The following is a 57,671-nucleotide window of genomic DNA, read 5'->3' as shown; positions in this document are numbered from 1 at the left end:
TTGTGCATCCAATACGGTCAAGTAGCTGTCAATACCAGCACGGAAGCGGGCATTAGAAAGCTTATAAGTGGTATTGGTTGCATCAACTAAACGGCGCTGAGCAGTCAAACGATCACCAATGTTGGCACGTGTTGCCAAGGCATCATTCACTTCACGGAAAGCTGACTGTACTGACTTTTCATAGTTAGCAAGTGCAATTTTCTGATCAGTTTCAGAGATTTTGACATTGGCCTTACGTGTACCCCAGTCAAAGATTGGGATATTCAGGCTTGGACCAATTGACCATAACGCATTTCCTGATTTGAATAAGTCACTTAAATCAGTTGATGCATAACCTGCAGAACCAGTCAGGCTAATGGTTGGGAAGAGTTGGGCTTTCGCAGCACCAATATTCGCACCCGCAGCACTTAACTGGTATTCAGACGCTTTCACATCTGGGCGGTTGTTGAGCAAGTCACTTGGTAAGCCAGCGCTAAACACGTTTTGTTGCGTGATACTCGCCACTTGTTGTTGAGGGAGCAAGTTCTGAGGAACTGGCTGACCAACAAGCAAGTTCAACAAGTTTTGTGCTTGTGCTACTTGAGTCTTGTAGTTCGCAACATCATTACGTGCAGTTTCAACTGAAATTTGTGCTTGGCGCACAGGGATTTCGCTATCAATACCCACATCGAAACGTTTCTTGTTCAAGTTAAACGAGTCTTGTTGAGCTTTCAGCGTTTGATCTGCAAGTTTCAACTGTGCATTTGCATAAGAATAATTCAACCATGCTTGAGTCACTTGGCTGATCAAACTAATTTGCGTTGCATCACGAGAGCTTTGGGTAGCGAGATAGCTGTCTAACGCTGCATCTTTCAAGCTACGGACACGACCCCAAAAATCCAGCTCATAGGCTGTGAGACCTAAGCCAACCTGATAAGTTGAATATGGATTATTTGGATCACGTGTAGGCGTCACTTGACGAACTGCACTACCACTTGCCCCAATAGTTGGCAATTGGTTGTTTTCAGAAATTTGGTATTGCTGTTGCGCTTTTTGAATGTTCAGCGTAGCAGTACGCAAATCACGGTTATTGGCAAGTGCTAAATCAAGCACCTGCAATAAACGTTGGTCAGCAAAGAAGTCTTTGTAACCTTGTTCCGCGATTGATTTTCCAGAAGCATTGCCATAAGACGCGAAGCTTTCAGGAACATCTGAGCTTACAACAGGCTCTGGCCCGCGCATGCTTTGGCAGGCAGCCAAAGACAGCGCGAGTGCAGAGATTGCAATGCCACGACTGGAAATAGACCATACAGTTTGCATCACGATCAATGCTCCTGAGTATTTAAAGTTTTAGGTTTGTACTTAAAGATACTACGAATCCACACGAAGAATACAGGGATAAAGAAGATACCTAAAAGAGTTGAAGAAATTACACCACCCAGTACACCATAACCGACCGAGTGTTGGCTACCCGCACCCGCACCGCTTGCCAAGGCTAATGGTAATACACCAAAACCGAATGCAAGTGTGGTCATGATAATTGGACGTAAACGCATTTTCGCAGCATGCAAGGTTGCTTCGAATAACTCTTCACCTTGTTCTTGCAATTCTTTCGCAAATTCAACAATCAAAATTGCATTCTTCGCTGAAAGACCAATCACGGCAACAATCGCAACTTGGAAGTAAATGTTAAAGGATAAGTTTGGATCACCTTTAATCAGCATACCTAACCAGGTCAATGCAAATGCACCAACGATACCTAAAGGTACAACCAGTAATACCGAAACAGGCACTGACCAGCTTTCATATAAAGCAGCAAGACACAGGAATACGATCAATAAAGAAAGAACCAAGAGAGGGGCAGTCTGGCTACCAGAATCACGTTCTTCTAAAGATAGACCTGTCCATTCATAGTCGAAACCTGTTAAGCCCATAGATGGTAACTTACCAATGATTTCTTCCATCGCCAACATCGCATCACCAGAGCTGACGCCCGGCGCAGGAGTACCTTGAATATTGACAGATGATACGCCGTTATAACGTTCTAGACGAGGTGAACCATAAGTCCATTCACCTTTGGCAAAGCCAGAGAAAGGAACCATTTCGCCTTTGTTGTTACGAACATACCACTTGTTTAAGTCTTCAGGCATCATGCGTGTATCCGCTTCACCTTGGACATAAACTTTCTTCACACGACCACGGTCAACGAAATCATTGATATAAGAACCACCCCAAGCCATGCTCATGGTGCTATTAATATCAGCAATACTGACACCCATTGCACCTGCTTGCGCTTGATCAATGGTGATCTGGTACTGAGGTGTATCTTCTTGACCATTCGGACGCACACCTGCAAGACGTTTGTCCTGTGATGCCATACCTAAAATCGCATTACGGGCAGCAACCAGTTTTTCATGCCCTTGACCGCTTGCATCTTTCAACTGAATATCAAAACCAGAAGCGACACCCAGTTCAGGCATTGCTGGCAACTGTAATGGCATGATGTAAGATGCATCTTTTACGATCATGTTCAATGCCATACCACGTTGAATGATGGCACCAATCTGTGATTCAGGTGAAGTACGTTCGCTCCAGTCTTTTAACTTAATAAAGGCAAGACCCGCGTTTTGACCAACCCCTGTGAATGAGAAACCAGCAACCGTAAAGATTGAATCTACGTTTTCTTTTTCCTTATTCAAGAAATAGCCTGTCATGGTGTCAATGACTTTATCCGTTCGTTCCAAACTCGCGCTCGGTGGTAACTGAACTAGGGTCATGACCACACCTTGGTCTTCTTCTGGTAAGAATGAAGATGGCAACACTTTGTAGATACCAACCAAAGCTGCGATTACAACAATATAAAGCACGCCAGAGAATAACTTATGGTGGGTCATACGATTGACACCGCCTTGGTATTTCTCTGAAAGCTTTTCAAAGCTGCGGTTAAACCAACGGAAGAAACGTGCAAAAATATTGTTGCTTTCTTGCTTGTTTGGATCATGTTGTTTTAACAAGGTCGCACACAGGGCAGGGGTAAAGGTTAATGCCACGATCAAAGACAAGATCATCGCTGTAACCAACGTGATTGAGAACTGACGGTAAATAACACCAGTGGTTCCACTAAAGAACGCCATTGGTACGAATACCGCTGTTAACACACTGGTAATACCGACTAAGGCACCCGAAATCTGACGCATCGACTTTTCAGTCGCAGGAACAGGTTCGAGATGCTCTTCTTGCATCACCCGTTCGACGTTCTCGACCACAACGATGGCGTCATCCACCAACAGACCAATGGCAAGTACCATTGCGAACATGGTGAGGGTGTTGATCGAGAAGCCGAAGATATTAATCACGGCAAATGTACCCAATACCACCACAGGTACAGCCAATGTTGGAATAATCGTTGCGCGCCAGTTCTGTAAGAACAAGAACATCACGATAAATACCAGTACAACTGCTTCAATCAGGGTATGTACAACACTTTCAATCGAAAGACGAATAAATGGTGTAGTGTCATATGCTAGCTTGTCTTTTAGACCGCTTGGATAGTTATGACGTAACTCAGATAAACGCTTTTCAACCGCAGCAGCGGTATCTAGTGCATTGGCACCTGTTGCAAGTTTGATTGCAACACCACCCGCAGGCTTACCATTAAATTTCGAGTCGAATTGGTAGTTATCTGAACCCAGTTCCACTCGAGCCACATCACCTAAACGAACTTGAGCACCACCTGAAGTATTTTTCAGGAAGATATTTTTAAATTGTTCAGGGGTTTGCAACATGGTTTGTGCATTTACTGTCGCGTTGAGTACTTGACCTGCAGTAGATGGCGCACCACCGAGCTGACCAACCGCAACTTGAGAGTTTTGCGCACGAATTGCAGTCGCTACATCATTTGGCGTTAGATTAAAACTAGTAAGCTTTGCAGGATCTAACCAGATACGCATTGCATATGAACCACCAAACACTTGAAGCTCACCTACACCCGCAACACGACTGAGTGGCTCAGAAATATTTGAGTTCACATAGTCTTTAATGTCAGAGGCAGAAAGGCTGTTATCTGGCGAATAAAAGGCAATAACTTGCAGGAAGCTTGCACCAGACTTGGTGACTTTTACACCCTGACGTTGTACGTCAGCAGGTAAAAGCGCTGTTGCAGATTGCAGTTTGTTTTGAACCTGAACTTGGGCGATATCTGGATCGATACCTTGTGCGAAGTTCAAATTAATGGATGCTTGACCATTACCCGCACTGTTCGAAGAAATATAACGTAGACCATCCAAACCATTCATTTGTTGTTCAATGATTTGGGTGACAGTATTTTCAACGGTTTGAGCAGATGCCCCAGGATAAGTTGCAGAAATTGTTACCGTGGGGGGAGCAATTGTCGGATATTGTGCAACTGGCATTTTTGTCAGCGTGATGATACCCGCCAACATAATGACCAGTGCAATCACCCAAGCAAAGATTGGGCGATGGATAAAGAATTGTGCCATGCAATCTACCCCTTAAGCTTCTGAAGTTGCTTTTTGTTCAGCTTTTGGCGAATTGGCTTGCTTTTGTTGTTCAGCGGCTTTTGGAGCTGCATTTTGACCTTCAGCTGCTTTTGGTTGATAAGGTTTAGCAGACACTTCTTGTCCTTCTTTTACCTTGGCAACACCATCAACAACAACCTTATCACCAGTCTGTAAGCCTTCAGTTACAATCCAGTCCTGACCTTTAACACCCACTGTTTTAATTGGGCGTGTTTCAATCGCACCTTTAGCATTCACAACTAAAGCAATTGCTTGTCCAGTCGGTAAACGCGACACTGCAGCTTGTGGAATTAAATAAGCATTTGGCAAAATTCCTTGAGAAATTTTAGCGGTTGCATACATACCTGGTAATAACAAGTGATTTGGATTTGAGAAGACTGCACGTAAAGTAACTGTACCTGTTTCAGGATTTACACTTGCATCAGAGAAAGCAAGCTGTCCTTCAACTGGGTATTCAGAACCATCTTCAAGTGTGATTTTGACACGGGTATTATTACTGTTATTTAAACTGCCTTTGCTCAATTGTTGGCGCAGACGCAATAACTCAGCACTTGATTGATTGATATCAACATAGATTGGATCGAGTTGTTGAATCGTCACCAATGGATCAGCTTGGTTTGCAGTAACCAATGCACCAGGTGTTACCGAAGAACGGCTAGACTGACCAGAAATTGGCGCGCGTACAGTTGAGTAACCCAAAGTAATCTCAGCATTTTTCAATGCAGCTTCAGATGCAGCAACATCAGCTTCAGCCAATTTGACTTGCGCATTGATATCATCATATTCTTGTTTAGAAACAGCATTTGTTCCAACAAGTTGACGATAACGACCTTCTTTCACACGTAATGAATTTAAGTTCGCTTGTTGACGCAATAACGCTGCACGTGCACTGTCTGCCGTTGCTCGGTTGGTATTGGCATCAATCTGGTAAAGGGCTTGACCTGCCTGAACGTAGCTTCCTTCAGCAAATAATCGTTTTAAGATGACGCCACCTGTTTGTGGGCGTACTTCCGAAATTTGATAGGCAGAGGTTCGTCCTGACAGTTCGACGTTTTGTTCAACGCTTTGTGGTTGAGCAACAATGACACCCACTTCTGGAGGTGGCATTTTTTGAGCAGCAGCAGCTTGCTGTGCATCTTTAGGTTCTTTGCTACAACCAACAAGCGCAATGCTTGTTGCTAATGCGCAAGCAGTTAGGGCAGGAGCCCAAAGCTTAGCCGACATCATTATTCCACCTCAATTTAGATTTCTTATCTAAAAACAAATTGTTGCTGAAATTGCTTTGAAACAGCCAAAACCAAAGCAACGAAGTCCAAATCAACCCAATTCCCCAACCGGCAAGAACGTCAGTTGGGTAGTGAACCCCTGCATAAACTCTAGATATCCCCATGGCAATAAACCATAAAGTAGACACTAAAACGACACTATTGCGATGTTTATGTTGTCGACATAACAACATCGCTAAACTTGCAAGGATTGCAGCATAAAGGCTATGAGCACTTGGGAAGGATGCACCATAACTTTGAACCAAGTGATAAAACTCTAAAGGTCTTGGCCGATCAATGCTCCATTTCAGAAGCCAACCAATCACAATACTTCCACCCACACTTAATGAGATAAAAGTCACATTCTTATAGTTCTTCATCCATATTTGGTAAATACACAAAAATGTAGTCAAAAATAATAAAAATGGCATCCCACCTAAGCGAGAGAGCAAAATTGTCACATGGTTAAGCGTAAATGAACGGTGCTCAAATAAAGCTTGAACACTAAAAAGGTCTAAAGTTGATGCGTTGGAATTCATTAACCCAATCACACCGGATCCTAAAAAAAAGCAACCAATACAAAGTAATAGGTATGGCATGCGGAACTCATTATGTGCTTAACCATTGTTCAGGGTTGTCGAGTGTTTGAAAGTGTACTCGCGAGTACACTTTTGGTCAAGTCTTGAAATTTTATGATAATTTCATTTTTATGTTTTTTTAAGCTTTAGTAAAAAAACATAACAAAATTTGATTCGTGTCTCACTTTTTACTCGGCTGTGTTTGTTCGTCCAGCTCCACAGGTTGCTTGGGTGGCCAGAAGAAATCACTTGGTCGAGTTAAGAAGTGTGTGGTGACTAATTTTGCTAAAGGCTTCCATTGTGCAAAACGAACACGGCGTGCGCGTAGGGCAACAATAATCGTCAAGGTAAAGCTCACAAATAAGTTGGTTAAGCCGATCAGCATAACGCCCAAGAATGACACTAAAATTAAACCAATGTCAGGACCACCAATCGTCATTAAACCTTGGATAAAGTTGGCTGAAGCAAAGGCGATATGACGGATATCTAAAGGCAAGCCTAAAATAAATCCAATGGTTCCCATACTGCCGAGCATGATTCCGAATAAGAAGTTACCCGCCAAGGCACCGAGATTGGTCTCGATATAAGCTGCAAATTTATCTAGGCGTTGCTGTCCCATCCAACGTTTTAAACGTCGATGTTGCTTGAGACGCGGTCCGACTTTACGGTAAACCGCCAAGTTATCGAAATAACCTGCAATCAATCCAGAAAAGAATAAACAGACACCTGCAATTGCTGCATGTGGAATAGCCAAAGAGGTAAATGGATTGAGGCTATGTAACAGTGCTGCCGATTTGGTATGATTAAGTAGGGGCTCACCTAGGTTGTATTGCCACAGAAAGGTAATCAGGGCAGCCGTAGGAATCGCAATCGAGATATTTCCCAAGATCGCAATAAACTGAGTGCGGATAATATTAATAATCAGTGCCGCGAGTTCTGCAATTTGCGCAGTCTTGCTACCTTTCTGTTGTTGTACTGTTGATGCAAGTGCTGCCGCGGTCATCGCGGGCTGTTTGGTTGCAACGGTAAAATGTAGAACATGAATCAACATGAAACCCAGCGCATAGTTCATGCTATATAAAAAGGCATGCCCAAATGGAGCCAATACTAAACGCGCCGTTAAAATTTTCAGCGTTGCCATGGTGGCAATGATTGCACCTGCACCAGCAGCGGCTTTGTACATACCAAAGAAGCCAGATTTGTCGGTACTTACATAGTGTTCACCTGTTTTACTGGCATTTTCAGTCACCTGTAAGGCAATCAACTCACTGGTTGAGGTCAATAAATGACGGACACTTTTTTCATTGTAGTGTGCCTTGGTTAAATCTGTAATCAGTTCACCCAATGCGGTATAACGTGCCTCATTTTTGCTGGCCAAGATAGTGAGCAATAACTCAATGCGGTCGATTGCTTGCTCAAGTAAAGACAACAAGTAGGTCAAACTAATACTGACACCGATACGTTTGGTGGCACGTCGAATTTTAAGTACCACTTCACGGCATTGATCTAACATCACAAACGCTTGTGAGGCATCGGGTGGTGGCAATACAACGACTGCGTCTTGATCATCAATTTGTTTTTTATATTTTTCAATGAACTCTACAATTTCTCTGTTTTGTACCAGAAAAGGGGATTCATATTCAGTAATTTCGGGTTGAGCATTAATAAACTCAGGATATAGGCCAATACCACTAATTCGGTAAGAAAGAACCGTAATGGCTTTAATCAGCTCATTTTTTGAAACTTGCTTTTCTCGGGTATTGCTTTGGCTTTCACCCAATAGATTGAAGAGCGTAATCCAGTCTTGATTCTCGATGAGATCTAACCATTCACTGTCATTTTCTTGATGGAACACTTTTCCAATCAAGGTTTTCAGTTGTTGACCATCCTCGACTAAAGGCAGGAAATGTGCACCCAGACGTTGGCTCAATTGATTCCAAAAACCATCAAGTGAAAGAATGCCGCTATCGGCATATAAGCTAAGCTGTTTATATTGGCTGATCAGCTTAAGTAAAAAGTTTTGAAGCAGTATTGCCGAAGTTGGAGTGAGCAATAATATTTTGATCAGCGCATGAATACGCTGTTTGACTTCATCTGCATCATTTGGATTTTTTGGTCGTATACGATTGACGAACTCGATCAAGAGGTTTTCATCAAGCACAGCTTGGGGGTGATCCAGCTGTTCCTGCATGTTTGAAAAAAGATCAGATAATGTTAAATGCATAGGCACTCAGAAAATTATTGTAGTCGATGTAAGGCCATTAAGGTCAAATTAACAAGTGCTTGTCGATATTCATTATCTGGTAGCGCTTTTAACGCCTCTAAAGCAGCATCCGTTTCTTGTTGGGCACGTTTTTGACAGTAATTTAAGCCGCCTGAGTGATGAACAATCTCGATCACTTTATCTAAATGTTCAACACCACCAGTTGCAATACTGTGACGAATGATCGCGTGATCCTCACCTTTTGAATGGGCTAATGCTGAAATTAAAGGTAAAGTTGGTTTACCTTCCATTAAATCATCACCGATATTTTTACCTAATGTTTCTGCATCAGAGGTGTAATCTAAAATATCATCAATTATTTGAAAGGCATTGCCAAAATGACCTGCAAAGCGGCGTAACGGTTCACGATATTCTTCGGCTCCCGCTAAAATTGCAGCACCTTCTGTCGCAAGTTCAAATAAACGAGAGGTTTTCCCGTGAATAATTCGGAGATAGGTTTCTTCAGTCGTTTCTGGTTGATGCTGGGACTGCAGTTGGAGTACTTCACCTTCCGCAATTTCACAGGTTCCTGTCGAGAAATCTTTTAATAAGGTCATGTTGTTTAAATCGACTAATAAATCAAAAGCTCTTGAAATCAGAAAATCGCCAACCAAAACCGCAGTTTGATTGTTCCAGGTTGCATTTGCAGTTGGACGACCACGACGCAGGCTTGATTCGTCTACGACATCATCATGAACCAAGGTTGCGGTATGCAACATTTCAATGACAGCCGCTAAATGCTGTGCTTGTTGCATATTGGCTAAACCACAGGCGCGCGCTGCAAGTAAGCACATGATCGGGCGCATGCGTTTGCCACCCGCTTCAACAACATGTTTACTCACCGACATAACTAAACCAACTTTAGAGCTAATTCCTTCATTGATCAGGTGATCCATCGCAGCAAAATCTGTCGCAACAGGAGAAAGAATGTCTTGCTTAAAATCGATAACCATATGAAGGAAAACCTCGTACAGGTGAGTAATGTTGCCAAGTGTATCAATTAATCTGTGACTAAACAGTTATACAATCTGTCTAATCTGCCATTTAAAACATCTCTATGAGCTCTTTGATCTTTAATTAGACAGAAAAAGGAAAGTTCTCACCGAGGTGTCATGACTTTACTTATGGTGCTGTAAAAACCCAGCTTGTTATTGTCACAATTTGTTTTCAAAAATGTATTTCAAATTTTGATCAGAATCAATCAAAACAGCTCGCCATCAATCTAATTGATTTTACTTGAAATTCCAAGCAAGTTATGAAGATGTGTGCATTTATGCAAAATAACTTGTCGTTTGATCAATTTTCACTTAAAATTTGTCCCCTTGAATAACCCCAGTGGCGTTCGTCTTAAGATCGATATGTCCCTTTATCGGCACGACGACACGGGCAAGTTGGAGTACATTATGTACGCAGTAATCCAAAGCGGTGGTAAACAGCACCGTGTTGTTGAGGGTGAAACCCTTAAAGTAGAATTATTGAAAGCTGAAACTGGCGCGACTATTACGTTTGATGACGTATTAATGGTTGTTAACGGTGACAGCATTCAAATCGGTGCTCCAGTTGTAGCTGGCGCAAAAGTAACTGCAGAAGTAGTTGGCCATGGTCGTCACGACAAAATCCGCATTATCAAAATGCGTCGTCGTAAACATTACCGTAAGCAACAAGGTCACCGTCAATGGTTTACCGAGTTGAAAATTACTGGTATCGCAGGCTAACACGAGGAGTAAATAGACATGGCAACTAAAAAAGCCGGTGGATCGACGAAGAACGGTCGTGATTCGAATCCTAAGATGTTAGGTGTTAAAATTTACGGTGGTCAAACTGTGACTGCTGGTAACATCATCGTTCGTCAACGTGGTACGGAGTTCCACGCTGGTGCAAATGTTGGTATGGGCCGTGACCATACTTTATTTGCTACTGCTGACGGCGTAGTAAAATTTGAAGTGAAGGGTCAATTTGGCCGTCGCTATGTAACTGTTGAAGCTTAAGCTTTAATTGTTCGAAAAAACCCGCTTTGAGCGGGTTTTTTTATGCCTAGAGAATTTTATGGTGAGCGAGTACTAAGGTTTTCCAAATTGTCCTGTTTTTAAATCTTCATAGGCCTGCAGAATTTCCTCATAACTGTTCATGACAAAAAAGCCATGCCCGTTGATCGGCTCCTGTAAGGGTGGCGCAGATAAAAATAACAGATCACAATTCTCTAAAGCGGTGATTGCAGCATCATTGTCGAAACTAGACATGACAGCCAAAGCTTGTTCTTCCAAAACATCTTCATGCGCTGTGAATTGAAGCTTGCCTTTACGTAAATAAATGAGGGTGCTGTCCCCGTGATTGGCTGGCAGGGTAAGATGCTGTCCTTGATTGAGGTGGACATCAAATACATTCATTGGGCTGTAGGTGTGAGCAACGCCCTGTATATTTTGGAACTGACCTGCGACGATACGAACATAACCTGCATTATTTTCTAGTAAGACTTTTGGGATCTTATGATTCAGTAAGCTTTGATAATGGGGTGCGGACATTTTATCTTTTGCGGGTAGGTTGACCCACAATTGCACCATTTCAAAGAATCCACCTTGCTCGCGAAAGGCAGGACTAAAATGTTCAATATGTTGTATACCCGACGCCGCTGTCATCCACTGTACATCACCTTGCTGAATGACGCCTCCGCTTCCAGTAGAGTCTTGATGCATGAGTTCACCTGCAAAAACAAAGGTCACGGTTTCAAAGCCGCGATGTGGGTGTTCATTTACACCTTTTTTCGTACTTTTGGGGGGCAAGCGTCCAGGTCCAATATGGTCTAAAAGTAAAAATGGGGAGGTGGTATTGCCAAGTTCCTGATAAGAAAAGACTGAAAGGGCAGGATAAAAGTCACCAATCGCAAATCGGGTGTCATTGCGATGGATAAAGGCAAGGCTTTTCATGGAGGATGCTTTTTAAAATTATTGGTTTTAGGTTATCAAACTCTCATTTTTCGTCTAGATCATTGTTGATGAATAATTTCTCTGATCAGACATTGAAATCCGTAGTAGGTGAATGGTCGAAAAATTGATTTTCATTCTTACAATCTCTACATAAAGGCTGCAACTTCATACATAATGCAGAACTTTGCGACACGAATTACACAAAATCGTTGCTTTTCTTCATTTTTTTAATGATCAAAAACAGTAAGATGTCGTCATACCAGTAGAAATCTGATAGAAGGTTGTTTTTATGAATTTCGTAAAAAAAATGGCTTATGCTGCAACGTTAAGTGCAATGACACTTGCTCCAGTTGTGAGTAGTCAGGTATTCGCTGCACCTGTAGCTGCATCGGCTCAGCAGGCGACCACAAGTTTGGTTCAACAGTTATCTGGCTTGCAACGATTCACCGCAGATTTTGAACAAACTACAAAAGTTGCACCTAGTAATAGTAATAAAGTCGCACAGAAAAAGGGCTTAACTGCTCAACATATGAATCAGACGTTCAAAGGGACTATGAAAGTTGAACGTCCTGGGAAATTCTATTGGGAAACCACCAGTCCTGCAAAACAAACTATTGTGACTACAGGTAAAGTAGTGTGGATTTATGATCCAGACTTACAGCAAGCTGTTCGTCAAAGTTTAGATGATCAAATTGCTAATACGCCTGCATTATTGTTATCAGGCAATACCAATCAGATCATGCAGTCCTATCGTGTGACTCAGCCTGATCGTAGCAAACTGTATTACACCTTGTATCCAAAGCAGGAAGATGGTGCATTCCAAAGCTTAACCATTAGTTTTGGTGCTAATAAAGCACCGAATTTAATGGTATTGCAAGACTCTTTGGGCCAAACCACTTATGTCCGTTTTAGCAATATTAAAGTGAATCCAACGATTCCAGCATCAGTGTTTAATTTCACGCCGCCTAAGGGTACAGATATTATTGATCAGTAATTCTTGGTTGAACTTTAAAAAAGCCGCACCTGTTGCGGCTTTTTTATGTGAAGCTCGGATACATTTTTTAATTTCATCTCAAGGCAAGGCTTTGTATAGTGAAGAAAAACATCAGAGACTTGCATGACGATGAATACTTCACAATTATCAAAAATTATTCCACTTGTTCCGATCCTAACCGTCGTTGCGCTCGTAGGCTGCCAGCCGAAAAAAGATACCGCTGCGACAACTGAAAAAGTGGATATTCCTCTGATTCAAGCCAAAGTCGTAGCCGTCAAAATTCCAAAACAAAAAGTCTGTTTGGAGGATGGTTGTACCAATTATGATTTACAAACGGTTGAAACCAATCAGAAATGGATTGATGAGTATTTTGTAAATCGGATGAAAAAAGCAGAACCGAATGCATTTTCAAATGTTGCAGATCAAAAAGTAAAAGTTCCTGCGGATGAACCATCACAGAGTGAAAGTAGTACTTATGTACGCTTTATTGGGCAAAACTATAATCTAGCCACGTTTGCGATTCAGACCTATTCTTATTCTGCTGGTGCGGCACATGGTATGTCACATCAAGAATTTGTGAATTTTGACTTAACTAATAAAAAACACATCACGGTCAGTAAATTGCTTAAACCTGATATGAATACCAAACTGCGTGATGAGCTTTACGCATCTAATCAAAATTGGTTAGAAGATCATCGTATTAAAAAAGAGCAATTACAGGTCAGCGATAACTATTATTATGGTGTAAATGGCATTGTATTTGTTTATCCATTGTATGAGTTAGCTTCTTATGCTGAAGGTATGAGTGAACTCACCTTGCCGTATTATGCGGCCAAGCAGTTTGTAAAAGCAGAATATTTACCAAGCTTGCCTAAAGATCCGATCTAGTTTGAGGGCAGCATCTATATATCATGCGTAGATGCTGCGCAAGCGCTGTATTTTTTTGGGTTAAAGCCTTACACTATAGCCAGTTTTTTCTCTATTCATGATTGATTATGATCGACCCAAAATTACTCAGAAATAATATTGAAGCAGTCAATGCTGCTTTGGCAAAACGTGGTATTCAGTTAAATGTACAAGAGTGGGCTGATTTAGAAGCTCGCCGTAAAGATTTGCAATCCAAAGCTGAAAACTTACAAGCAGAGCGTAATGCTGGCGCTAAACAAGTCGGTCAAATTAAAAAGTCGGGTGGAGATGCTTCTGAGATCATGGCACGTATGACTGCCATTGGTGATGAGATCAAAGCGGCTGAAGTGGCTTTGGCGGAGTTACAAGCTGAGCTTGAACAAAAGTTTCTGGCTATTCCAAACTTGCCTGATGAGTCTGTTCCATTTGGTAAAGATGAAAGCGATAACCTTGAAATCTTAAAATGGGGTACACCACGCCAATTTGATTTCGAGATCAAAGATCATACCGATCTTGGTGAAATGATGGGTGGTCTCGAATTTGAAACAGCAACCAAATTAACAGGCTCACGTTTCAGCGTATTGAAAGGGCCTTTAGCGCGTCTACAACGTGCTTTGGCTCAATTCATGCTCGATACCCATACCCTTAAAAATGGTTATACCGAAGCTTACGTGCCGTATTTGGTTAATGCAGACAGCCTACGTGGCACAGGTCAATTACCAAAGTTTGAAGAAGATCTTTTCAAGCTACAAGGTGAAAAAGAATATTACCTCATTCCAACCGCTGAAGTGCCAGTGACGAACTTTGTGCGTGACGAAATTATTGACGCTGATCGTTTGCCGTTGAAATATTCTGCACATACGCCATGTTTCCGTAGCGAAGCAGGTTCTTATGGCCGTGATACCCGTGGTTTGATTCGCCAACATCAATTCGACAAGGTCGAAATGGTGCAAATCGTGAAACCAGAGCACTCTATGCAGGCACTTGAAGAATTGACTGCACATGCAGAGGGCATTTTACAGGCATTGGGCTTACCGTACCGTAAAATTTTGCTCTGTGGTGGGGACATGGGCTTTGGAGCAGTTAAAACCTATGACCTAGAAGTATGGGTGCCAAGCCAAGATACTTATCGTGAAATCTCAAGTTGCTCAAATGTGGGTGATTTCCAAGCACGTCGTATGAAAGCACGCTACCGTGTTGATCAGAAGAAGATCGAATTGGTGCATACCTTGAATGGTTCAGGCTTGGCCGTTGGTCGTACCTTGCTTGCGGTGATGGAAAACTATCAACGCGCTGATGGTTCAATCGAAATTCCAGAAGTTTTACGTCCATATATGGGCGGTGTTAGCTATATCGACTAAACTTTGCATCGATTTTGTGCATAGTTTTTGCTTTAGCTCAATCAGATTGAAAATATAGAGGCATCACGTGGAAATTTTCCCAATCTCTTTAAAGTTGCAACAGCAACGTTGTCTGATTGTGGGTGGTGGGCATATCGCCTACCGCAAAGCAAACTTATTGGTCAAAGCAGGTGCAATTGTTGATGTCATTGCGCCTGACATCATTCCTGAATTATGCCAGCTTGTTGAGCAATCAACAGGGCAATATATTCAATCGCCTTTCTCTGAAACTGTTCTGGCAACAGCTTATCGCTTAGTGATTGCCGCAACAGATCAGTCAGCGGTCAATAAAACGGTATTTGAACAGTGTGAACAGCGTAATTTGTTGGTGAACAGTGTCGATGATATTCCACATTGTCGATTCATGGTGCCAGCGATTATTGATCGTTCCCCCTTAGTGATTTCAGTGGCTTCCAATGGCGCATCACCTGTTTTATCCAGACAATTGCGTACCCAAATCGAAACCATTGTGCCGCATGGTATGGGTAAACTAGCTGAGTTTTCAGGTCAATGGCGCAAGCAAGTCAAAGCTAAAATTGCCAATCCTGATGAGCGTCGTATCTTTTGGGAAAACCTGTATGCTAGCCCACTGAAAGAGCAGGTCTTTAATGACAATCTTGATGTGGCTAACGAGCTGATTCAGCAAGCTTTAACTGAATGGACTGCACCAAAAGGCGAGGTGTATTTGGTGGGTGCGGGGCCAGGTGATCCTGAGCTTTTGACTTTGAAAGCATTACGTTTGATGCAACAAGCGGATGTGGTGATTTACGATCGCTTGGTGTCTGCGCCAATTTTGGATTTGTGCCGTCGTGATGCTGAAAAGATTTACGTTGGTAAAGCACGTTCCAATCACTCTGTTCCACAAGATGGCATCAATGCCTTATTGGTGGAATATGCACAACAAGGTAAACGTGTATGCCGCTTAAAAGGTGGTGATCCTTTTATCTTTGGGCGTGGTGGAGAAGAAATTCAGGAATTGGTTGAAGCCAATGTGACTTTTCAGGTTGTACCCGGTATTACAGCAGCTTCAGGTTGTTCAGCGTATGCAGGTATTCCACTAACCCATCGTGATTATGCGCAAAGCGTGCGATTCTTGACGGGTCATTTAAAAGAAGGCTCACCTGAGCTACCTTGGAATGAACTGGTTTATGAAAACCAGACCTTGGTGTTGTACATGGGCTTGGTCGGTTTGGCGCGTATTTGTGAGCAATTGATTGCGCATGGTCAACGTCCAAGCATGCCTGTGGCTTTAATTTCAAAAGGCACCACCCCTGAGCAAAAAGTCGTGGTTGGCACATTGGCAGATATCGCGACCAAAGTATCTGAACATCAGATCGTAGCACCAACTTTAACCATTATTGGTGAGGTGGTGAGTCTACGTGAACAGTTAAAATGGCAATCCCTCCCAACCTCCCTTTAAAAAAGGGAGGAGTCCCCCTCTTTTAGAAAGAGGGGCTAGGGGAGATTTTAAAGTAGAGAAAATTTGTGATTCATGTCGTCCTATACGAGCCTGAGATTCCAGCGAATACGGGTAATATCATTCGTCTATGTGCCAATACAGGTGCGCAACTACATTTGGTCAAACCTTTGGGTTTTGAGCTGGATGACAAAAAGTTGAAACGTGCAGGATTGGATTACCACGAATGGGCGAGAATGCAAATTTGGGACACGATCGAACTTTGCCTTGCTGATTTAAAAGCGAAGGGGGTAGAGCATGTTTTTCCACTGACCACTAAAGGTGCAGCAACACCGCATACCGTTGATCTGAATCGTCCCGTGGCCTTGTTGATGGGGCCTGAAACGCGTGGTTTGCCTGAGCAGGTACGCCTGATGTTCCCGCAAGAACAGTGGATCCGTTTGCCGATGGCTGAAAACTCAAGAAGCTTGAACCTTTCTAATGCAACCGCCGTGATTGTCTATGAAGCATGGCGACAACAAGGTTTTAAACAACTCTAGTTTCATCGCCTAGAGATCACCATACGGGCTTGCAACCACCAAGGTATAGCCATTTAGATCTCTAAACCAAATCTCTCGATGATGTGCATTGGGATTGTATTTGGGACCTTCTAAAATTTCGACTTGATGGGTTTGTAAATTCTGTACAATCTCATCAAATCGATTGCTTTCAAACCACAATAAAACCCCATTCCCAATCATCCGTTTGGGGTCGCCAAGATGTGGATGTTCATGTGCTTGCCATTGATGCAACTGCAACACCATGCGCTGTTCAAACAACAACTGTTCATATTCTTTGCCGCTATGACCACTGTCTAGACCAAGTATTGTCTGGTACCACTGACTGGTTTTCTCAACATCTGCAACTGCAATTAAAGGTTGTGGATACATACGAACCTCACCATATCGTCTGGTTTATTCTTCTTGAATTGAATCAAACCGTTGTTGGGCATAAATCACTTGTTCGATATTACTTTCAGCCCAATCTTTCAGTTGATACGCCATTTTCGCAACTTCTAAGCCGAGTGTTGTGAGTGAATAATCAACTCGAATCGGCGCAGTATCTTGTACTTGCCGTTCAATAAAACCATCACGTTCCAGCATTTTGAGTTTTTGCGAAAGTACTTTAGGGGAAATGCCTTGGATGTTTTTTTTGAGTAAATTGAAGTGTTGGGTCTCTCGAGCAAGGACATTAATAATCAACAAAACCCATTTATCAGCAATTTTTTCAAAAAATAAACGAGCAGGACAATGTTGTTGATAAATATCGTATTTTAATGCCTGATTCATAGCGACAGCCCTTATTTTCTCAATGGGATGTCAGTAGTTACCAATTGGTAACTAATTGACACCTAGTTTCTAAAATATATCATTAAATCGAACTTTTTAAAAATTTTGGATCATCCCATGACAAAAATTGCGGTTGTATATTTCTCTGGCTACGGCCATACCAAAGTGGTTGCTGAAACTTTTGCGGGCGCAATCGATGCCTCTCTGATTGAAATTGATCAGAATGGTGATATTACAGCGCAAGATTGGCAAACTTTAAATGATGCACAAGGTATTGTCTTCGGTGCACCTACGTATATGGCGGCGACACCTTGGCAGTTTAAGAAATTTGCTGATGCATCTTCAAAAGTTTGGTTTACCCGTGGCTGGCAGGATAAAGTCTTTGCAGGCTTTACCAATAGCGCGAGTTTGAATGGTGATAAGCAAGTTACCTTGATTCAATTACAAACTTTAGCTTCTCAGCATGGTGGGATTTGGGTGAGCTTGGGATTATTGCCTGCTAATACTAAAAATGCTAAACGTGAAGATGTGAATAATTTAGGTGGTTCTGTCGGATTATTGGTTCAATCACCATCAGATGCCAGTACTGATGAGATCCCAACTGGGGACTTGGAAACGGCGAAGCTTTACGCACAAAGAGTGAAAACAATTGTTGAAAAGCTGCATGGTTAAATTAGCAAGTCATAAAAAAAAGGCGCATTTAGCGCCTTTTTTTATATCAGGTTGTCAGATTAGTGTCTGTCATCAAATTCATTATGCTGTGGTGCATTGTATTTGAAGCCCTTGGTTTTATAAGCAAGATAACCGACACCGATGACGGCCCAAGCCAAGCCAATCTGTAAAGCCAATTTATCAATTTCTAACCACATCATAAATACACTGGCGAAACCGAGTGTAGGAATGATGATGTAACTGATAATGTCTTTTGGTGTCTTGTTCTTACCATCTCTCAACGCGTAACGAGAAATTACCGAGAAATTAACAAAGCTAAATGCGGTTAAAGCACCGAAGCTAATCAAGTTCACGATATGCTCAAGATCAAGGAAACCTGCAGATAAAGCCACGACACCGACAATCAGGATGTTGTAAGTTGGTGTATGCAAACGTGGGCTAATATGACCGAATAATTTCTTATTGATCACGCCATCACGACCCATCACATACATCAAACGTGATACACCTGCATGTGCCGAAATACCAGATGCCATGACTGCCACCACTGCAAAGTATAAAACCATGGTCTTAAATGCAAGGCTACCAATCGCTGCAACCATGACTGGCTGAGATTCATCCAGTGGGTTGAAGTAGGTATTCGGATTGCTAGGGAAGTAAAGCTGAATAAAGTAGGTACTGACAATAAAGATGATCCCTGCAAGTAATGCAGTGGTGAAAATTGCACGTGGCAACGTTTTTTCGGCATCTTTGGTTTCTTCTGCAAGTGAAGATAAAGCATCAAAACCAGTAAATGAGAAGCACAGAACCGTTGCACCTGCAATTAATGCCCCGACAGAGGTCATTTCATTCCAGAATGGCGCGAGTGACCATAGTTCTGCTTTGTCTGGATTTAGTGTGCCATCAGCATAGACCCCTTGTGTCAGCAGAACATACACCTGATACACAAAGTAGAAAATAACACCGAGCTGGATCACGACAATGGTACTGTTAAAACGTGCAACGAAACGTGCACCAAACAGGTTGATCACCGTCATAAGTACGGTTAAACCAATGACCCAAATCCAATTATTTACTTCTGGGAAGAGTGCTCTCAAATAAATATCTGCAAGGATAATATTGACCAGAGGAGAAAGCAGATAATCTAACCATGAAGACCAACCCACCATAAAACCAACATTAGGGTGAATCGACTTTTGGGCATAGGTATATGCAGAACCAGAAGATGGATAACGACGAATCATGTGACCATAACTGATTGACGTTAAAAGAATTGCAACTAAGGCAAATATGTAGGATGTCGGTACATGACCACCGCTTCTTTCAGATACCAAACCAAATGTATCAAATAAAGTTAATGGCTGAATGTAAGCTAGGCCGATAATGATGATGTGCCAAAGCACAAGATTCTTTTGCAGCTTCGCTGTTGGTTGAGTCCCGGATGGATTTGTCAACGGCGTTATCCTCATAATCGTTGATCAAAGATCAGCTTTTAGTGTTAAGGATCGTTTGAGACGAAAACGATCCCCCGTACAAAAAACGAAAGTGCGCCAATCTATCCTAAAACGCTATAAATTGTCAGTACTTTTATGCTTTTTTTAGCAAGTTTTTTGCCAAAAAGCGAAACAAATCGATGAATAAAGATTCATTTCAAAGCAAAAGGCCTTGATAAGCCTACTTATATGAGGGAATTGGTGATGGTTGTTTCTTTTGAATGAGGGGGAGCGGAATTACGGATGGCTTATTAATTATCATGAAAATCAATATTTTGGTTGCTCTTGCAACTCCGATAGGCGCTAAATAGAGTGGCAAAGATGAGACCAAAAGCAACGCCAATCGCGACTTGATTGAACGCCGCCCCTAGAGCAGCGCCAAAAGCTATACTTAAGGCGATGTACTTGCCAGATCGTTGTGTATTGTTCTCTGCCATGAAAATAACAACCGCCTTAGATATGCTTAATTAAACTCTTGCATCACTTTTGTTTGCTGAATGAATTACCACGCTTTTTGTAAAATAGCGCGGATATCTTGCAAACTTGCTTCTTTCGGATTGTAAATGATTGAACCATCATTTAAAGCCTTTTCTGCAACTTCATCCAACTGAGCTTCAGTGATTTTAGCTGTTTCACGTAAAGTACGAGGAAGTTTGGTCAGGCTAAACAAGCGATCACGCATTGCAAGAATCGTGGCAATGGCTTTATCGGCACGTAGGTTTGCAGGTGTTTGTGCATAAATATCTGCGCCAGCGAGTGGAAGTAGCAATTCACCAATCTTATCGCCATTAATCTCTTTGTTATATTCAAGCACGTATGGCAGGAATAAGTTCATGCATAGACCATGCGGAAGATGGGCAACCGCACCAAGCGCATGACCAAGTGAATGCACTAAGCCGACCATTGAGTTCGAGAAGGCAATACCAGCCATGGTTGATGCTTGAGCAAGTTCTAGGCGACCTTGTGCATCACTTGGATTGTCTAAAACTTTAAATAAGTTTTCGCTAATTTTTTTGATACCCGCACTGGCATAGGCATCGCTCAGAGGATTGGCTGCCAAGCAAGTATAGGCTTCAACACAGTGCGTTAGCGCATCCATACCTGTCATTGCGGTCAAATGAGGTGGGAGTGTCTGTGTCATGCGTGGGTCAAGAATTGCGGCATGTGGCATCAGGTAATACGATGCAAATGCCAGCTTCACATTCTTTTGTGTATCAGAAACCACAGCAACCATGGTTGCTTCAGATCCTGTACCCGATGTGGTTGGAATTACGAAGAATGGTTTGAGTGGTTTTGGCAGATTATGCGCACCTGAATATTGCAGGAGATCGTCACCACCTTCAGACACCAAAATATTGGTTGCTTTAGAGGTGTCGATGACCGAACCACCGCCAATCGCAATGATTGCATCACATTTCTGTTTACGGTAAAGCTCTGCCGCTAAGCGAACCACTTCCAAGCTTGAATCTGGTGGAACGTCATCAAAAATCGCGCCAATCACAGCATCAGTGGTGCTGAATGCCGCTTCGATTGGGGCAAGCAAACCATTGGCACGCACACCTTTATCAGTAATGATCATCGGGCGTTTTGCACCAAGTGTCGCAAGTTCAAAAGGGATGTGCTCTAACGCAGCGTTACCAGCAATGACTTTTACTGGACAGAAAAACTCGTAATAAGGCTTAGCCATGTTATGCGCTCCGTTTGAAATATGATTTCGCGACTTTAAGATAGATATTTTTTGCACCCGTGAATTTTTCTTTAAATGTCAATTCGGTAGGGTAGCGTTTTACGGCAAGTGAAGCGATCAATTTAGGTAAGATCAAGGCTTCCATTTTATTCAGGCAGCGCACAAGACGGATGGCGCTAGAGACATCACCATCGGCGATCATACGGTCATTGGCGAAGGCTTGTGCGGTACTTTCTTGGAATGAAAAAACCAAGAAGGCATGAGTGAGATGCTTGAAGGTAATGGTTAAATCAGGCTTACCTTTATAATTTGGCAAAAGCTCTAATTGTTTTTTTTCGGTCACCCGAGCAATAAATGCTGGCCCATTTGGAAAAACATTCATTGAAAGGATAAAACCAATAGGAAACTTTGAGACTTCCTGTTGGACTTCACTGTCTACTTGGCTTGCCATGACTAGGCCACGACCCACGACATCCATCATGAGTTTGACATAGGCAAATTGCAAAGTGGGCTTCACTGCTTTGGTCGAAATCACTTGCGTATCCCTTGTTAAAATTATGCAAAAGCTAATTTAGAGTATTTACTCTAATTTATTTTATTAGAATTGAAAAGTAAATTATTCAGATTTGACTACAAGGTCATTAAAGAAGTCGGTATTTTTTAGATAAGCGACGAAATCATGACACAGTTGTTCAAAGCTTGGGTAATCTTGTAGCAAATCTTGTAAGCGCACCATTTCTAAACCTGCGTAGCCGCATGGGTTAATGGTTTGAAAACCTGTTAGGTCGCAGTCGATATTAAGTGCAAGACCATGATAACTACGGCCGCGACGGATTTTAAAACCGAGTGAACCAATCTTTCTTCCGTCTACATAAACTCCAGGTGCATCAGGTTTGGCGTAGGCATCGATATTGTATTGCTTGAGCAGATCAATCATGGCTTGCTCGGCAAAAGTGACTAAAGTACGGACATGCCACTTCAAGCGATTGAGATCTAATAGGAAATAAGCCACCAACTGACCTTTGCCATGCCAAGTGACTTGACCGCCACGATCTGTATGAACAATCGGAAGATTACTGTGCAGCAGAATATGTTCAGGCTTGCCTGCTTGACCTTGAGTCAAAACATCTTGGTGTTGTAATAACCAAACTTCATCAGGTGTGGTTTCATCACGGTGTGTTGTAAACTCTTTCATTGCTTCAAAACGAGCCGTGTAATCTTGTAGATCATTGAAACAGCGAATGATTAAGGTGGGTTTCGCAGCACTCATTACAGCAGAACTTCCTTTACAGTTTTTAATGGATCAGTGGCTTAATTATGTAATGATTTTGAAAAGATAAATAGCCATTTATCAAAATGTTGGATGTTATTTTTAGTGCAAAAAAAATCCAAAACACTTGCGTATTTTGGACTTCTTTATTAAAGCGCTGTCTTAATTAAAGGACAGGCTGCAAGGTCAGCGTATAAGGCATGAACTTGTTCCAACTCTTCAAAGCGTAATTGTGCAGTTAAAGAGTGGTATTTGCCTGTACGTGACGGCTGAACTTTCACTGTTTCGCCATCAAATTCAGGGAAGTGCTTCTGCAAAATATCAACAACAGCGACTCGAAGTTCATCCCCTGCATTACCAATCAATTTGATTGGATAGTCCATCGGGAAAACCCAAAGATGTTCTTGCAATTCACGAGAAGGAGTGCGGTCTAACATGAGCAACCTCTTAATTTGAAACGCCTGCATCAGTGCAGGCGCTTTTGATCTAATACATAAATGGGGATGAAGTGTTGAACTTCAAGTCTTAACGAAGGGCTTTAACCCTCACTCAAGATTTCCCAAATATTAGTCATTTTCCAAGAATGAACGTAGGTGTTCTGAACGAGAAGGGTGGCGAAGTTTACGCAACGCTTTCGCTTCAATCTGACGAATACGTTCACGTGTTACGTCAAACTGTTTACCGACTTCTTCTAAAGTATGATCGGTTGGCATATCAATACCAAAACGCATTTTCAATACTTTCGCTTCACGTTCGGTTAAGTTTTCAAGTACTTCACGAGTGGCTTCTTTTAAGCCTTCTGAAGTTGCAGCATCAATTGGAGACGTGATGTTGCCATCTTCAATGAAATCACCAAGATGCGAATCTTCATCATCACCAATCGGTGTTTCCATCGAAATTGGTTCTTTTGCGATTTTAAGTACTTTACGAACTTTAACTTCGTCCATTTCCAGACGCTCACCCAATTCCTCAGGAGTAGGTTCACGACCCATTTCTTGAAGAAGTTGACGAGAAACACGGTTGATCTTGTTGATGGTCTCAATCATGTGTACTGGAATACGAATGGTACGTGCTTGGTCCGCAATCGAACGTGTGATCGCCTGACGAATCCACCAAGTTGCATAGGTCGAGAATTTATAACCACGACGGTATTCAAACTTGTCTACGGCCTTCATCAAACCGATGTTACCTTCTTGGATCAGATCGAGGAATTGTAAGCCACGGTTGGTGTATTTCTTCGCAATCGAAATTACCAAACGTAAGTTTGCCTCAACCATCTCTTTCTTGGCACGACGTGCTTTTGCTTCACCAACCGTCATACGTTTAGAGATATCTTTGATATCTTTAACGTTTAGGCCAAGATCTTTCTCAATATCGGCAATCTTTTGTTGGAATGCCAATACATCAGGGCGAACTTTTTCTAAATGACCTTTGGTTTCAGCAGGTGCTTTTGCAATCTGCTCATCTAACCAAGCTAGATTTGATTCTTGCTCAGGGAAGGTCAGACGGAACTGATTGCGATCCATACGACCACGACGTACGGCATAACGCATAATTTCACGTTCGTTTGAACGGATTTGCTCATGTGTGCCACGGATCATTTCTGAAATGATTTCAAATAAACGAGGTGTAAATTTGAACATCATGAAGACAGCAGCAAGCGACTCAAGCGCAGCATTCGCTTCAGCACTGTTACGGCCATGTTTTGTGATGATGGCTTTGGTCTCATTCCAAGCGTTTTCTAGCTCAGTGAAACGTGCTTTTGCAATTTCAGGATCTGGACCTGAATCACCTTCAGAATCATCATCACCTTCAGACTCTTCTTCTTCGTCATCATCATCAAGTTTGACATCTTTTGCTTTAGCTGGAGATTTTTCATCTTCCTCTTCAAGCTCAGTTTCTTCTTCAAGAACTTCAGGAATTTCTTCATCAGATTCTGGATCTAAATAGCCAGATAGAATATCGGCAAGACGACGCTCACCTGTTAAAAAGTCATTATATTCTTGTAAAACAACTTCAACCGCATTTGGCCAGTAAGCAATCGAATGTAAAACGTCACGAATACCTTCTTCGATACGTTTTGCAATGCTAATTTCGCCTTCACGCGTAAGAAGTTCAACCGTACCCATTTCACGCATATACATACGCACAGGGTCAGTGGTACGACCAGGCTCACTTTCAACCGATGCTAATACGGCAGCAGCTTCTTCCTCAGCAACCTCATCGGCTGCTTCAGTTGATTCACCAAACATGGTGTCGTCAGTTTCTGGCGCACGTTCATGCACTGGAATACCAACGTCTTGAAGCATCTGAATGATGTCTTCAATCTGCTCACTTTCCGTAATTGAGTCTGGTAGATGATCGTTAACCTCAGCGTAAGTTAAATAACCTTGCTCTTTGCCTCGGCTAATCAGAGCCGCTACTTGCGAAGTAGGGGAATTCATATCGCTCATCTTTGCTTACTCTTTTGTTGAATCTGGGGCGGTGAAAAACCGTGCATGATAGCACAATTCACGATGAATGTTTTGGATTCGATCCGTTAACTTTAAAATAAAAATAGCTTTGTTTTCACCTTCGTTCCTTGAATATGGGGTTAAGTCATAATTTTTCAAGCTGTTGATCCCTCTTGTAGGACTTTTTTGATTGCTGTTGTCCTTAGATTATAAATACACAAAAAAACTGATGAAAAAAAGTACAAAACATCATTTTATAGCAAAAAAAACAAATAAAACTTGACAAGGTTGGCTAAGACCGATAAATAGCGGCTAGACCCATTTATATTTTTTCATTAGAGGTACTTAGTGTCTTCTACAGATTTTGAATTAGATGATGATAACTATGGCGAAGATGATGCAGGTTTTGATGAGTCATCTGGAAAAATTACTGCCAAAGAATCATTAGAAAAGCGCCGTTTGATCGATGATCTCTTGGCTCAACGTCGTTTAGAGCGAGAATTAAAAGATTTTGATTACGATTTCGACGACGATGACCTTGGTGACGAAGACTAAGCAAAATTGCTGAGACTTTACGCCTGAAAATGTTATGCTGTTGCCGATGTATTTTTGAAATTGGATAAAGAATGAGCACGTTAGATTTAGACTTATTAAGTAATTATCTTGACGGTGATCAAAACGAATATGGTCTAGATTTCGCAGCGACTCATGGCTTTTTGTGTGCGATTGCGGTTGGACCAAAATTTGATCGTTGGTTGGATGAGCTTTTTGAGAGCAACCAAAAGAAATTACCTGCTGAAATTATTGAACAAATCCATGCATGGTTAGATTCTATCCGCCAAGATTTAGCGAATGAAAATGGAATCGAATTTCCATTTGAAATCGAAGAGGCAAGTGTAGAGTCTAGTCTTGGTGATTGGAGTGTCGGTTTTGTCGATGCAATGTTCTTAAATGAAGATGCATGGTTTGCACCCGAGTTCGAAGAGCAGTTGATTGATTTAACACTGCCAGTAATGGTGTTCAGCGGCATTGATGAAGAAGATCCGCAAATGGAATCATTCCGCCGTAATGGTCAGTTGATGGATGAGTTAGCGGAAGAAATTCCAAATAATTTAAATGAACTTTATCTCATGTATCACACACCAGCGTGATTGAAATGTTGAGCTACTGCAAGGGTGGCTCACGTATCGCAGAGTAGATTCAATATTAAAACGTCCCGCGAGGACGTTTTTTTATCTCTGAATCTTTTGCTTCAAGTTTCTTTGAAGTAAATGGTTTAAAACGTAGTAAACAATAAACTCAGTCCTAATCCAGCCAAGACCACACCAATACTTTGATTGATGCGGATTTGCTTGGCCAGAATTTTATTTCGAATCATGGGGGTAGAGCAGAATAGGGCAATAAGGGCAAACCACAGCAGATGAGTTCCCGACATGAAAACGCTGTAGGCGAATAGCTTCACGCTGTTGTTTTCTGGTGTCATGATTTGTACAAAAATACTCATTACAAAGAGTGTAGTTTTGGGGTTTAAGCTATTGGTGAAAAAGCCCTGTTTGAATGCTTGCCAATGGGTTGTCTCTAGGCTTTTCACATCTAAATTAACTGGTGGTTGAGCAAAGGTTTTATAGCCGATATAAATTAAATAACTGGCACCAAGATATTGGATCAGATGAATCAAGCTCGGCAAATATTGTTGTAAGAAAGTGAGTCCAATCAAACTATAGCTAATATGGACCCATACACCACAAGCAATACCATAAGCAGTATACAACCCTAGATTTCGACCATAGAGATAGCTGTTCCGGGTCACTAGCGCAAAGTCAGCACCTGGGCTAATCACGGCAAGTACAGTGACTAAGCTCACCATTATAATTTCATTCACTCATCTATTCCTAAATTGATTTCTATAATAATTATTATATTTTTCATATATTTGTTATATTTAAAATCGAAATTAATTCTTGTTGATACATGAGTTTTTGGAATGATAGAACGTTTATCTTTGAATTCACTTAAGTTTTTTTATTATGTGGCACGTTATGAGAGCATGACGGTTGCTGCCGAAAAACTGTATGTGACTCAAGGAGCGGTGAGCAAGCAGCTTAAAAATTTAGAAGAAAGCTTGGGTTTTGCCTTATTTATCCGAGAAACGAGAAAGTTATGCTTAACTCCTGAGGGTGGGGTCTTATTTGATTGCTGTCAGCAGGTTTTTCAGCAGATTGATCAATGTTTATTGCAGTTAACACAACATACACAGGCGCAACGGAATCTTGTTCTTTCCTGTGAACCGACCATTGCGATGAAATGGCTGATTCCTCGGTTGGTGCATTTTAAACAGCTATATCCAGAGTTCGAGGTCAGTTTGTTAACGGGCGGTGGTGTTGTAGATTTTAAAACACAACACATTGATCTGGCTTTAAGGCGAGATGATTTTGCTTGGGGAGAAGCGATCTATAGCGAAAAAATAGCCAATGAACAGATGCTATGTGTGACAGCCAGCCAGCATCAATCTTCAACAACTCAGATGTTTATTTCCAAGTCGAGAGCAAAATTATGGCGACAGTTTAGAAGCCATCACTCAGAACAATTTAATGATTTCAAGCAATCTACGCTTGAGCATTTTTATTTGTGTATAGAAGCGTGTTTGGCTGGTTTAGGTGCAACTGTCGTTTCAGCTTACATGGTTGAAAGGGAGGTTCAGTATCAAATGTTAACCGCATTAACACCTGTCTATGCAGATGGTTCATCTTATTATCTATTATCAGCTCAGCCCTTTGAAAATGATGTAAGAAAATTACTGCTCAGGGATTGGCTTAGAGATGAAATGCAAAAGAGCCAGTTAGGCTTTGCTAGATCAGAGCAAGTCAATATTGAATGACAATGCGGTTTGTACAGCCGTAGTTTGTTATTTCTGCTCTGATTTCACAAGATAAAACTTTTTCAAGGCCCACCATGCAATGTAGAGAATGACAATTGCTAAAATCAGGTAGCTGATACGCTGCATGATTGCGCTCATTAAGGCCTGATTTTCGCTGAAATGAAAGCCGAGATAGGCTAAAAAGCTAGTCCAGATCACGGTGCCTGCAATGCTATAAAACATAAACTTTGCAAAAGGCATTCTACTCATACCAGCAGGAATACTAATTAAAGAACGCACCGCTGGAATCATTCGCCCGAAGAAAACAATGCGATGCCCATGCTTGTTAAACCACGTTAAGGCTTTTTCTAAGTCGGCCACCTGAATACGTAAGTATTTTCCATAACGCTCTATGAAATTAAACAGACGTTGCTGAGGAACTTTTCGTCCTACCCAATACAGCAGCATCGCTGCGAGAATCGAACCCACACTGCCCGCAATAATGACACCGATGAGGGTGAGCTCGCCTTTTGATGCAGTATAGCCCGCTGAAGGCATAATGATTTCAGATGGAATAGGGGGGAAGACATTATCGAGAAACATCAATAATGCGATACCTAAATACCCAAGTTTTTCCATGGCGGATAAAACCCACTCTTCCAGTCCCATAATACCCTTATATGATTCATTTGATTATTGTTTTTGAGCATAGTGATAGTTGATGCAATGCTCAATAGTCGAATCGTTACATCATTTTTATCATCTCAATAAAAAAGCCATAGTTGAACTATGGCTTTTAATATGCTTTTCTTCAGCTTACAGGCGTTTGCGTTTTGCTGCTGCAATTTGTGATTGGCGCATACGGAAGCCTGCTTTTTGCTTGTCGGTGGTTTTATCAATACAGTAAACACAAGAAACACCGTGTTCATAACTGGTTAGTTCAGCTTCAACTTTGGTCAGTGGCCAACCGCAAGCATGACACTTGATGTTTTCACCTTCTTCAACGCCGTGTGTAACCGCAGTACGGCCATCAAAAACGAAGCATTCACCTTCCCACATACTTTCTTCAGCAGGGGTTTCTTCGAGGTATTTAAGAATGCCACCTTTGAGGTGATAGACTTCATTAAAGCCTTCTTGTAAAAGCAGTGAGGTTGATTTTTCACAACGGATACCACCCGTACAGAACATCGCAATTTTTTTATCTTTATGTTGTTCAAGATTTTGTTTTACATATTCAGGAAATTCACGGAATGATTCTGTTTTAGGATCGACAGCACCCTTGAAGGTACCCGCCTTGTATTCATAATCATTACGGGTATCGATGAGGATCACATCATCACGACTAATTAGCTCATTCCATTGTTTAGGATCAAGATAGTGGCCGACTAAATCACGCGGCTTCACTTCTACACCTAAAGTTACAATTTCATTTTTAAGTTTAATTTTCATTTTACGGAATGGTTTTTCAGAGCTTTCTGACTCTTTATATTCCATTGCGTTAAAACCTTCGTTCAAAAGGAATTGATGAACTGAATCAATTGCGGCACGATCGCCTGCAACCGTACCGTTAATTCCTTCAGAGGCTACAATTAGAGTTCCACATAAATTGATGCTATTCACTAAGTCCAAAAGACGTTGTTGCAGATCTGCTGCATCTGAAACTTCTTTAAATTGATATAGTGCCGCAACAACCCAATTATTGGTCGCTTGCTGTTCTACAGGTGCAAGCTGTTCTACAGTAGCGTTCATGGATAACTCCAAATGTATTAAGATAGAAAAATTAGGCGCACATTTTAGCGCGAAATCTGAAAATAAGCGAGAAAACCATAAAATAAATATGGTTTTATAGGAGTTGGTTTTGAGTAATGATCGTCGAATTCCATCATTGACCCCATGTGCAGGGCGCTGTTCAACGGTATTTGGTGATCTGGTCTGTCGTGGCTGTCGTCGTTTTAATCATGAAGTGATTCAATGGAATACTTATACGGCAGAGCAAAGGTTAATGGTCTGGAAGCGCTTAGATGCACAACTCGATCAAATTCTTGTTCCTTTGCTGCCTCATGCAAATCTACAGCATATTGAGGGCTTTATTCAGAATAAGCGCACGAGGGTATTAGATAGCGCCAGTAAGGGGCGTAAGCTGTATCACGCTTTAAAGATTTGTGAGAAGAATAAGCATTTGGCGCATGAGAGCGGTCTTGGAATCACTGATGCGCAAGTTAAACCCATCTGGGATGAGTTTGAGCGTCGTGTATTGGCTTTGGCGAAAGCGAGTTATGAGCTGGCATGGCTACGTGCAGATGGTATCAGCAACACCTTGTTGCGCGCTTTAGAATTGGAAGAAGACGAGATTTAATAAAGTAGCTGTATCCATTCACTTTGATGAGTTGATGGCTATTAAAAAAGATCTAGTCAATCTCCTGCGAAGCATCATTATTGTGATGAAACAGCTTGGATAGTTTCAGTGAGCTTGGATTTCGTGCGAAATATTGAGCTACGAGGTGCTGATCTGTTTCACGCATGAGGATGATTTTAAAGCCATGCGTGGTGGTTCCAGAAGAACGTCCTTTGGTTCGATAGAGTTTTTCAGTGATGATGTAAATATTCTTTCCATCACTAAAACGGCGATTCTCCAGAACATGTAGCTGCACAGGTTGGGAGAAGCGATAGAGTACTTTGAGTTGTTGATAAAACTCATCATAAACATAAATCTGTTGCTGATCTGCAAAAAGATAGCTGAAATTTCCAGGATAGGGTTCGTTACTTTGATGGCCGATTAGTTGCAAATGTGCTGTATCGACCGATGTAGTTCCCCAAAGTTTATGTACAGCAATGTTGGGGAGTACGTGTTCATTTAAATAAAAAGATTGACCGTCTGTTGCTAGGTTGAGGTTCTGACTAAAACGATTACTGCCGCTAAAAATTTGAGTCCGTTGAGCGTTTAGCTTGTCCAGCTTTTTATCTTGATAATAAACATACTGTTGATCGTGAATATATTGGCTGTTATTTGGAAAAGCTGTGCTCTGTTGTGGATTTAAATCTGTTAGGACCTGTGTTTTGTAATAGACATGTCGATCATCTTTTGCATAAAAATAGACCAATGCATTGAAAGTGGGGTGCAATACTGCTGCAAAGTCAGTCGCATTCGCGTTGACCAAGTGTTTATCTCGAAAGTAGACCCGTTGATGATCTTTGCTAAAGTCATTGCCTAAATAAAGCGTTTGCACAGGGTTTAGCCCAGACAAGATATGGTCTTGCCAGTAAACATGTTGTGCTGTTTTACCAACATTGCTATACAGCTCATCGGCACGGTTTGGAAGGTTGCTCAAAGCTAAACCAGTAAATTGATCAGCGCTGACTTGAGGCAGTAAAAATGTGCCTTGGCCTTGCTTAAAAATATAGACCTGATTCTGGAAAGCTTCAAAATTTGTCCCAGAGATCGACCGTGTTTGTTGATGGGGTAAGTTGATGCTGCCATCGTTAAACTCATGCCAGAGTAGAGAGGCAATAAAAAGACTGAAACTGGTTAAAATAACAAGGATGAGTCCTGTAGTAAGCCATTTCTGTTTTCGTTGATAAGCAGCGAGTACTTGTTGATCTGCAATTAAACTGATGATGTCAACATGGGTTTTCCTATTGATATTTGCGTTACTGATACGTTGTAACTGTTGTTGCTTTGCCAGAGCTTCCAGCTTTTTCCAAAATTTTAGAAAATCAGTGTGCTGCTGAGTTAAAGAAACAGGCCACATCCAAGAGTTGAAGTAAAAATATTGTCGATAGGGTTTGGATTTACTTAAAATATTGAAACTGTGGATTTGAGTATGCCGCTGTTGCAGTTGTATTTGAATCAGCTCTTGCCAACTGAAAAAATCAGCTTGAGTGGAGCTATCCAGTGAGATGCCTTGCTGATACAGTTTAAGCGTGATCGAGCGTTTAAAGTACTTTTGATAAAGCTGGTTATACAGATACACAATCGGTATCAATAAACCAAACATCAAAGCAATATTCAGTAATTGAGCGAAGAAGGGAAGTAATTGATAAAAGTAATAAAGACTTAAATCATAAGTCAAATAAACGAGAACAGCCCAAGTCAGTATGATCATCAATAAAAATAGCGTAAAGGATGCAATTTTCATTTGAAAGGCGGGCAGTGTAACCTGCATTACAACAGCGGATCTTTTTATCATTGGCTCGGTAAGTTAGTTATGCAAAAACAATATTGTTTAAATTTTCTTTTAAGAGCATAACCGATAAAACAAAAAAAGGATGCAGAAGCATCCTTTTTTATCAACGCCAATAGAAATTAACGTTTGATGTCGCGTTGCGTCGAACCTGTATAAAGCTGACGTGGACGACCGATCTTGTAAGGACCGCTGTGCATTTCTAACCAGTGGCTGATCCAACCAACTGTACGTGCAAGCGCGAAAATTACAGTAAACATGCCAGTTGGGATACCAATCGCTTTTAAGATGATACCTGAATAGAAGTCTACGTTCGGGTAAAGCTTACGCTCAACGAAGTACGGGTCGTTCAGTGCAATACGCTCAAGTTCCATTGCAAGTTGCAATTGTGGGTCGTTGATGCCTAATGCTGCAAGAACTTCGTCACATGTTTCTTTCATGACTTTCGCACGTGGGTCGAAGTTTTTGTAAACACGGTGACCGAAGCCCATGAGTTTAACTTCTTTGCGCTTCACTTTTTCCATGAATTCAGCAACGTTTTCTACGCTACCAATTTCATCTAACATTTTAAGTACAGCTTCGTTTGCACCACCGTGAGCAGGTCCCCAAAGTGCTGAGATTCCAGCAGAGATACATGCATACGGGTTTGCGCCAGTAGAACCAGCAAGGCGAACTGTAGAAGTAGACGCATTTTGTTCGTGGTCAGCATGAAGCGTGAAGATACGATCCATTGCACGAGCAAGAACTGGGTTGACTTGATAATCACGGTCAGCAGGTGTAGCAAACATCATGTGTAGGAAGTTTTCTGCATAACCTAAGTCATTACGTGGGTAAATGAATGGTTGACCTACTGTATATTTGTAGCTCCACGCTGCAAGCGTAGGAATTTTCGCGATTAAGCGAATTGCAGTAATTTCACGGTGGTTTACATCTTCGATGTCTAAACCGTTGTGATAGAACGCAGATAATGCACCAACAACACCAACCATGATCGCCATAGGATGAGCATCACGACGGAAACCATTGAAGAAACGGCTTACTTGATCATGAACCATAGTATGGTTACGTACTTTAGCGTCAAATTCTGCTTTCTGTTCAGCATTTGGAAGCTCGCCATTTAACAATAAATAGCAAGTTTCTAAGTAGTCTGCTTGAGTCGCTAATTGATCAATTGGATAACCACGGTGTAATAAAACACCTTTGTCACCATCAATGAATGTGATCTTAGATTCGCAAGCAGCTGTCGCCATAAAACCAGGATCGAAAGTAAAGTGACCTGATGCCAATACATCTTTAACGTCAATTACATCTGGGCCTAATGTGCCGCTGTAAATTGGTAATTCAATTTCTTTGCCATCAAGCTGTAATACGGCTTTTTTGCCAGTTGCTGCAGACATTCAATAGATCTCCTGTCCTGGTGAATGATTATCTGACTCGAAATACTAATCTTGTCATGTGCGAATCAGACGGTGTCAAAATTTGCTATAAGATTAGTGGTTACTAAAATTTTGTCAATTATACTTAGGGATAAAAAATGACGTTGCTACAGTCAATTAGTCATTCAGTATCGAAGAAAAAACTGAGTAAAATCACAGCACCGGTCGAGTATAATATGTCAAATCAAGTTTCAGGTGCATAAAAAAAATGAAGCATCAGTCCAATTGTAAGTAAATTTTTACTTGGAGGAGAGGGTGCTGCTTATAAAATAAATACTTATCATTGCTGAAACCCTTATATTTCCCGTTGTTTGATATTAAACGATCATTCAAAAACACAGGAAAAAGGTTGTTTTGAGCAACATTATTGACCTGTTATGGTGCGATTAATTGTATAAAAAATGACTCATTGATTTTGGGTAATTGAAGGATAAAAATAGATTATCAATTCATGATATTTAAAATATAAATGAGGAGTATTATTTTTGACTATGTATCACATTGCGAAATTATGCCGATTCAAAGCCAGAAAAGCTGTTTTTGAATAAATATAAAGAAAAGAATTTATAAAATTAAAAATGATCTATAAAAAATAGTATTTTATTTTTATCATTACAAAACAATTAGATAGTTTTTTTTGTCGAGATTTGTTGGATTTGGCGCCGTTATTATGCGTGTGAATGATTCTTATTTAAAGTTTTTTTCGACTAAAGCGAAAGTTGATTGTTTGTATTTTGATATTTCACGTTTTATAATTCGGTGTCGTTATATAGGTTAGGCATGTGCTGTGCTTGCCTAACAATGCCAGCTTTCCTTTGAATTAAGTCAAACAAACTCCGGATGGAGTTTCTACCTACAGGATGCCCGCTGTGAAAAGCAACAGACCTGTCAATTTGTCCATGGGTCAGGTATTAGCGGTAAATTTACGCTCACCCGTGGCTATTGCCTCAATTCTACACCGTCTATCAGGTGTAATCGTTTTCTTATTGGTTGCAGTTCTTTTATGGATTTTGGATAAGTCTTTATCTTCTCCAGAAGGATTTGACTACGTTAAAAATGTCGTTTTCGGAAATATCTGTGTACGTTTCATCGTATGGGTATTTGTAGCTGGTTTGATTTTTCACTTGATCGCAGGTGTTAAGCATTTACTTGCTGACCTCGGTTTTGCTGAAGAACTTCAAAGCGGTCGTATCGCTGCTACAGTTTCATTAATCTTGTCTGCGGTTGGTATTGTCGCAGCATTCGTATGGATTATGTTCTGATGAAAAGTGCTACAGGTTTAACAGGTTCAGGTTCTCGCGATTGGTATATCCAACGTATTAGTGCTGTAGTGTTGGCTGCTTACACTGTGGTTTTGTTTGGCTGGATCCTTTGCAATAGCGGATTTGGTTATGAACAGTGGGCTGGCTTTATGCTGACTTTGCCAATGAAGATTTTCTCTTTATTAGCAGTGTTATCGCTCGTTGCACACGCTTGGATTGGTATGTGGCAAGTCTTTACTGATTATGTAACGACTCGTCAAATGGGCCCTTCAGCTTCAGGTTTACGCCTTGTACTCACTTCTGCTGTCATTATTTCAGTGTTCGTGTACGCAATCTGGGGTATCCAGATTTTCTGGGCAAATTGATAGGAAGAGATCATGGGCGCAATTAACCCTCAAGAAGATTATTCAAATATTCAAAACCTCACTTTCGATGCAGTTATCGTTGGTGGTGGTGGTTCTGGTATGCGTGCTGCTTATCAACTTGCTCAAGCAGGTTTAAAAGTTGCGGTATTAACCAAAGTATTCCCAACACGTTCGCATACAGTTGCTGCTCAAGGTGGTATTGGTGCGTCGTTAGGTAACATGCAAGAAGATAATTGGCATTATCACTTCTATGACACGGTTAAAGGTTCTGACTGGTTAGGCGATCAGGACGCAATCGAGTTCATGACACGTGAAGCGCCAAAAGTTGTATATGAGCTTGAACACCTCGGTATGCCTTTTGACCGTAACGAAGATGGTACGATCTATCAGCGTCCATTCGGTGGTCACTCTGCAAACTACGGTGAAAAAGCTGTGCCACGTGCGTGTGCTGCTGCTGACCGTACAGGTCACGCGTTATTGCACACCTTGTATCAAAGCAACGTGAAAATGGGCACCCAGTTCTACGTTGAGTGGATTGCATTAGACTTGATCCGTAACGAAGCGGGTGATGTTCTTGGTGTTACAGCGATTGACCAAGAAACTGGTAACATCGCCGTATTCCAAGCGAAAGCGACTTTGTTTGCTACCGGTGGTGCTGGTCGTGTGTATCGTGCATCAACCAATGCTTATATCAACACTGGTGACGGTCTTGGTATGGCTGCTCGTGCAGGTATTCCATTACAAGATATGGAATTCTGGCAATTCCACCCAACGGGTGTTGCGGGCGCAGGCGTATTGTTAACTGAAGGTTGTCGTGGTGAAGGTGGTATCCTTCGTAACAAAGACGGCGAACCATTCATGGAACGTTATGCACCAACTTTAAAAGACTTGGCGCCACGTGACTTCGTATCACGCTCAATGGACCAAGAAATTAAAGAAGGTCGTGGTTGTGGTCCTAAGGCGGATTATATCTTATTGGATATGACTCACTTGGGTGCTGAAACGATTATGAAACGTCTTCCATCTGTATTTGAGATTGGTAAGAAGTTTGCAAACGTTGACTGTACCAAAGAGCCAATTCCTGTAGTACCAACAATCCATTATCAAATGGGTGGTATTCCAACCAATATTCATGGTCAAGTGGTTGTACCGCATGGTGTGGAAGAGGGTGAATTCTCTGCGCACTATGACAAAGACACCAAAGAGTACACTTATAAAGGTACACGTGATTATGTAAAACCTGTAAAAGGTTTCTACGCAATTGGCGAATGTTCTTGCGTATCTGTACATGGTGCAAACCGTTTGGGTACCAACTCATTGCTTGACCTTGTGGTATTTGGTAAAGCAGCGGGCGAGCATATCATCGACTATGTGACTAAACATCATGGTGATGACTATGCACCGCTTCCAACAGATGTATTGGTTAATACGTTGGAGCGTGTACGTAAATTAGATGATTCAGCGACTGGCGAAAACGCGCAAGAAGTGGCTGATGCAATCCGTGACATCGTACAAGATCACGCCGGTGTATTCCGTACTCAAGCATTGCTTGATAAAGGCGTAAAAGAAATTCTTGCGATTGAACCACGTGTTCGCAACATTCATTTGAAAGACAAATCTAGAGTATTCAACACAGCGCGTGTTGAAGCATTAGAAGTTGAAAACTTGTATGAAGTAGCGAAGGCGACTTTGATTTCTGCTGCTGCACGTAAAGAATGTCGTGGTGCACATACAGTTGTTGACTATGAGTTAGCACCTGATCACCCAACTTATTCTTACGGTCGCCGTGATGATGAGTGGATGAAACATACATTATGGTATTCATCAGACAACCGTCTTGAATATAAGCCAGTACGTTTCACACCATTAACGGTTGAAGCAATTGAACCTAAACCACGTACATTCTAATCGGGAGAACAAAGATGAGTAGAGGCACTCGTACATTCGAAATCTACCGCTATGATCCTGATAAGGATAAAGCGCCGTACATGCAAACTTATAAACTCGAGTTAACCGATAAGCATCGTATGTTGCTTGATGCGTTACTTGCGTTGAAAGTACAAGATGAGTCATTAACATTCCGTCGCTCTTGCCGTGAAGGTATTTGTGGTTCGGATGGTGTGAACATCAATGGTAAAAATGGTTTAGCGTGCTTGTGGAACTTGAACGATTTACCAGAGAAGATTGTGATCCGTCCTTTACCTGGTTTACCAGTAGTAAAAGACTTGGTTGTAGACATGAACCAGTTCTATGATCAATATGACAAGATTCAGCCGTTCTTGATCAACAATCAGCCAGCACCAGCAAAAGAGCGTTTACAGTCTCAAGCCGAACGTGAACACTTAGATGGTCTATATGAATGTATTCTTTGTGCATGTTGTTCAACTTCATGCCCATCATTCTGGTGGAACCCTGATAAGTTCCTTGGACCGTCTGCATTGTTAAATGCATACCGCTTTATCATCGACTCTCGTGATACGGCAACACAAGAGCGTTTGGCTCGTTTAGACGATCCATTCTCTTTGTTCCGTTGTAAGGGAATCATGAACTGTGTATCTGTATGTCCTAAAGGTTTGAACCCGACAAAGGCAATTGGTCACATTCGTAATATGTTGTTAGATCAAGCTGGTTAATCTAGTTTTCTAATCAACAAAAAAGGAGGCTTCGAAAGGGCCTCCTTTTTGCTTTTGATGTTATTGGTACTAATCGGTTAAAAAATGGTTGCTTAAAAGAAATCAGGCTTGAATTTTAGAAATTCGACCTTAAATATTTATAGATTTTACTGTTAAATAAAATCATATAAATCGATATGTTGGTTTGTTTTTGATCGAACTGCGTGGGATTTGTGCAAGATTTGTAGAGAATGTTTATTTTTGATCAATCAGAGTGCAACTTTTATCAAAAGGGCGGTATATTAGAATATAATTTGATGTGTGTATTTCGCTGCTTTATGGATGGTATGTGTCAAAAAAATCAATCCAAGCTTGAGAACATGTTAGGATTTCTGCCACAACTGGAATCAAAAAATAAGCAGATTCTTGAGCTTATCTCAGAATCGTGTCTTGAAGATTTGTACAGGTTTTATTGAAAAAGTCAATTTAGAAAAGTTAAAAATCCAGTTAATTTTTCTAAAATGATTTGCAAAAAATTGCTCGATTTCATCGAGTATGAAGAATGAGTTATATGCCTTGAATTGAAGGTGTGTAGCTCATTTGTTACATCAAAGGGAATACTCCTGATGTGTAGTAATAATGTCTCAAGGTTGGATGATCTTGGGTAGTAGTGTCTTGTTACCAATTTGACACTATGAATCATGGGTGTGCTTAAAAGGCAGCCTGTATTATTTTTTGCAATAGGAAATGGGTCCAAAAATGCAAGAAGTTGCTGACGCTTCGCGTCTTGACACTGAACTTTCCGCTGATAGTGCAGCGTATATTGAAGAGCTATACGAACAGTACCTAACTTCTCCAACCTCAGTGTCAGAGGATTGGCGTGAATATTTCGATAAATACCCTAAAGGTGATCAACCACACGGCAGTGTGCGCGAGCAATTCCTCCTTTTGGGTCGTAATGCAAACCGAGTTCAACCTGTTGTACAAAGCACTGTAAGCACAGAGCATGAGCGTCGTCAAATTGGTGTTTTACAATTAATCGCTGCTTATCGTAACCGTGGTCATCAAAAAGCTAAACTCGATCCATTAGGTCTTGCGAAACGCGAAGACGTTCCTGACCTCGATTTATCTGCGCACGGTTTAACTAAATCAGATCTCGATACTGTATTTAATACAGGCAACCTCGCAATTGGAAAAGCAGAAGCAACATTGTCTGAAATGGTAGAAGCCATGGAAGCAACTTACTGCGGTTCAATTGGTGCAGAATACATGCATATCGTTGATACCAAAGAAAAGCGTTGGATTCAGCAACGTTTAGAAGGTGTTCGCAGTAAATTCAATTATACCAATGATCAGAAAAAAGGTTTTTTAGAGCGCTTAACTGCGGCAGAAGGCTTAGAAAAGTATCTTGGTAATAAATTCGTTGGTGCGAAACGTTTTGGTGTAGAGGGCGGTGAGTCTTTTATTCCAATGATGAATGAAATCATTCAACGTGCAGGTAGTGTTGGTTGTAAAGAAGTTGTGATTGGTATGCCACACCGTGGTCGTCTCAACCTTCTTGTCAACATTATGGGCAAAAACCCGGCTGACCTTTTTGGTGAGTTTGAAGGAAAAAGTATTCATAAGAAAGGTTCTGGTGACGTTAAGTATCACCAAGGCTTCTCTTCAAACGTAATGACTCCAGGTGGCGAAGTTCACTTAGCATTAGCGTTTAACCCATCACACTTGGAAATTGTTGGTCCAGTGGTCGAAGGTTCAGTTCGTGCACGTCAAGTACGTCGTAAAGACATTGGCGGTGATGACGTACTTCCTGTGATCGTACATGGTGATGCTGCATTTGCAGGTCAAGGTGTCAACCAAGAAACCTTCCAAATGTCACAAACTCGTGGTTACACAGTGGGCGGTACCGTTCATATTGTGATTAATAATCAAGTGGGTTTCACCACATCAGATCCACGCGATACACGTTCTACAGAATACTGTACTGACGTGGCAAAAATGATTCAGTCTCCGATTTTCCATGTCAATGGTGATGATCCAGAAGCGGTTATTTTTGCAACTCAAATCGCGCATGATTTCCGTCATGAATTCCGTAAAGATGTCATCTTAGATTTGTTCTGCTACCGTCGTCGCGGTCATAACGAAGCGGATGAACCATCTGCAACGCAACCAATGATGTATCAAGTAATCAACAAGAAAGCGACTACGCGTACCTTGTATGCAGATCAATTGGTTCAACAGCAAATCCTTGATCGCGCTAGTGCCGATGCAATGGTTGAAGGTTACCGTTCTGACTTAGAAGCGGGTAATCACGTTGCCAATGCGCTAGTTCGTGAACCAAACAAAAAAATGTTTGTCGATTGGGCACCTTATTTGGGCCATGAATATACCGATCTTTGGGATACGACATTCAGCATCGATCGTTTAAAAGAACTTGGTAAAACGATGAATACATTACCAGAAGGTTTTGTATTGCAGCGTCAGGTTCAGAAAGTGATCGATGATCGTGTGAAAATGCAAACAGGTGAAATGCCACTTAACTGGGGTGCTGCTGAAACTTTAGCATATGCAACCTTACTTGATGATGGCTTCTTGGTTCGTATCACAGGTGAAGACGTAGGTCGTGGTACATTCTCGCACCGTCATGCCAAATTACATAACCAAGTTGATGGTTCTGTTTATATTCCACTTTGCCATATCAAAGAAAATCAGCCACGTACTGCGGTCTATGACTCTTTATTGTCAGAAGAAGCAGTGCTTGCATTTGAATACGGTTATTCAACGACATTGCCAAAAAGCTTGATCGTTTGGGAAGCGCAATTTGGTGACTTCGCAAACTGTGCACAAGTGGTGATTGACCAGTTTATCGCTTCGGGTGAAACCAAGTGGGAGCGTGTTTGTGGTCTAACCATGTTGTTACCGCACGGTTATGAAGGTCAAGGTCCAGAGCATTCATCTGCACGTTTAGAGCGTTTCTTACAGCTATGTGCTGAAGACAACATGCAAGTGATGACACCGACTACACCAGCGCAAATTTTCCATGCGTTACGTCGTCAAGCAGTTCGTCCGATTCGTAAGCCAATGATCGTAATGTCACCAAAATCGTTATTACGTCATAAACTTGCGACTTCAACGTTAGATGAATTAGCAAACGGTTCATTCCAAACTGTGATCGATGAAATTGATCAAATCAACAAAGCTGATGTGACTCGTTTAGTGCTTTGTGGTGGTAAGGTTTATTACGATTTACTCGAAAAACGTCGCGAACTTGGTTTAAACCATATTGCGATCGTTCGTGTAGAACAATTGTACCCATACCCAGAGCAACGCCTAGCTGAAGTCATGGCTGCTTATCCAAACATTCAAGAACTTGTTTGGACACAAGAAGAGCCGAAAAACCAAGGCGCTTGGTTATTCATCGTTCCTCGTTTGTATGAAGATGTTCTTAAATCTGGTAAACAAATCCGTATTAGCTATGCTGGTCGTGAAGCATCTGCCGCACCTGCTTGTGGCTCGCCATACTTGCATGCAAAACAACAAGCTCAGCTTATCAATGACGCACTTGCGATTGAAGTTGAACAATCAGGAGATTCTAAATAATGGCAACCGAAATTAAAGCACCGGTATTTCCAGAGTCAGTTGCTGACGGTACGATCGCAACTTGGCACAAGAAAGTAGGTGAACCTGTATCACGTGATGAAGTGATCTGTGACATTGAAACCGATAAAGTTGTTTTAGAAGTGGTTGCTCCAGCTGATGGTAGCTTAGTTGCAATCATCAAAGATGAAGGCGACACTGTTCTTTCTGACGAAGTGATTGCTCAATTCGAAGCTGGTGCTGTTTCTGCAGCTGCTCCTGAAGCTGCTGCACCAGCGGCGGCGGCTCCTGCTGCTTCTGCACCAGCGGCTGCATCAACTCAAGCGGTTGATCAAAACCAAGCGCCTGCGGTTCGCAAAGCATTATCTGAAACAGGTATCAACGCTGCTGACGTACAAGGTACAGGCCGTGGCGGTCGCATCACTAAAGAAGATGTTGCTGGTCATCAAGCTAAACCTGCTGCATCAGTTCAACCATTAAGCGTTGCTGTAGGCGAGCGTATTGAGAAACGTGTTCCGATGACACGTTTACGTAAGCGTGTTGCTGAGCGTTTATTGGCTGCTACACAACAAACTGCAATGTTAACAACGTTTAACGAAGTTAACATGAAGCCAATCATGGAAATGCGTAAGCAATATAAAGATGCTTTCGAAAAACGTCATGGTGCTCGTTTAGGCTTTATGTCTTTCTTTGTTAAAGCAGCGACTGAAGCATTAAAACGCTACCCAGCAGTGAATGGTTCTATTGATGGTGATGATATTGTTTATCACGGTTTCTATGACATCGGTGTAGCAGTGTCTTCTGAGCGTGGCTTAGTTGTACCAGTCCTTCGTGATACTGACCGCATGAACTATGCAGAAGTGGAAAACGGTATCCGTGATTATGCTTATAAAGCGCGTGACGGTAAATTAGGTATCGAAGACATGACTGGCGGTACGTTCACGATTACCAATGGCGGTACTTTCGGTTCATTACTTTCAACACCAATTTTAAATACACCGCAAACAGCGATCTTGGGTATGCATAAAATCCAAGAACGTCCTATGGCGGTAAATGGTCAGGTTGAAATCTTGCCAATGATGTATTTAGCGCTTTCTTATGACCACCGTTTAATCGATGGTAAAGAAGCTGTAGGTTTCTTGGTAACAATCAAAGAATTGTTAGAAGAGCCAGCTAAACTTATTCTTGACCTATAACTTATTACTTAATAATCCCCTCTAAATCCCCCTTTTATAAAAGGGGGACTTTCACGAGTCATATACATTTTAAGATTTGTGGAAATTGCTCTTCTTTTCAGAGAGAGGTTAGGGGAGATTAAAATGGAGATAAAAATGTCTCAACAGTTTGATCTTGTTGTTATTGGCGGTGGACCTGGTGGTTATGAAGCGGCGATTCGTGCAGCTCAACTTGGTTTTAAAGTCGCTTGTATCGAAAAACGTATTCACAACGGTAAACCATCTCTAGGTGGTACGTGTTTAAACGTGGGTTGTATCCCTTCTAAAGCATTGCTTGACTCTTCTCATCGCTACGAAGCAACTGTTCACGAACTTGCTGAACACGGTATTACCACGGGTGAAGTTAAATTTGATTTAGACACTTTGTTGGCACGTAAAGACAAAGTTGTAGATCAATTGACTGGTGGTGTTGCTCAATTACTGAAAGGTAATGGTATCGAGTGGTTACAAGGTACTGGTAAATTACTTGCTGGTAAAAAAGTAGAGTTCACACCGTTTGAAGGTGATGTACAGGTTTTAGAACCGAAGTACGTGATTCTTGCAACGGGTTCTGTACCAGTAAATATTCCAGTAGCACCTGTTGATGAAGACTTAATTGTTGACTCTACTGGCGCGTTGAAATTCCAAGAAGTTCCTAAACGTCTTGGTGTGATCGGTGCGGGTGTGATTGGTTTAGAGCTTGGCTCAGTATGGCGTCGTCTTGGTTCAGAAGTTGTTGTGTTTGAAGCATTAGATGCATTCTTACCAATGGCTGATAAAGCATTGGCGAAGGAATATCAAAAAATCTTGAAGAAACAAGGTTTAGATATCCGTATTGGTGCGAAAGTTTCTGGCGCTGAAACCAATGGTCAAGAAGTAACGGTTAAATACAACCAAGCTGGCGAAGACAAAGAACAAGTTTTTGACAAGCTGATCGTTTGTGTAGGCCGTAAAGCATATGCAGAAGGTTTATTGGCTGAAGATTCAGGCATTAAATTGACTGAGCGTGGTTTGGTTGATGTAAATGACCAATGTCAAACATCTGTTGAAGGTGTTTACGCGATTGGTGACTTGGTACGCGGTCCAATGCTTGCACATAAAGCAATGGAAGAGGGCGTAATGGCTGTTGAACGTATTCACGGTCACGCAGCTCAAGTGAACTATGACACGATCATTAGCGTTATTTACACACACCCAGAAGCAGCTTGGGTCGGTTTAACTGAAGAACAAGCCGCTGAAAAAGGTCATGAAGTTAAAGCAGGTCAATTCCCGTTTGCGGTGAATGGTCGTGCCTTGGCTGCTGGTGACACTGCCGGTTTTGTTAAATTCGTTGCAGATGCGAAAACAGATCGTCTTTTAGGTATGCACGTTGTGGGTCCAAATGCATCTGACATCGTACATCAAGGTATGATTGCACTTGAGTTTGTATCTTCTGTTGAAGATTTACAATTGATGACTTTCGGTCACCCGACTTTCTCTGAAGTTGTACATGAAGCAGCGCTTTCTGTTGACGGCCGTGCAATCCACGCGATTCAACGTAAGCGTAAATAAATATAAAGTGTGGTTCGCCACACTTTTTTTGAATGATGATGATTGTCTTATTTAGGCAATCATTTATTCAATATGTAGCAGTCTGATTTTAAGAAGATCAAGGCTGTATCACTACAAACAACATAGTAGGTAACTAAATGAACTTACATGAGTATCAAGCTAAAGCGTTATTGAAAGAATATGGCATGCCAGTACAAGAAGGTATCTTGGCAACAAATGCAGACGAAGCAGTTGCTGCATTTGAACAGCTTGGTGGTAAATTCGCTGTAATGAAAGCGCAAGTTCATGCTGGTGGTCGTGGTAAGGCTGGTGGCGTTAAAGTTGCAAAATCTAAAGAAGATGTTATTGAATTTGCAAACAACATCATTGGTACTCGTCTTGTAACGTATCAAACAGATGCAAATGGTCAGCCAGTTAACAGCATTATCGTTGCTGAAGACGTTTACCCAGTTGAGCGTGAGCTTTATTTGGGCGCGGTTGTAGACCGTTCTAGCCGTCGTATTACTTTCATGGCTTCTACCGAAGGTGGTGTAGAAATCGAGAAAGTTGCAGAAGAAACTCCAGAAAAAATTATCAAAGTTGAAGTTGATCCACTTGTTGGCTTACAACCATTCCAAGCACGTGAAGTTGCGTTTGCTTTAGGTTTGAAAGACAAACAAATCAGCCAATTTGTAAAAATTATGGCTGCTGCTTACCAAGCATTTGTTGAAAATGACTTTGCATTATTTGAAATTAACCCACTTTCAGTTCGTGAAAATGGCGATATTTTATGTGTAGATGCGAAAGTAGGTATCGACTCTAACGCGCTTTACCGTTTACCTAAAGTTGCTGCTTTACGTGACAAATCTCAAGAGAATGAGCGTGAATTAAAAGCATCTGAATTTGATCTTAACTATGTTGCTTTAGAAGGTAACATCGGTTGTATGGTGAATGGTGCTGGTCTTGCAATGGCAACAATGGACATCATCAAACTTTATGGTGGTCAGCCTGCAAACTTCCTTGACGTTGGTGGCGGTGCAACGAAAGAGCGCGTAATCGAAGCGTTCAAAATCATCCTTGCTGATACTTCTGTTCAAGGTGTTTTAATCAACATCTTCGGTGGTATCGTACGTTGTGACATGATTGCTGAAGCGATTATTGCAGCGGTTCAAGAAGTAAATGTAACTGTACCAGTTGTTGTTCGTTTAGAAGGTAACAACGCTGAGTTAGGTGCTAAATTACTTGATGAATCAGGTTTGAAATTAATTTCTGCGAACGGTTTATCTGATGCCGCAGAAAAAGTTGTAGCTGCAGTTAAAGCGTAAGGAGTATCAATCATGAGCGTATTAATTAATAAAGACACTAAAGTATTGGTACAAGGTTTTACTGGTAAAAACGGTACTTTCCACTCTGCACAAGCTTTAGACTACGGTACAAAAGTTGTTGGTGGTGTTACTCCAGGTAAAGGTGGTACAACTCACCTTGACTTACCAGTATTTAACACAATGAAAGAAGCTGTACGTGAAACAAATGCTGATGCATCTGTAATCTATGTACCAGCTCCGTTCGTTTTAGACTCAATCGTTGAAGCGGTTGACTCAGGTGTTGGCCTGATCGTTGTGATCACTGAAGGTGTTCCAACTATCGATATGCTTAAAGCAAAACGCTACTTAGAAACTAACGGTAACGGTACTCGTTTAGTTGGTCCTAACTGCCCAGGCGTGATCACTCCAGGTGAATGTAAGATTGGTATTATGCCAGGTCACATCCACCAACCAGGTCGTATTGGTATCATCTCACGTTCAGGTACATTGACTTATGAAGCTGTTGCTCAAACAACTAAGCTTGGTTTAGGTCAGTCTACTTGTATCGGTATCGGTGGTGACCCAATCCCAGGTATGAACCAGATCGAAGCACTTCAATTGTTCCAAGACGATCCAGATACTGATGCAATCATCATGATCGGTGAGATCGGTGGTACAGCGGAAGAAGAAGCTGCTGAATTCATCAAATCTAACGTGACTAAGCCTGTAGTCGGTTACATTGCTGGTGTAACTGCACCTAAAGGTAAGCGTATGGGTCACGCTGGTGCGATCATTTCTGGTGGTCAAGGTACTGCTGAAGAGAAATTCGCTGCATTTGAACGTGCGGGAATGGCTTACACTCGTAGCCCAGCTGAGCTTGGTTCTACAATGTTGCAAGTTTTAAAAGAGAAAGGTTTAGCGTAATTCGTTAGATTTTAATCTTTAAAAAAGCCCCAATGTTTCCATTGGGGCTTTTTTATTGGGCTGTTCGGTCGGTTATCTAAGTTTTTATGGCTTGAGTTTTTAACTCAATACGGCTGTTAACTCTTGAGTATATTGGGAAATACCGTCCAGATCAAAAAATTCGACTTTGAAGGATTTGGTTTGTGGATCAATATTGACTTCACCAAAGAACTGATAGCCATCTAAAGGCGAGAGATTAGCTTTACCCGCAGGTGGTGTTTTTTTAAATATGACTTGTCCACCAAAAGTTGTATCCATTTCATTAGGACCAAAAGTTCCTGCATTTAAAGGACCTGCTACAAATTCCCAAAAAGGGGAAAAATCAGTGAATTGAGCTTGAGTATTATCATAATAATGTGCGGCACAATAATGGACATCGGCTGTTAACCATATGATGTTTTTTACTGCTTTAATGCGACTCAGTAACCCTGCGATTTCCAGTTCACGGCCAAGAGGCGCACCATTGTTTCCATTCGCAATTGCTTCCCAAGTTTTGGCAATATTGTCAGCCGCGCCAAAGTTATCTTGCACATTTAAGCCGATAGGCATATCTGCGGCGATAACTTTCCATACAGCTTTTGAATTTGACAATTCATTAACCAACCAATTCACTTGTGCTTCGCCTAGAAATGCTGAGTCTGCATTTAAACTGGTTTGTAGATTGGTGCTGTTTCCTCCACGATACGAACGCATATCGAGTACAAAGACCTCTAATAATGGGCCATGGCTGATTTTACGGTAAATACGTTGATCGCTGAGTGCTTCGCTTGTCCAAGACATAGGAGAGTATTCTAAAAATGCTTGTTTACCGCGAGAACTCAGCGTATTAATGTCCTTTTCGGTATAAGCATTATTTTTGCTGAGGTCTTTAGTCGAGGACCAATTATTGGTAATTTCATGGTCATCCCATTGCCAGATTTGTGGCACTTCAGCAGCAAATTTTCGTAAATTTTCATCCATAAAATTATAACGATAACGACCGCGGAACTCCTTTAGGCTTTCCGCAACTTTACTGACTTCTTCAGTGACAATATTTTTCCAGACGCGTACCTCATCAGGTTTTAATGATTGCCCAGGTTGTAGAGTCACAGTGCTTTGGAGTGGACCATCCGCATAAATGGTATCACCGCTATGAAGGAAAAAGTCGGGTTGACGCAGGCGCATCGTTTCCCAAATTTTCATGCCTCCTATGTCTGGATTAATGCCCCAACCTTGCCCCACGACGTCACCACCCCAAACAAAACGAATAGGGGATGTTCCTGTTGTCGTGGTACGAAAGCTGCCCGTATAGGCTTCGCTGATTGCATTATTTTGGGTTGCATCCTCAAAGCTAACCCGCAAAAATACATGCTGATCATTTGGTAAACCCGTCAGGTTAATTCGACCAGTAAAGTCGCTGGCTTCAGTGACGATTGGACCTGTTACAATTTTGGGTTGTTTAAAGCGATCAGTAAAGTCATATTCTACGCGTAGTTTGGCAGCCCGATCTGCTTGTGCCCATATCGTTGCGTTGCCATTACGGACATCACCAATTTGAATGCCTGAGGGAAATTGGGGTCTAAGATTATCTGGAAGAATAATAGCGGGAGCTTTATTGTCACTCAGGCCACAGGCAGCTAGTGTTGAGAAGGATGCAACACCGACAGCCAATTTCCCACTATTAATCAAGAAACGGCGACGGCTTTGAATAAACTGCGACATATTGGCATCTCATTTATTTGGTGAGGTGGAGTTTTTGCAGTATGAGAAGCCTAAGTGAATGAATGATGACATGAAGATCATTTGAATTTTTGGATATACGATAAGCTAATTCTGTTTATAAAAATGAAAAAAATCGGTTGTCATGCAACCGATTTTTAAAATGGCTTAAAGCTGTCTAGTAATAAAATTATTGATCTTATCTCTAGATTTCGTTTTTAGGTTTTAACCCTTGAGTCAAACCATTGATATCGCCACCTTGTAAGCCAAGTTCATTCATTAAGCTATCAATGAGCGGTGCTTGGGAACGATAGCGTAGGGCACTATTCACCACTTGATCAGATAAAGAGGTTTGACCGTTTTCAATCGCTTCACCTGAAGCAGTAGAACCACCTGCAAAGCCATTTAAACCATTCACTTGCAAAATTTTGATGTCATCAATATTTTCCATTGGTTTAACACTTTCACGAATAATCTCTGGTAAGTGCTTTAACAATGCCAAACGAACTTGCATTTCCACTTGCTCAGCAGAAAGGGTATTGGCGGCTTCATTGACTGCACGAGCCCCTTCCGCATCAACCTGATATTGTTTTTCTAACGCTTGAGCAAGTAGGATTTTTGCATCCGCCTCACCTTTAGCTTTTAAGCGAATCTTTTCAGCATCTGCTTCTGCTGCAATACGTACTGCTTCTGCTTCATCGGCAGCGGCTTTTTTGCCAGCATCCGCAGCAACGGTAATCGCAATCGCTTCTTTCTCAGCAGTTTGTTTGGCAGCAACCAGTTCAACTGCTTTTTGACGTTCAGCACGCTGTGTTTCACGTACAGTCACAACTTCTTCCTCTGCTTTTACCGCTTCGGCACGGGCCTTGTCAGCTTGCGCTTTGGCTTCTGATTCAGCACGAGATTTTTCAGCAATGGCAATGGCGCGGTCTTGCTCAGCCAATTCAATCGTTTTCTTCTGTTCGACCTGTGCTTTTTGAATGAGCTGAGCTTTTTGGATATTTTCATTCTCTACATCACGAGCAGAAGCAATTCGTTTTAGTTCCACTTCACGCTCAGCAGCAATTTGGGCTTCTTCAGCCTCACGCTTTTTACCTGCTTCTTGAGAGGCGATTTCTGCGGTTTGTTCAGCTTTACGAATCGAGATTTCACGCTCTTGCTGTAATTTTGCATATTCTTCTTCACGCGAAATTTCTAAGCGAGCACGTTCTGCTTCCAAGTTCTTTGCACGAATCGCAAGATCAGCATCTTGTTCAATGTCATTACGCTTCTTACGACGGTCTTCAATGGTTTCAGTCAGCTTGGTTAAACCTTCTGCATCAAACGCATTTTGTGGATTAAAAAATTTAAAGCTGGTTTGATCCAAACCTGTTAAGGAAACAGTTTCAAGCTCCAAGCCATTCTTGGATAAATCTTCAGAGACCACTTGTTGAACTTTCTGTACAAAGTCGACGCGCTTTTCGTGTAGTTCTTCCATGGCCATTTCAGCGGCAACGGCACGAAGTGAATCGACAAATTTACCTTCGACCAGATCTTTGAGTTCTGGTGGTGACATGGTTTTACGTCCTAGCGTCTGAGCTGCAGTCGCAATCGATTCAGCAATCGGTTTTACGCGAACATAGAACTCTGCCATCACGTCGACACGCATACGATCCCGTGTAATCAACGCTTGATCCGCAGCGCGTTTTACTTCTAAACGTAAAGTGTTCATATTGACAGGAATAATTTCATGTAAAACAGGAAGAACAATGGCACCGCCATTTAAAATGACTTTTTCGCCACCAAAACCTGTGCGAACAAAAGAAACTTCCTTACTTGAACGTGTATATAAACGCGCGATGATAATACCAATAAAAATAAGTGCCGCAAAAATAACACCTGTAATAATTAAAATTTCAGTCAATGCTGAATTTAACATCTAAACACCCTCATGTAATAAATATAAAAATTAAGAAGCAACTGCTTGGAATCCAATTTTGGTTCTTTGCGTTAAAATCACTTGTTGCCCTTGATGAAAAACAATATCAAGCTCGGGTTCAACCAAGACGTAATGGATTTGGCCAAATTGATCTCTGACTTTGGCTTGTGCAGGGGAGTTGGGTTTGGCATCGCCTAGAATAATGTGTGCTGTTCTACCAATTAAATCATCTGTTTGGATTGCAGTGGTTTCATCTTTAGGAATAATCTTGGCAATCAGCGCTGCACTATAACGTACCAGTGGCATACACAGAAATAAGCAAGCAGGTGCAATAATCCAAGCAGATAGATACTGTTCAGTCAATTGATAGAACACATCTTGAAGGATCAAACCTGTAAGCGCATAAACTGTTAAGAAGATGATTAACCAAATCAGCAACGGCACTTTGCCAAGATAAAGCCATTCTAAAAGCTGAGTTAAAAGATGATCAGACTGTTCCAAAGAAACATCGGCATGATCAACATGACTGAGACTATCTGGTAAAAACTGCTCTAAAAAGCTCGAACTACCACCCAATAACAGTAAAATAAGTTCAAGAATGCCGATAAACAAACACAGCATTAAAGCAATGCTGAAAACAATATTGGAAGGATGTGTTAATAGATCCCAGATCATCTGTATTACTCTTTTATCTTTAGAGTTAATTAATAAATTTTTTATAAAAATAAAACAGTTATAAGAGTAAAGACAACTCGTCTAAATTTCAACCTAAATCGTTCATATTATTGCAGATGAAAAAAAACGCAATGATTGGGGTGATCACTGCGTTGAACAACGAATCTGTTTAAAACAGTTCCGGTTGAAAGGAGAAATGTCATGAGATTAGTGTGAACTAATCTACAACGCAATAATATTAAGAAACTTGACCAAGTTCATCGGTATTCATGTTAACTACTGTTAATAGATGTTAATAAGTGACGAAAATTGTTAGCTTTGTATTTTTCGATAAAGTTCTAAAATTAAACTTAAATCAAATGCTTAATGTAAAAAAGCCCAAAGATGGGCTTTTTAATGGAAAAATAACGTAAATTAGAATCTAAATAGTCCTAATCCTGCTTTTACTTCATCCAGTGTTTGTTGCGTGATATCACGGCATTTGTCTGTACCATGTTTTAAAATATCCATGATGTAATCAGGATCTTTTTCTAATTCGGCACGACGTTCACGAATCGGAGTAATCAATTCTTTAAGTACGCCTTCCAAGCGTTTTTTCACAGTTCCATCGCCTAGACCACCACGACGGTAATGCGCTTTTAATTCTTCCACTTCTTCTTTGTTTGGATCAAAAGCATCAAGATAGGTAAATACGATATTGCCTTCAACTTGGCCTGGATCTTCAATACGTAAATGGTTTGGATCGGTATACATCGCATTGACTGCTTTTTTGATGTCTTTATCAGAAGCATTCAGCACAATGGTATTGCCCAATGACTTCGACATTTTCGCTTTACCATCAAAACCAGGTAAACGTGCCATGTTTGACAATAGGGCTTTACACTCTGGTAATAGGTCATGACCAATTTGACGGTTTACACGACGTACCACTTCGTTGGTTTGTTCGATCATTGGGATTTGATCTTCACCCACAGGAACAACTGTTGCTTTAAATGCAGTGATATCTGCGGCTTGTGCAATCGGGTAGCATAAGAAACCCGCTGGAATATCACGCTCAAAACCACGCATCTGGATCTCAGATTTAATGGTTGGGTTACGCTCTAAACGCGCAACGGTCACGTAGTTGAGGTAAAGCATGGTCAATTCATTTAGTGCAGGTAAACATGACTGTACACAAATCGTCGTTTTGCTCGGGTCAATCCCAACAGCCAGATAATCTAAAGCAACTTGAAGAATATTATTGCGGACTTTATCTGGGTTATCGGCATTGTCTGTCATCGCCTGTGCATCAGCCAATAACAGATGTTGATGATGACTGTCTTGTAGACCTACACGAGAACGTAATGAACCGACAAAGTGTCCAAGATGAAGTTGTCCAGTTGGACGGTCGCCTGTCAAAATGATTGGACGTTGATCAATATTACTCATGATATGTTCCAAGATTCAGTTATTTCATAGATATAAGATTGATATTATTGTACGAGAAATAAATTTTTTTCGTCAGCGATAATTTTAACTTTTTCTTAAAATCATATTGTGATTTCAACAGGTGATTCTACAATAGCGATATAAATACAAACTAGGAAATAAAAATGGCGAGTGGTTTACTACTATTACTAGATGATATTGCAACAATTTTAGATGATGTTGCTGTAATGAGTAAAATGGCAGCAAAGAAAACAGCAGGCGTCTTGGGAGACGATTTAGCCCTCAATGCACAGCAAGTCAGTGGTGTTCGTTCTGATCGTGAGCTACCTGTCGTTTGGAGTGTTGCCAAAGGATCATTTGTTAATAAGTTAATTCTCGTACCATTGGCACTATTAATTAGTGTTGTTGCACCTTGGCTGATTAATCCATTACTGATGATTGGTGGCTTGTTTCTCTGCTATGAAGGTGTAGAAAAAGTTGTACATATGTTGCAGCATAAAAAAGCCAAAACAGCAGAAGAAGCCAGTGAAAACTTACAGGAAGTCGAGGTTGATCTGGCTAAATTTGAAAAAGAGAAAGTTAAAGGTGCGATTCGAACCGACTTTATTCTCTCTGCTGAAATTGTGGTGATTTCGTTAGGTACAGTTGCAACAGCAGCATTTATGACTAAAGTGACAGTATTAAGTATCATTGCAATTGTCATGACAGTCGGGGTGTATGGTCTGGTTGCAATGATTGTAAAAATTGACGATTTAGGTTTATATCTAACACAACAAGCTTCTGAATTTAAAAATAAAATAGGACGTGGTCTACTTGGTTTTGCTCCAATTTTGATGAAGACACTTTCCATTGTTGGAACGGTTGCAATGTTTTTAGTTGGCGGCGGGATAATTACGCATACCATTCCTTTATTGCATCATTTTACTGAAGAAACTGTGGATCATTTAGAGCTCATTCCAAGTTTTGGTTCAATCATTGGTGCTTTAACGCCAACTTTGATTAACCTTGGTATCGGTTTGCTTGCTGGTGCAGTGGTATTGATCATTGTGAGTCTGATCCAAAAAGTATGGCCAAAAAAAGCATCGGCTTAAACTGAGATCGTCATCATCAGAGTTATGTGAGGTAATTATGCGTTGGAAAGGTCGTCGAGTCAGTACCAATGTTGAAGACCGTCGTGGTGGTGGCGGTGCTAAAGCGGGTGGGATTAGTATTATTGGATTAGTGGTCGCTTTCATCGCTTGGAAGTTTTTTGGCGTTGACCCTCAACAAGCCTATCAGGCAACACAAGCGGTCACTGCACAATCATCTCAACAAGGCGGTGCACCACAAAACTTAACGGCTGAGCAAAAAGAAGCCAGTGATTTTGTGGGAACTGTATTGGCAGATACAGAAGATACTTGGACACCGATTTTTCAGCAGCTAGGAATGACTTATAAGCCACCACGGCTTGTATTATTTAGTGGGGTAGATCGTTCAGGTTGCGGTACAGCACAGGCTGCAATGGGACCTTTTTATTGTCCTGCCGATCAAAAAGTCTATATTGATACTTCTTTCTTTAAAGATATGCGTCAGCAAATGGGCATTTCAGGAGAGCAGAATCAAACTGAGCTTTCTCGTCAAGATCAGGCGGGTGATTTTGCACAGGCCTATGTAATTGCGCATGAGGTTGGACACCATATTCAGAACTTACTCGGGATCTCTGGTCAGGTGCAGCAAGCACGTGCACAAGCAAGCCAAGCACAAGGCAATCAACTTTCTGTACGTTTAGAATTACAGGCAGATTGTTTTGCAGGAATCTGGGCACACCAAAACCAACAGCGTACGCAGTTCTTAGAACAAGGTGATATTGAAGAGGCGATGGATGCGGCTGAGAAAATTGGTGATGACTATTTACAGCGCCGTGCGACAGGACAAGTTGTACCTGATAGCTTTACCCATGGTACAAGTGAACAACGCATGCAATGGTTCCAAATCGGATTAAAATCGGGTGACATCAATCAGTGTAATACTTTTAAGTAGGATAAAAAAGGAGCGTTGCTCCTTGATTTTTATACGGAAGATATACGAATTAAAAGAAGAATTAACGTAAAATAACGCTGTCTATGCTGAGTTGAGGATGATTGGTTTATTGTTGTGTTTAAACCATTTATTGATAAAAATTAAATAATAAGATGAATGAATCACAGCATAGACCGCCATTCTTTCTTCAGTTGAAAATGCTTTAAATTTTATGATTCGCTGCAGTTTTAAAGTTTAAATAGAATCTATGTGTTTAAAATTGAATAAATAAAGAGGTCGTATGGGTAATTTTTTTCTTTTACAAGCATTGACGGTTGTTTTTGCCTTATCCATTGCGACGACTATTTTTAATAAACGAATATTAGGCTTTCCTCAGGCGATTGGTGTTCCGATTGTTTCTGCAATCTTTGTCTTTATTTTACAGTGGGGAGCCAGTCTGTTAAATGGTAATCAGTTTATTACCATTAATATTCATAATATTGAAGCAGCTGTAAGAAATATTGATTTTTATGATTTTTTAATTAATGGTGTCATTTGCTTTATTTTAACGTCATCAGCACTTAAATTTAAAATCTCAGATTTGAGAAAACATTGGAAGCCGATTAGCATTTTAGCTACGATTGCACTGGTGTTATGTGCAGGATTTTATGCAGGTTTATTATACTTGTTTCAATGGTTGGTTGGCTATCCTGTCCCAATAGGTGTTTTGCTATTATTAGGCGCGGCATTAGGGGCGACAGATCCAATCGGAGTTAAAGGGGTATTAAGTTCAATTCGTGCACCCCATCATTTAATTGTAAAACTAGAAGGTGAGTCACTATTTAATGATGCTATGTGTATTGCATTATTTATGACCTTATTAAAAGTTCTACAGGGTGAACATTTTTCATTACTGGCAACAATTGAAACTTTATTATATGAAATCTTTGTTGCCGTGATTATTGGTTTTGCTTTTGGATTTGCAATCTTACGTTTACTGCGCGGTAAACATGAGATGGAGTCACTGATTTTAACCACGGCATTGCTTGCGAGTGGTTCTTATCTTGTTGCCTTATTCGCGCATGCATCGGCTCCGATTGCGTGTGTGATTGGTGGTTTGATTGTCGGGAATAAGTGGCAAGAAATTCGTGAGCAGCGTGAGATCCGCGAAGTGAACCATTTTTGGCATACGGTTGAAGGAATTATTAATTCTTTTCTTTTCACGCTGATCGGTTTAGAACTCTTTATCCTTGATCTAAGCGCCAACCTTATTATTGGCGGGATCATTGCTTTCATCATCCTGCATCTCTCACGTTTTGCCGCGAACTTCGCTGCCTTTGCACTTTTTCCATCCTTTCGCAATAAGAGCTATAACGGGAGTTTGGCGATTCTGTCTTGGGGAGGAGTACGTGGTGGTATTTCACTCGCTTTGATTCTCGCCGTGGCGAACATTCCAGAGCTAAGTCAATACAGTAGTATTTTGATTGGCTACACTTTTATTAGTGTATTACTCTCTGGTGTGGTCTGTGGCTTAGGTTTACCTGCGGTGATGAATGCCTTCTATTACAACCCAAGTGAGGAGACTCAAGGTTTTAAAGGCTTTTATCAGCGTATGTGCAATAAGATGAATCGCCGTGGTTTTAAGTATATTGTCGGTGAGGATAGTCTGGGACGAGAGACGATCACAATTTATAATCCTGAAATTCTACTAGATCAGAAAACCGAAGATGGTGTGGCAACGATGCATCATCCGAATAAGAGAGAGGAAGTTAAACGTCTAGAGAATCCAGATAATTTCTAGTCATATAATTTTTCTATTTGTTCAAAAAGCCTTTTGTAAAAAAGGCTTTTTTATTTTGGTTGTAAAATATTATTTAATTATTTTTAAACTTAATTTTAACAATCGGTCTTAATAAATTTTTATTCGTTTGTTTTTTTGAAAAGATTGTTAAATTTAATTTAAATACCTTTTGAGAATCTATTAATTAATAATGATGTATTTGTTTAAAAGTGTAAAAATTATAATTGCTTGAAAAAGTTTTGCTTTTTTTAATTCTTTTAAATCATTGTGTTATTTGATTATTAAAAAATATTCTAATGTAAGTTTATTTTTTTGTTTTGTGAGCTATTTAACATTTATTGGGTTTGATTTAAAGTGGTGCTGTGAACTCTATCACTTAGAAACAATAATTTAAACTTAAGTTAATAATGTAATTAAGAATTGATTAAATATTAAAAATTTATAATGAGGAATATAACCATGTCTCAAATACAAATTATTTCCAAGGAAAGTCATCAAACCCTTGTAAATACGACGGGAAAAACGGCAACATTACCCTCTGAACCTTCAGTTGTATTAATCAAGGTCTCTGCAAGTGATATTTCAGTTGTTAAGAGAGATGGTGTAAATGCAGTTGTAGTATTAAAAAATGGTGAAACGATTGTTATTCATAATTTCTTTAATAACGGTGAAGTAGCAGATAATAGTCTGGTTCTTCAGGGTGAAGACAATCAACTTGTATGGGCACATTTTAAAGATGCTGAAAGTGACGCTGATGCCGACGCCGATGCTGACGCTGATGCGGACTCTGATGATGATGATCATGAAGGGGCAGTCTTTTTAGAGGAAACTCCAGCACTTGTACCTGAAGCAGCAGCAGCACCTGTTGAAGCAGCAGCGTTACAACCAATTGAAGCAGTAGAACCTTTACTTTATGCGGGTGAAACGTCTAATGGTTTTAGTCCATGGCTATGGGCTTTACCAATTCTTGCGATTGGGGGTATTGCCGCTGGTAGCAGCGGTGGAGGCGGCGGCGGGGGCAATAACGATAATAATGCAGATACCACACCACCAAATACCGATGCTGTAAAATTTAATATCAATCCAGTGACAGCAGACAATGTTCTGAATGCCGCAGAATCAGCAGCTAATGTAACCTTGACTGGAACACTTACTGGTGTCCCAGCGGATGCAGCAACGACTGTAGTGACTGTTATTGTCAATGGTGTGACCTATACTGCGACAGTGGATGCCGCAGCAGGTACATGGAGTGTGAATGTCCCTGGTAGTGGTTTATTAGTAGATGGCGACAAGACCATTGATGCCAAAGTGACTTTCACGGATGCAGCAGGTAACAGTAGCAATGTCACTGATACGCAAGTCTATACCGTAGATGTAACCGCACCAAGTGCACCAGACATTAATCCCATCAATGGCACAGATCCGATTACCGGTACCGCAGAACCAGGTTCGACGGTGACGGTGACTTTCCCGAATGGCACAACCGTTCAAGTACCAACGGACCCAACTACAGGGGTATGGACGACACCAAATCCAGGAAACTTGCCAAATGGCGGTACGGTGACAGCAGTTGCCACTGACCCAGCAGGGAATCCATCGTTACCAGGTACAGAAACAGTTGATACAGTTGGCCCAGACGTTTCAGGTACGACTTTAACGGTTGGC

Annotated in this window: 50 protein-coding genes (1 of these 50 cut by a window edge); 25 read left to right on the top strand and 25 right to left on the bottom strand. The window is 41.2% G+C overall.

Translation table 11 applies throughout. From position 1 onward, the window contains the following. From adeK to sdsA, 6 genes are all read right to left on the bottom strand, one after another. On the bottom strand, nt 1–1,299 hold the 5' portion of the coding sequence (gene adeK, locus F887_RS03940; protein WP_005296347.1) for a multidrug efflux RND transporter AdeIJK outer membrane channel subunit AdeK. It extends 162 nt beyond the left edge of the window; the window shows 1,299 of its 1,461 coding nt (coding positions 1–1,299); its start codon is at nt 1,297–1,299; its stop codon lies off the left edge, out of view. A 5-nt stretch (nt 1,300–1,304) separates the two neighbouring features. Continuing rightward, complete coding sequence (gene adeJ / locus F887_RS03945; protein ID WP_005296345.1) at nt 1,305–4,478, bottom strand: multidrug efflux RND transporter permease subunit AdeJ; 3,174 nt, start codon at nt 4,476–4,478, stop codon at nt 1,305–1,307. Nucleotides 4,479–4,490: 12 nt separating this feature from the next. Beyond that, complete coding sequence (locus F887_RS03950; RefSeq protein WP_005296342.1) at nt 4,491–5,744, bottom strand: efflux RND transporter periplasmic adaptor subunit; 1,254 nt, start codon at nt 5,742–5,744, stop codon at nt 4,491–4,493. Continuing rightward, entirely contained in the window at nt 5,731–6,381 is a 651-nt protein-coding gene (locus F887_RS03955) for a phosphatase PAP2 family protein (RefSeq protein ID WP_032862966.1), read from the bottom strand. Before F887_RS03955 ends, F887_RS03950 begins: the two co-directional genes overlap by 14 nt. A gap of 160 nt (nt 6,382–6,541) precedes the next feature. After that, a complete protein-coding gene (locus tag F887_RS03960) occupies nt 6,542–8,584 on the bottom strand; it encodes a site-specific recombinase (RefSeq protein WP_005296338.1) in 2,043 nt (680 codons plus the stop codon). 14 nt (nt 8,585–8,598) lie between these two features. Further along, on the bottom strand, nt 8,599–9,576 hold the full coding sequence (gene sdsA / locus F887_RS03965; protein WP_005296336.1) for an All-trans-nonaprenyl-diphosphate synthase: 978 nt from the start codon (nt 9,574–9,576) through the stop codon (nt 8,599–8,601). Nucleotides 9,577–10,026: 450 nt separating this feature from the next. Here sdsA and rplU point away from each other — a divergent pair, with 450 nt between their 5' ends. Together rplU and rpmA are read left to right on the top strand one after the other, a co-directional pair. Then, nucleotides 10,027–10,338: a 50S ribosomal protein L21 gene (gene rplU / locus F887_RS03970; protein WP_004674966.1), complete on the top strand. Its 312-nt coding sequence runs from the start codon at nt 10,027–10,029 to the stop codon at nt 10,336–10,338. An 18-nt stretch (nt 10,339–10,356) separates the two neighbouring features. Beyond that, on the top strand, nt 10,357–10,611 hold the full coding sequence (gene rpmA, locus F887_RS03975) for a 50S ribosomal protein L27 (protein ID WP_005296333.1): 255 nt from the start codon (nt 10,357–10,359) through the stop codon (nt 10,609–10,611). Between the two features lie 72 nt (nt 10,612–10,683). Here rpmA and F887_RS03980 read toward each other — a convergent pair whose 3' ends face one another. Further along, complete coding sequence (locus F887_RS03980) at nt 10,684–11,547, bottom strand: pirin family protein (protein ID WP_005296330.1); 864 nt, start codon at nt 11,545–11,547, stop codon at nt 10,684–10,686. Nucleotides 11,548–11,836: 289 nt separating this feature from the next. Here F887_RS03980 and lolA point away from each other — a divergent pair, with 289 nt between their 5' ends. The 5 genes from lolA to F887_RS04005 all read left to right on the top strand — a co-directional run bounded on the left by lolA (nt 11,837) and on the right by F887_RS04005 (nt 16,803). Then, the gene (lolA, locus tag F887_RS03985) at nt 11,837–12,541 is read left to right on the top strand and encodes an outer membrane lipoprotein periplasmic chaperone LolA (RefSeq protein WP_005296327.1); all 705 of its coding nucleotides are present in this window, start codon (nt 11,837–11,839) and stop codon (nt 12,539–12,541) included. A gap of 123 nt (nt 12,542–12,664) precedes the next feature. Continuing rightward, complete coding sequence (locus F887_RS03990; RefSeq protein ID WP_005296325.1) at nt 12,665–13,429, top strand: RsiV family protein; 765 nt, start codon at nt 12,665–12,667, stop codon at nt 13,427–13,429. Nucleotides 13,430–13,536: 107 nt separating this feature from the next. After that, nucleotides 13,537–14,808, top strand: a complete 1,272-nt coding sequence (gene serS, locus F887_RS03995; RefSeq protein WP_005296322.1) for a serine--tRNA ligase — start codon at nt 13,537–13,539, stop codon at nt 14,806–14,808. Between the two features lie 67 nt (nt 14,809–14,875). Beyond that, nucleotides 14,876–16,267, top strand: coding sequence for a siroheme synthase CysG (gene cysG / locus F887_RS04000; RefSeq protein ID WP_005296319.1), 1,392 nt, complete (start codon nt 14,876–14,878; stop codon nt 16,265–16,267). Between the two features lie 65 nt (nt 16,268–16,332). After that, nucleotides 16,333–16,803 carry a tRNA (cytidine(34)-2'-O)-methyltransferase gene (locus F887_RS04005; RefSeq protein ID WP_005296317.1) on the top strand — a complete coding sequence of 157 codons (471 nt, stop codon included), beginning with the start codon at nt 16,333–16,335 and terminating at the stop codon, nt 16,801–16,803. 9 nt (nt 16,804–16,812) lie between these two features. On the opposite strand, the gene F887_RS04010 is transcribed toward F887_RS04005, so the two are convergent. After that, nucleotides 16,813–17,193 (bottom strand): VOC family protein, encoded by a 381-nt coding sequence (locus F887_RS04010; protein WP_005296314.1) that lies wholly within the window; start codon nt 17,191–17,193, stop codon nt 16,813–16,815. Between the two features lie 24 nt (nt 17,194–17,217). Next, a complete protein-coding gene (locus F887_RS04015) occupies nt 17,218–17,592 on the bottom strand; it encodes a winged helix-turn-helix transcriptional regulator (RefSeq protein ID WP_005296310.1) in 375 nt (124 codons plus the stop codon). A gap of 117 nt (nt 17,593–17,709) precedes the next feature. On the opposite strand from F887_RS04015, the gene F887_RS04020 reads away from it, so the two are divergent. Beyond that, on the top strand, nt 17,710–18,264 hold the full coding sequence (locus F887_RS04020) for a flavodoxin family protein (protein WP_005296308.1): 555 nt from the start codon (nt 17,710–17,712) through the stop codon (nt 18,262–18,264). Nucleotides 18,265–18,323: 59 nt separating this feature from the next. Here the strand turns inward: F887_RS04020 and F887_RS04025 are convergent, their stop codons facing one another. From F887_RS04025 to rpoD, 7 genes are all read right to left on the bottom strand, one after another. Beyond that, nucleotides 18,324–19,718 carry an APC family permease gene (locus F887_RS04025; protein WP_032862964.1) on the bottom strand — a complete coding sequence of 465 codons (1,395 nt, stop codon included), beginning with the start codon at nt 19,716–19,718 and terminating at the stop codon, nt 18,324–18,326. 290 nt (nt 19,719–20,008) lie between these two features. Then, a complete protein-coding gene (locus F887_RS0118050) occupies nt 20,009–20,194 on the bottom strand; it encodes a glycine zipper domain-containing protein (RefSeq protein WP_032862962.1) in 186 nt (61 codons plus the stop codon). A gap of 65 nt (nt 20,195–20,259) precedes the next feature. Continuing rightward, nucleotides 20,260–21,444 (bottom strand): iron-containing alcohol dehydrogenase, encoded by a 1,185-nt coding sequence (locus F887_RS04030; protein ID WP_005296306.1) that lies wholly within the window; start codon nt 21,442–21,444, stop codon nt 20,260–20,262. Nucleotide 21,445: 1 nt separating this feature from the next. Continuing rightward, nucleotides 21,446–21,979, bottom strand: a complete 534-nt coding sequence (locus F887_RS04035) for a hypothetical protein (protein WP_005296304.1) — start codon at nt 21,977–21,979, stop codon at nt 21,446–21,448. An 81-nt stretch (nt 21,980–22,060) separates the two neighbouring features. After that, a complete protein-coding gene (gene lipB, locus F887_RS04040; protein ID WP_005296303.1) occupies nt 22,061–22,714 on the bottom strand; it encodes a lipoyl(octanoyl) transferase LipB in 654 nt (217 codons plus the stop codon). A 149-nt stretch (nt 22,715–22,863) separates the two neighbouring features. Then, entirely contained in the window at nt 22,864–23,151 is a 288-nt protein-coding gene (locus tag F887_RS04045; RefSeq protein ID WP_004669225.1) for a YbeD family protein, read from the bottom strand. A 129-nt stretch (nt 23,152–23,280) separates the two neighbouring features. Next, nucleotides 23,281–25,167 carry an RNA polymerase sigma factor RpoD gene (gene rpoD, locus F887_RS04050; protein ID WP_005296302.1) on the bottom strand — a complete coding sequence of 629 codons (1,887 nt, stop codon included), beginning with the start codon at nt 25,165–25,167 and terminating at the stop codon, nt 23,281–23,283. A gap of 348 nt (nt 25,168–25,515) precedes the next feature. Between rpoD and F887_RS04055 the strand changes: the two genes are divergently transcribed. Then, the gene (locus tag F887_RS04055) at nt 25,516–25,722 is read left to right on the top strand and encodes a PA3496 family putative envelope integrity protein (RefSeq protein ID WP_005150329.1); all 207 of its coding nucleotides are present in this window, start codon (nt 25,516–25,518) and stop codon (nt 25,720–25,722) included. A 71-nt stretch (nt 25,723–25,793) separates the two neighbouring features. Then, nucleotides 25,794–26,318, top strand: coding sequence for a YecA/YgfB family protein (locus F887_RS04060; protein ID WP_005150330.1), 525 nt, complete (start codon nt 25,794–25,796; stop codon nt 26,316–26,318). A 125-nt stretch (nt 26,319–26,443) separates the two neighbouring features. Here F887_RS04060 and F887_RS04065 read toward each other — a convergent pair whose 3' ends face one another. Beyond that, nucleotides 26,444–27,049, bottom strand: a complete 606-nt coding sequence (locus tag F887_RS04065; protein ID WP_005296300.1) for a LysE family translocator — start codon at nt 27,047–27,049, stop codon at nt 26,444–26,446. A gap of 102 nt (nt 27,050–27,151) precedes the next feature. Here F887_RS04065 and F887_RS04070 point away from each other — a divergent pair, with 102 nt between their 5' ends. Continuing rightward, on the top strand, nt 27,152–28,045 hold the full coding sequence (locus F887_RS04070; RefSeq protein ID WP_005296298.1) for a LysR family transcriptional regulator: 894 nt from the start codon (nt 27,152–27,154) through the stop codon (nt 28,043–28,045). 27 nt (nt 28,046–28,072) lie between these two features. Here the strand turns inward: F887_RS04070 and F887_RS04075 are convergent, their stop codons facing one another. Next, nucleotides 28,073–28,693 (bottom strand): DedA family protein, encoded by a 621-nt coding sequence (locus F887_RS04075; protein ID WP_005296296.1) that lies wholly within the window; start codon nt 28,691–28,693, stop codon nt 28,073–28,075. A gap of 147 nt (nt 28,694–28,840) precedes the next feature. After that, nucleotides 28,841–29,773: an oxygen-dependent tRNA uridine(34) hydroxylase TrhO gene (locus tag F887_RS04080; RefSeq protein WP_005296294.1), complete on the bottom strand. Its 933-nt coding sequence runs from the start codon at nt 29,771–29,773 to the stop codon at nt 28,841–28,843. A gap of 109 nt (nt 29,774–29,882) precedes the next feature. Between F887_RS04080 and F887_RS04085 the strand changes: the two genes are divergently transcribed. After that, a complete protein-coding gene (locus F887_RS04085; RefSeq protein WP_005296292.1) occupies nt 29,883–30,380 on the top strand; it encodes a DUF1289 domain-containing protein in 498 nt (165 codons plus the stop codon). Between the two features lie 52 nt (nt 30,381–30,432). Here F887_RS04085 and F887_RS04090 read toward each other — a convergent pair whose 3' ends face one another. After that, on the bottom strand, nt 30,433–32,211 hold the full coding sequence (locus tag F887_RS04090; protein WP_032862961.1) for a DKNYY domain-containing protein: 1,779 nt from the start codon (nt 32,209–32,211) through the stop codon (nt 30,433–30,435). Nucleotides 32,212–32,327: 116 nt separating this feature from the next. Continuing rightward, on the bottom strand, nt 32,328–33,602 hold the full coding sequence (gene gltA / locus F887_RS04095; RefSeq protein ID WP_005208483.1) for a citrate synthase: 1,275 nt from the start codon (nt 33,600–33,602) through the stop codon (nt 32,328–32,330). 899 nt (nt 33,603–34,501) lie between these two features. On the opposite strand from gltA, the gene sdhC reads away from it, so the two are divergent. The 9 genes from sdhC to sucD all read left to right on the top strand — a co-directional run bounded on the left by sdhC (nt 34,502) and on the right by sucD (nt 46,449). Next, nucleotides 34,502–34,903 carry a succinate dehydrogenase, cytochrome b556 subunit gene (gene sdhC / locus F887_RS04100; protein WP_050560056.1) on the top strand — a complete coding sequence of 134 codons (402 nt, stop codon included), beginning with the start codon at nt 34,502–34,504 and terminating at the stop codon, nt 34,901–34,903. After that, a complete protein-coding gene (gene sdhD / locus F887_RS04105; RefSeq protein ID WP_005296285.1) occupies nt 34,903–35,268 on the top strand; it encodes a succinate dehydrogenase, hydrophobic membrane anchor protein in 366 nt (121 codons plus the stop codon). Before sdhC ends, sdhD begins: the two co-directional genes overlap by 1 nt. 12 nt (nt 35,269–35,280) lie before the next feature. Beyond that, entirely contained in the window at nt 35,281–37,176 is a 1,896-nt protein-coding gene (gene sdhA / locus F887_RS04110; RefSeq protein WP_005296283.1) for a succinate dehydrogenase flavoprotein subunit, read from the top strand. Nucleotides 37,177–37,190: 14 nt separating this feature from the next. Further along, on the top strand, nt 37,191–37,901 hold the full coding sequence (locus F887_RS04115; protein WP_005296281.1) for a succinate dehydrogenase iron-sulfur subunit: 711 nt from the start codon (nt 37,191–37,193) through the stop codon (nt 37,899–37,901). A gap of 738 nt (nt 37,902–38,639) precedes the next feature. Beyond that, nucleotides 38,640–41,480: a 2-oxoglutarate dehydrogenase E1 component gene (locus tag F887_RS04120; RefSeq protein ID WP_005296280.1), complete on the top strand. Its 2,841-nt coding sequence runs from the start codon at nt 38,640–38,642 to the stop codon at nt 41,478–41,480. Then, nucleotides 41,480–42,673, top strand: coding sequence for a 2-oxoglutarate dehydrogenase complex dihydrolipoyllysine-residue succinyltransferase (odhB, locus tag F887_RS04125; protein WP_005296275.1), 1,194 nt, complete (start codon nt 41,480–41,482; stop codon nt 42,671–42,673). Before F887_RS04120 ends, odhB begins: the two co-directional genes overlap by 1 nt. Nucleotides 42,674–42,808: 135 nt before the next feature. Further along, nucleotides 42,809–44,242 carry a dihydrolipoyl dehydrogenase gene (lpdA, locus tag F887_RS04130; RefSeq protein WP_032862960.1) on the top strand — a complete coding sequence of 478 codons (1,434 nt, stop codon included), beginning with the start codon at nt 42,809–42,811 and terminating at the stop codon, nt 44,240–44,242. 137 nt (nt 44,243–44,379) lie between these two features. Continuing rightward, nucleotides 44,380–45,546: an ADP-forming succinate--CoA ligase subunit beta gene (gene sucC / locus F887_RS04135; protein WP_003655470.1), complete on the top strand. Its 1,167-nt coding sequence runs from the start codon at nt 44,380–44,382 to the stop codon at nt 45,544–45,546. Between the two features lie 12 nt (nt 45,547–45,558). Then, complete coding sequence (gene sucD, locus F887_RS04140; RefSeq protein ID WP_003655479.1) at nt 45,559–46,449, top strand: succinate--CoA ligase subunit alpha; 891 nt, start codon at nt 45,559–45,561, stop codon at nt 46,447–46,449. Nucleotides 46,450–46,548: 99 nt separating this feature from the next. Here the strand turns inward: sucD and F887_RS04145 are convergent, their stop codons facing one another. The 4 genes from F887_RS04145 to trpS all read right to left on the bottom strand — a co-directional run bounded on the left by F887_RS04145 (nt 46,549) and on the right by trpS (nt 52,207). After that, nucleotides 46,549–48,189, bottom strand: a complete 1,641-nt coding sequence (locus F887_RS04145; RefSeq protein ID WP_005296269.1) for an alkaline phosphatase D family protein — start codon at nt 48,187–48,189, stop codon at nt 46,549–46,551. A 202-nt stretch (nt 48,190–48,391) separates the two neighbouring features. After that, nucleotides 48,392–50,104 (bottom strand): flotillin family protein, encoded by a 1,713-nt coding sequence (locus tag F887_RS04150; RefSeq protein ID WP_005296266.1) that lies wholly within the window; start codon nt 50,102–50,104, stop codon nt 48,392–48,394. Between the two features lie 30 nt (nt 50,105–50,134). Beyond that, nucleotides 50,135–50,779 (bottom strand): YqiJ family protein, encoded by a 645-nt coding sequence (locus tag F887_RS04155; protein ID WP_005296262.1) that lies wholly within the window; start codon nt 50,777–50,779, stop codon nt 50,135–50,137. A 414-nt stretch (nt 50,780–51,193) separates the two neighbouring features. After that, nucleotides 51,194–52,207 carry a tryptophan--tRNA ligase gene (gene trpS, locus F887_RS04160; RefSeq protein ID WP_005150350.1) on the bottom strand — a complete coding sequence of 338 codons (1,014 nt, stop codon included), beginning with the start codon at nt 52,205–52,207 and terminating at the stop codon, nt 51,194–51,196. Between the two features lie 164 nt (nt 52,208–52,371). On the opposite strand from trpS, the gene F887_RS04165 reads away from it, so the two are divergent. The 4 genes from F887_RS04165 to F887_RS04180 all read left to right on the top strand — a co-directional run. Then, complete coding sequence (locus F887_RS04165; protein ID WP_005296259.1) at nt 52,372–53,298, top strand: DUF808 domain-containing protein; 927 nt, start codon at nt 52,372–52,374, stop codon at nt 53,296–53,298. Nucleotides 53,299–53,335: 37 nt separating this feature from the next. Next, nucleotides 53,336–54,226 carry a KPN_02809 family neutral zinc metallopeptidase gene (locus F887_RS04170; RefSeq protein ID WP_005150356.1) on the top strand — a complete coding sequence of 297 codons (891 nt, stop codon included), beginning with the start codon at nt 53,336–53,338 and terminating at the stop codon, nt 54,224–54,226. Nucleotides 54,227–54,506: 280 nt separating this feature from the next. Further along, complete coding sequence (locus tag F887_RS04175) at nt 54,507–56,006, top strand: cation:proton antiporter (protein ID WP_005296257.1); 1,500 nt, start codon at nt 54,507–54,509, stop codon at nt 56,004–56,006. Nucleotides 56,007–56,465: 459 nt separating this feature from the next. Beyond that, nucleotides 56,466–57,671, top strand: a 1,206-nt coding sequence (locus F887_RS04180) for a BapA/Bap/LapF family prefix-like domain-containing protein (RefSeq protein WP_005296254.1), incomplete at its 3' end; no start/stop codon positions are given.

It is taken from the genome of Acinetobacter sp. NIPH 2100 (genome assembly GCF_000369805.1).
Classification (GTDB): Bacteria; Pseudomonadota; Gammaproteobacteria; order Pseudomonadales; family Moraxellaceae; genus Acinetobacter.
Note: the sequence above shows the minus strand (reverse complement) of the source record. Positions and strands in the feature narration are given on the sequence as shown.

What these genes read in the sequence shown, in the direction of transcription:
- adeJ (WP_005296345.1), bottom strand. Translation starts at nt 4,478, where the DNA reads ATGGCACAATTCTTTATCCATCGCCCAATCTTTGCTTGGGTGATTGCA.
- F887_RS03950 (WP_005296342.1), bottom strand. Translation starts at nt 5,744, where the DNA reads ATGATGTCGGCTAAGCTTTGGGCTCCTGCCCTAACTGCTTGCGCATTA.
- F887_RS03955 (WP_032862966.1), bottom strand. Translation starts at nt 6,381, where the DNA reads ATGCCATACCTATTACTTTGTATTGGTTGCTTTTTTTTAGGATCCGGT.
- F887_RS03960 (WP_005296338.1), bottom strand. Translation starts at nt 8,584, where the DNA reads ATGCATTTAACATTATCTGATCTTTTTTCAAACATGCAGGAACAGCTG.
- sdsA (WP_005296336.1), bottom strand. Translation starts at nt 9,576, where the DNA reads ATGGTTATCGATTTTAAGCAAGACATTCTTTCTCCTGTTGCGACAGAT.
- rplU (WP_004674966.1), top strand. Translation starts at nt 10,027, where the DNA reads ATGTACGCAGTAATCCAAAGCGGTGGTAAACAGCACCGTGTTGTTGAG.
- rpmA (WP_005296333.1), top strand. Translation starts at nt 10,357, where the DNA reads ATGGCAACTAAAAAAGCCGGTGGATCGACGAAGAACGGTCGTGATTCG.
- F887_RS03980 (WP_005296330.1), bottom strand. Translation starts at nt 11,547, where the DNA reads ATGAAAAGCCTTGCCTTTATCCATCGCAATGACACCCGATTTGCGATT.
- lolA (WP_005296327.1), top strand. Translation starts at nt 11,837, where the DNA reads ATGAATTTCGTAAAAAAAATGGCTTATGCTGCAACGTTAAGTGCAATG.
- F887_RS03990 (WP_005296325.1), top strand. Translation starts at nt 12,665, where the DNA reads ATGACGATGAATACTTCACAATTATCAAAAATTATTCCACTTGTTCCG.
- serS (WP_005296322.1), top strand. Translation starts at nt 13,537, where the DNA reads ATGATCGACCCAAAATTACTCAGAAATAATATTGAAGCAGTCAATGCT.
- F887_RS04010 (WP_005296314.1), bottom strand. Translation starts at nt 17,193, where the DNA reads ATGTATCCACAACCTTTAATTGCAGTTGCAGATGTTGAGAAAACCAGT.
- F887_RS04015 (WP_005296310.1), bottom strand. Translation starts at nt 17,592, where the DNA reads ATGAATCAGGCATTAAAATACGATATTTATCAACAACATTGTCCTGCT.
- F887_RS04020 (WP_005296308.1), top strand. Translation starts at nt 17,710, where the DNA reads ATGACAAAAATTGCGGTTGTATATTTCTCTGGCTACGGCCATACCAAA.
- F887_RS0118050 (WP_032862962.1), bottom strand. Translation starts at nt 20,194, where the DNA reads ATGGCAGAGAACAATACACAACGATCTGGCAAGTACATCGCCTTAAGT.
- F887_RS04030 (WP_005296306.1), bottom strand. Translation starts at nt 21,444, where the DNA reads ATGGCTAAGCCTTATTACGAGTTTTTCTGTCCAGTAAAAGTCATTGCT.
- lipB (WP_005296303.1), bottom strand. Translation starts at nt 22,714, where the DNA reads ATGAGTGCTGCGAAACCCACCTTAATCATTCGCTGTTTCAATGATCTA.
- F887_RS04045 (WP_004669225.1), bottom strand. Translation starts at nt 23,151, where the DNA reads ATGTTAGACCGCACTCCTTCTCGTGAATTGCAAGAACATCTTTGGGTT.
- rpoD (WP_005296302.1), bottom strand. Translation starts at nt 25,167, where the DNA reads ATGAGCGATATGAATTCCCCTACTTCGCAAGTAGCGGCTCTGATTAGC.
- F887_RS04060 (WP_005150330.1), top strand. Translation starts at nt 25,794, where the DNA reads ATGAGCACGTTAGATTTAGACTTATTAAGTAATTATCTTGACGGTGAT.
- F887_RS04070 (WP_005296298.1), top strand. Translation starts at nt 27,152, where the DNA reads ATGATAGAACGTTTATCTTTGAATTCACTTAAGTTTTTTTATTATGTG.
- F887_RS04075 (WP_005296296.1), bottom strand. Translation starts at nt 28,693, where the DNA reads ATGGGACTGGAAGAGTGGGTTTTATCCGCCATGGAAAAACTTGGGTAT.
- F887_RS04080 (WP_005296294.1), bottom strand. Translation starts at nt 29,773, where the DNA reads ATGAACGCTACTGTAGAACAGCTTGCACCTGTAGAACAGCAAGCGACC.
- F887_RS04090 (WP_032862961.1), bottom strand. Translation starts at nt 32,211, where the DNA reads ATGATAAAAAGATCCGCTGTTGTAATGCAGGTTACACTGCCCGCCTTT.
- gltA (WP_005208483.1), bottom strand. Translation starts at nt 33,602, where the DNA reads ATGTCTGCAGCAACTGGCAAAAAAGCCGTATTACAGCTTGATGGCAAA.
- sdhC (WP_050560056.1), top strand. Translation starts at nt 34,502, where the DNA reads ATGCCCGCTGTGAAAAGCAACAGACCTGTCAATTTGTCCATGGGTCAG.
- sdhD (WP_005296285.1), top strand. Translation starts at nt 34,903, where the DNA reads ATGAAAAGTGCTACAGGTTTAACAGGTTCAGGTTCTCGCGATTGGTAT.
- sdhA (WP_005296283.1), top strand. Translation starts at nt 35,281, where the DNA reads ATGGGCGCAATTAACCCTCAAGAAGATTATTCAAATATTCAAAACCTC.
- F887_RS04115 (WP_005296281.1), top strand. Translation starts at nt 37,191, where the DNA reads ATGAGTAGAGGCACTCGTACATTCGAAATCTACCGCTATGATCCTGAT.
- F887_RS04120 (WP_005296280.1), top strand. Translation starts at nt 38,640, where the DNA reads ATGCAAGAAGTTGCTGACGCTTCGCGTCTTGACACTGAACTTTCCGCT.
- odhB (WP_005296275.1), top strand. Translation starts at nt 41,480, where the DNA reads ATGGCAACCGAAATTAAAGCACCGGTATTTCCAGAGTCAGTTGCTGAC.
- lpdA (WP_032862960.1), top strand. Translation starts at nt 42,809, where the DNA reads ATGTCTCAACAGTTTGATCTTGTTGTTATTGGCGGTGGACCTGGTGGT.
- sucC (WP_003655470.1), top strand. Translation starts at nt 44,380, where the DNA reads ATGAACTTACATGAGTATCAAGCTAAAGCGTTATTGAAAGAATATGGC.
- sucD (WP_003655479.1), top strand. Translation starts at nt 45,559, where the DNA reads ATGAGCGTATTAATTAATAAAGACACTAAAGTATTGGTACAAGGTTTT.
- F887_RS04145 (WP_005296269.1), bottom strand. Translation starts at nt 48,189, where the DNA reads ATGTCGCAGTTTATTCAAAGCCGTCGCCGTTTCTTGATTAATAGTGGG.
- F887_RS04150 (WP_005296266.1), bottom strand. Translation starts at nt 50,104, where the DNA reads ATGTTAAATTCAGCATTGACTGAAATTTTAATTATTACAGGTGTTATT.
- F887_RS04155 (WP_005296262.1), bottom strand. Translation starts at nt 50,779, where the DNA reads ATGATCTGGGATCTATTAACACATCCTTCCAATATTGTTTTCAGCATT.
- trpS (WP_005150350.1), bottom strand. Translation starts at nt 52,207, where the DNA reads ATGAGTAATATTGATCAACGTCCAATCATTTTGACAGGCGACCGTCCA.
- F887_RS04165 (WP_005296259.1), top strand. Translation starts at nt 52,372, where the DNA reads ATGGCGAGTGGTTTACTACTATTACTAGATGATATTGCAACAATTTTA.
- F887_RS04170 (WP_005150356.1), top strand. Translation starts at nt 53,336, where the DNA reads ATGCGTTGGAAAGGTCGTCGAGTCAGTACCAATGTTGAAGACCGTCGT.
- F887_RS04175 (WP_005296257.1), top strand. Translation starts at nt 54,507, where the DNA reads ATGGGTAATTTTTTTCTTTTACAAGCATTGACGGTTGTTTTTGCCTTA.